A 56,635-nucleotide genomic window follows, 5' to 3' on the forward strand; every position below is an offset into this window, starting at 1 on the left:
GAGCCGGCGGACGTGGGAGCCTTTCCCGCGGGCGACAACCCCATAGGCTGCCGGCAGATGCTGGGCAATGTGTGGGAGTGGACCGCCGATTGGTTCCTGCCTTATCCCGGTTTCGTGCGTGACCCCTACAAGGAGTATTCCGAACCCTGGTTCGGCGATCACAAAGTGCTGCGGGGCGGCTGCTTCGCCACCCGCGCCCGGCTGGTCCACAACCTGTGGCGCAACTTCTACACGCCGGATCGCCGGGACGTGTTCGCGGGCTTTCGTACCTGCGCGATGGACTGAATGCCGCCAAGCCGGGTCGTCCGCTCCAGGGATAATCCCGCCTTCAAGCGCCTGGCGAAGCTCATCGACTCCGGCCGCCAGCGCCGGGAAACGGAGCGCATCGTGCTGGAGGGCGTGCGCCTGGTGCAGGAGCTGCTCGCCCGGGGAGCGCTTCCCGACCTGGTGGCGATCGCCGAATCGAAGGCGCAGGCGCCCGAAATGGCCGCGTGTTTGCGGGCGGTGCCGGCCGATCGCATCCTCTTCCTCTCCGACGCCCTGTGCACCCAGCTCTCCGATCTGGCGGCGCCCCCCGGCGTGCTCGCCGTCGCAGCGCCTCCCCGACCGCGCCTGCGGCGGGATCCCCCCGGCTTCCTGCTCCTGCTGGAAGACCTTCAGGACCCGGGCAACGTGGGCTCCATCTTCCGCACCGCCGCGGCGGCGGGCGTGGACTTGGCGGCGCTGTCGCCCGGTTGCGCCGATCCTTGGTCCCTCAAGGTGTTGCGGGCCGCCATGGGCGCCCATTTCCTGCTGCCCATACGGGAGCGGGCGGATTTGCTGGAGGCGGCACGCTCGTTTCCCGGCCAGGTGATCGCCACCAGCGCCGACGCCCGCTTAAGCCTTTTCGATCTGGACCTCACCGGTCCCACCGCCTTCGTCATCGGCAACGAAGGGACGGGGGTCTCGCGGCGCTTACGCGAGACGGCCCACGCGGTGGTCCGGCTCCCCATGCCCGGAGGCATGGAATCCCTCAACGCCGCGGCCGCGGCGGCCGTGTGCCTATACGAGCGGTTGCGGCAGCTGCAGGCGGTTGAGCGCCTTAGTAGATATGGCGGGTGAGATTGGCCTGGTGCAGGATGGTGGTGGCCATCTCCTCCACCGACATGGACGTGGCGTCGATGTAGGGTACCCCTTCCTGGCGCATGAGGGCCTCCGCTTCCCGCACCTCGAATTCGCAGTTGGCGAGATCGGCGTACTTGCTGCCCGGGCGCCGCTCGCTGCGAATCAGGTGCAGCCGCTCCGGATTGATGGTGAGACCGAAGAGCTTGCTGCGGTAAGAGGCGAGGGGCGCCGGCAGGCGCATGGAACCGAAGTCCTCGGGGGTCAACGGGTAGTTGGCCGCCCAGACGCCGAACTGCAGCGCCAGGTAGAGGGTGGTGGGCGTCTTGCCGCTGCGCGAGACCCCGATCAACACCACGTCCGCCTGGTGCAGGTCCCGGGTGGACACCCCGTCGTCGTGGGCCAGGGCGAAATTCACCGCTTCGATCCGGCGATGGTAGTCCACCACGTCCCGGGCGCTATGGGAGCGGCCCACCGTGTGGCTCGACTTCACCCCCAGCTCTTGCTCCATGGGGGTGATGAACACGTCCATGCAGTCCAGCACCAAGGCGTTGGCCTGGGCCACGATGCGGTTGATCTCGGGGTTTACCAGGGTGCTGAAGACCAAGGGGCGGGCACCGTCCTGCTCGGCGGCCCGGTTGATCTGCTCCACCGCCGACCGGGCCTTTTCGACCGTGTCCACGTAGGGCAGAGTGCGCTCGTTGAACTTGACCGTCTCGAACTGGGTGAGCAGGCTGTGGCCCAGCATCTCGGCGGTGATGCCGGTGCGGTCGGAGACGAAGAACGCCGTGCGCCTCATGGAACGACCTATAAAAAGGAACGGTCCGGCTGCGGGAACCGTGGTGACCGGTTAAAATAATCGCTTTTTGTTGCGATTACAATTCAGTGCGCGACGAGGCCGGGAAATGAGCGAACGGTACGTGCTGTGGTTCGACGAGGTGGGCTTGAAGGACGTGGAACGCGTGGGGGGCAAAAACGCTTCCCTCGGCGAGATGATCGGCCATCTCGCCCACGCCGGCGTGCGGGTGCCAGGCGGCTTCGCCACCACCGCCCAGGCGTACCGGGACTTCCTCGCCCAGGGCGGGCTCGACCGGCGCATCCGGGACGCCCTTGCCCGCCTCGACGTGGACGACATCGCCGCCCTCACCCGTACCGGCGCCCAGATCCGGGGCTGGGTCACGGAGGCACCGTTCCCGCCGGCCCTCGAAGCGCAGATCGCCGAGGCCTACCAGCGCCTGGCCGAGGAGGGCGGGCCGGAGCTTTCGGTGGCGGTCCGCTCCTCCGCCACCGCCGAGGATCTGCCGGATGCTTCCTTTGCCGGCCAGCAGGAGACCTTCCTCAATATCCACGGCCTGGATCGGGTCCTGGAAGCGGTCAAGCACGTGTTCGCCTCCCTGTTCAACGACCGGGCCATCGCCTATCGGGTCCACCAGGGCTTCGATCACGCCCGGGTGGCCCTGTCCGCGGGGGTACAGCGCATGGTGCGCAGCGACCTGGCCTCGAGCGGGGTGATGTTCACCCTGGACACCGAGTCGGGTTTCGACCAGGTGGTGTTCATCACCTCCGCCTACGGCCTGGGCGAGACGGTGGTCCAGGGCCAGGTGAACCCGGACGAATTCTACGTCTACAAGCGGGGCCTCAAAGAAGGACGCCCGGCCATCCTGCGCCGGACGCGGGGCTCCAAGGCCATCAAGATGGTGTTCGCGGACACCCGGGAGGCGGGCCGCTCGGTGCGCACCGTGGACGTGCCCGAGGAGGAGCGGCTGCGTTTTTCCCTCGATGATGACAATGTGATGGAGCTGGCCCGCTATGCCCTGGCGATCGAGGCCCACTACGGCCGCCCCATGGACATCGAGTGGGGCAAGGACGGGATCGACGGCAAGCTCTACATCCTTCAGGCGCGGCCCGAGACGGTGAAGGCGCGGGCCTCCCTGGATCGGATGCAGCGCTACCGGCTCAAGCGGCGCTCCCAGGTGCTGGTGTCCGGGCGGGCCATCGGACAGAAGGTGGGCTCCGGACCGGTGCGGCTGGTCAAGGACGCCTCGGAGATGCAGCGGGTCCAGCCGGGGGACGTGCTGGTCACCGACATGACCGATCCGGACTGGGAGCCGGTGATGAAGCGGGCGGCCGCCATCGTCACCAACCGGGGCGGGCGCACCTGCCACGCGGCCATCGTCGCCCGGGAGCTGGGCATTCCGGCGGTGGTGGGCACGGGGGACGCGACCCGGGTGCTGCGGGACGGCCAGGCGGTGACCGTCTCCTGCGCGGAAGGGGATACCGGCCACGTCTACGAAGGGGTGTTGGAGGTGGAAGTGGTGGATCTGGCGCCCCAGTCCATGCCGCCTTGCCCGGTGAAGATCGCCATGAACGTGGGCAACCCGGATCTCGCCTTCGAGTTCCAGCGGCTGCCCAACGACGGCGTGGGGCTCGCCCGGCTGGAGTTCATCATCGCCCGCATGATCGGCGTGCACCCGAAAGCCGCCCTGGAATATCCCCGCCTGCCGGCCGAGGTGAAGCAGGCCGTGGAGCGCCAGAGCGCGGGCTACGGGAGCCCGGCGGCGTTCTACGTGGAAAAGCTGACCGAAGGCATCGCCACCCTGGGGGCCGCCTTCTGGCCCAAGCCGGTCATCGTGCGCTTGTCGGACTTCAAGTCGAACGAGTACTCGAGCCTGATCGGGGGCGACCGCTACGAGCCGAAAGAGGAAAACCCGATGCTGGGTTTCCGCGGCGCTTCCCGTTACGTGGCGCCCTCGTTCCGGGACTGCTTCGAGATGGAATGCCGGGCGTTGAAGCGGGTGCGCGACGAGATGGGGCTCACCAACGTGGAGATCATGGTGCCCTTCGTGCGTACCCTGGAGGAGGCGCGTCGGGTGCTGGCGCTGCTCGCCGAGCACGGGCTCAAGCGGGGCGAGAACGGGCTGCGCATCATCATGATGTGCGAGATTCCCTCCAACGCCCTGCTGGCGGAACAGTTCCTGGAATACTTCGACGGGTTCTCCATCGGCTCCAACGACATGACCCAACTGACCCTCGCCCTGGATCGGGACTCCGGTTTGGTCGCCGAACTGTTCGACGAGCGCGATCCCGCGGTGAAGACCATGCTGCGCATGGCGATCCAGGCATGCCGGCGGGCGGGGAAATACGTGGGCATCTGCGGCCAGGGACCCTCGGACCACCCCGATCTCGCCCGCTGGCTCATGGAAGAGGGAATCGAAAGCCTGTCCCTCAATCCGGACACGGTGGTCGAGACCTGGCTCTACCTCGCGAACCAGGCGAAAAGCCCGAGCCCCGCCGCCGCTTGAAAGGCCGCCGTTCCCGGGATCTCGGCGGCCGAAAGTCCCTGCAAGGATGCGCCAGTCCGCAGGAGACGCGCGCTCGCAAGCTGTTGTCCCCAGGCGTTTTGAGCTATCATAGACTTCCATGACAAAGTTTGTCTTCGTCACCGGTGGCGTCGTCTCCTCCCTGGGTAAAGGCACCGCCTCCGCGTCCCTGGCAGCGCTTCTCGAATCTCGCGGCATCCGAGTCACCCTGATCAAGCTGGACCCGTACATCAACGTGGATCCGGGCACCATGAGCCCGTTCCAGCACGGCGAGGTGTTCGTGACCGAGGACGGGGCGGAAACCGATCTGGACCTGGGTCACTACGAGCGCTTCAGCCAGGCCAGGATGACCCGCCGCAACAACTTCACCACCGGCCAGATCTACGAAAGCGTCATCAAGAAAGAGCGGCGCGGCGACTACCTGGGCGGCACGGTGCAGGTGATCCCCCACATCACCGACGAGATCAAGAGCTTCATCCGTGCGGGGGCGGGCGATGCGGAAGTGGCCATCGTGGAGATCGGGGGCACGGTGGGCGACATCGAATCCCTGCCTTTCCTCGAAGCGGTGCGCCAGATGGCGATCCAGATGGACCGGCAAGACACCTGCTTCATCCATCTGACCCTGGTGCCCTACATCCCGTCGGCGGGGGAGATCAAGACCAAGCCGACCCAGCATTCGGTCAAGGAGCTGCGCGAGATCGGGATCCAGCCCGACGTCATCCTGTGCCGGGCGGACCGGCCGCTGCCGCCGGAAGAGCGCCGCAAGATCGCCCTGTTCACCAACGTGCCCGAGGAGGCGGTGATCTCGGCGGTGGACGTGGACAGCATCTACAAGATTCCCGCCATGCTCCATCGGCAGAAGCTGGACGACATCGTCTGCCGCCGCCTGGGATTGTCGGTACCGCCTGCCGACCTGAGCGATTGGGACAGATTGGTGGAGGCTCTCGAGCATCCCCTGGGGGAGGTGGACGTCGCGCTGGTGGGGAAGTACGTCAACCTCACCGAGTCGTACAAGTCGCTTTCCGAAGCGTTGATCCATGCCGGGATCCACACCCGCTCCCGGGTGCGCATCCACTACATCGATTCGGAGGCGATCGAGCGGGAAGGTACCGGGTGCCTGCGGGGCATGGACGCTATCCTGGTGCCCGGCGGCTTCGGCAAGCGGGGCGTCGAAGGGAAAATCCAGGCCATTCGCTACGCCCGGGAGAACAAGATTCCTTACCTGGGCATCTGCCTGGGGCTGCAGCTCGCAGTCATCGAGTTCGCCCGCCACGTGGCGGGCTTCGCCGGCGCCCATAGCACCGAGTTCGACCCGAATACGCCCCATCCCGTGATCGCCCTGATCAGCGAGTGGGTAAACCGCGATGGATCCCTGGAGCGGCGCAGCGCCCAGTCCGACCTGGGCGGTACCATGCGCCTGGGCGGCCAGGAGTGCGAGCTGCGGGAAGGCACGCTGGCGCGCAGGATTTACAATGCGCCCCGGATCGTGGAGCGCCACCGGCACCGCTACGAGGTCAACGATAACTACGTGCCCCAGCTCGAAGCCGCGGGGCTGCGGGTGAGCGGCCTGTCCGCCGCCGAGAGGCTGGTGGAAATGATCGAGCTTCCGGACCATCCCTGGTTCGTGGCAAGCCAGTTCCACCCGGAGTTCACTTCCACGCCGCGCGGCGGTCATCCTTTGTTCAATGCCTTCGTCCAGGCTGCTCTGGCATACAGGCGCCGCATGCGGGGCATCCCGGAGGAGCGGGCATCCGAGGCGCCGGTCGGGGTGGGCAGCGCGGTCTGAGATGGCATCCTCCATCGTGAAGCTCTGCGGTTTCGAAGTCGGCCTCGGCCAGCCTTGCTTCCTGATCGTGGGGGCGCCCGGACGCGGCGGCGCGGAGCGCCCGGGGCGGGGAGGGCGCCGGAGGGGCCCGCGTTGGGAGCGGAGGCGCTTGTGAAGCTCTGCGGTTTCGAAGTCGGCCTCGGCCAGCCTTGCTTCCTGATCGCGGGCCCCTGCGTCGTCGAGTCGCTGGCGCTCGCCATCGACACCGCCGGGCGTTTGAAGGAAATCTGCGGCAAGCTGGGCATTCCTTTCATCTACAAATCCTCTTACGACAAAGCGAACCGCAGCTCAGGCAAATCGTTCCGCGGATTGGGGATCGAGCAGGGCTTGAAGGTGCTTTCGGAGGTCAGGAGGCAGGTGGGCGTGCCGGTGCTCACCGACGTGCACACCGAGGGCGAGGTCCCCCTCGCGGCGGCGGCGGTGGACGTGCTGCAGACGCCTGCCTTCCTGTGCCGCCAGACGGACTTCATCCGCGTCGTGGCCTCCGCCGGCCGGCCGGTGAACATCAAGAAGGGACAGTTCCTGAGTCCCTGGGAGATGAAGAACGTGGTGGAGAAGGCGCGGGAAGCGAGCGGCCAGGACAACATCCTGGTGTGCGAGCGGGGCGTCTCCTTCGGTTACAACAACCTAGTCTCGGACATGCGCTCCCTCATGGTGATGCGGCAGACCGGCTGCCCCGTGGTATTCGACGCCACCCATTCGGTGCAGCTTCCGGGCGGCCAGGGGGATCGCAGCGGCGGCCAGCGGGAATTCGTCCCGGTCCTGGCCCGGGCGGCCATCGCCGTGGGGGTTTCGGGCCTGTTCATGGAGACCCATCCCGACCCGGACAGGGCCCTTTCGGACGGCCCGAACGCCTGGCCCCTGGATCGCATGCCGGAGCTGCTGGAGACGCTCAAAGAAATCGATGCCCTGGTGAAGGCGCGAGGATTTTCCGAGGAGCGCTATCTCGAGGAATCGGCGCTTCGGCCCCGTTGAAGAAAACCAAGATCCCAAGAACTGCCATGAGTGCCATCGTCGACGTTGTTGCACGCGAGATCCTGGATTCCCGCGGAAACCCCACGGTGGAGGCGGACGTGTTGCTGGAGTCCGGGTCCATGGGGCGCGCCGCGGTGCCCTCCGGAGCGTCCACCGGCCAGAAGGAAGCGGTGGAGCTGCGCGACGGCGACGCCCAGCGCTATCTGGGCAAGGGCGTGCTAAAGGCGGTGGAGAACGTGAATACCGAGATCTCTGAGGCGATCATGGGACTGGATGCCGCCGAGCAGAGCTTCATCGACAAGACCTTGATCGAGCTCGATGGCACGGAGAACAAGTCCCGGTTGGGGGCCAACGCGATCCTCGCGGTCTCCCTAGCGGTGGCCAAGGCCGCCGCCGACGAGGCGGGCCTTCCCCTTTATCGCTACCTGGGCGGCGTCGGTCCCAGGGCCATGCCGGTGCCGATGATGAACATCATCAACGGCGGCGCCCACGCCAACAACCGGCTGGATCTGCAGGAGTTCATGATCGTACCGGTGGGGGCCCAGAGCTTCCGGGATGCCCTGCGCTGCGGAGCCGAAGTGTTCTACGCCCTGAAAAAGCTTCTCCACGACAAGGGCATGCCCACCACCGTCGGGGACGAGGGCGGCTTCGCCCCCGATCTCCCCGGGAACGAAGCCGCGCTGGAGCTCATCATGCGGGCGATCGAGGCGGCCGGTTACCTTCCCGGGGCGGACGTGTCCATCGCCATCGACTGCGCCGCCTCCGAGTTCTACGAAGAGGGTAAATACATGCTCCAGGCTGAGAAGCGTAGCCTGAGCGCGGAGGAATTGGCCGCATACCTTTCCTCCTGGACGCAGAAGTACCCGATCCTCAGCATCGAAGACGGGATGAGCGAAACCGACTGGGACGGCTGGAAGCTGCTCACTCAGCGTCTTGGGAAAAGCGTGCAGCTCGTGGGCGATGACATTTTCGTCACCAATCCCCGCATCCTGGAGGAGGGGATCAAGCAGGGCATCGCCAATTCGATTCTCATCAAGGTCAATCAAATCGGGACCCTCACCGAGACCTTGGAGGCGATCGAGCTCGCCAAACGCTCCGGCTACACCGCTGTGGTATCCCATCGCTCGGGAGAGACAGAAGATACCACCATCGCCGACATCGCCGTGGCCACGGGCGCGATGCAGATCAAGACCGGGTCCCTCTCCCGCTCGGATCGCCTGGCGAAATACAACCAGTTGCTGCGCATCGAGGAGGATCTGGGCGAATCCGCCTACTATCCCGGCCGGGGGGCATTCTACCAGCTCAAGTGATGCGACTCCTCGCTCTCGTGCTGGCGGCCCTGATCGTGTTGATTCAATACCCCTTATGGTTCGGAAAGGGCAGCTGGTCGAGGGTGTGGGAGCTCAACAAGCAACTCGAAGAGGCTCGGGCGTCGAACGAGCGGTTGCGGCAGCGCAACGCTGTCCTGGATGCGGAAGTCCGCGACCTCAAGCAGGGCCTGGAGGCGGTGGAGGAACGGGCCCGGGCCGAGCTGGGAATGATCCGCCAGGACGAAATCTTCTTCCAAGTGGTGGATCCATCCCGGAGCGCAGTCTCGATTCCTGCCCCTTCGCCGGCAGGCGAGCCCCGGTAGCGGGATCGTTACCGTTCAACGCCGCCCAGGGGTGCCACGGGCCCTTGCGGAAGCTGACGGAATTCAAATCGACGGCATTCGCCGCCTGAGGCAAGACTTCAGTTGGGACCCGGTTTAGGGCAGTGCAGGAGCCCCGAACGAACCAGCCGTTCGCCGCCCACCGCCGTCACATTGCGGGAAAAGAGCCCCAGTACGATCAATACGAGGGCCACGGGCATGACGAGCACCGGCGCGAGCCGCCCTGCCGGCCCAGGTCCCATAGGGGCGTTTGCGGCGCCTTTTCATGGGCCCAGTCGCCCCCGCCAGAAAGACCAGGGCCAGGATCGAATACAGAACGAGGAACGCCGATTCGCCGGTGTGGGTGATGAGGCGGTTGCGGACGGGCGGGAAGGAGAGCAGGAAATGCCCGCCAACGAATCCGAGCATCGAGACCAATGAGAATGGGTTGGCCTCGCCATTCTACGGTGGATTTGCGCTCTGACGGGAGATCCGAGCCCTGGCCTGCCCAGATGGAGCGCCGGCAGCCAAGCCAGGGAGAGGGGCTTGCCCCGTAAGGGGACGATCCCCGCGGCAGTGGTGGCGTTCTTTGAATCGACCGACTTCGAGGACGCCGTGGGCAACGCCGTGGAGTTGATCATGGCTCCCCGAGCAGGACTCGAACCTGCGACCCGCGGATTAACAGTCCGTTGCTCTACCGGCTGAGCTATCGGGGAAGCGAGAAGGCCGAAATTTTACGGTCTCTATCAGGCCCGGGCAACCCCGGCCTGCAGCGGGCAGCCGGGGATCTACCGGATGACCTTGGCGATTGCGTCCGCCACGTAGTCGATGTTGCGAGAGTTGAGCGCCGCGACGCAGATGCGGCCGGTATCCACGGCGTAGATGGAGAATTCGTCCCGCAGCCGGTGAACCGCCTCCCTGGAAAGGCCGGAATAGGAGAACATGCCCCGCTGGCGCGCGACGAAGCTGAAGTCCGCCCCCGGGACCCGGGCGTGGATCTTCTCCACCAACTGGTTTCGCATCGTGCGGATGCGCTCCCGCATCTGGCCGAGCTCCTGCTCCCACAGCGCCCGCAGATCGGGGGAGGTGAGCACCCCGGCGACGATCTTTCCGCCGTGGGTGGGGGGATTCGAGTAGTTGGTGCGCACGACGCGCTTCAACTGGCTTAAGACCCGGGCGGCTTCGTCGGCCCCGCTGGTCGCCACGCTCAAGGCGCCCACCCGCTCGCCGTACAGGGAAAACGACTTGGAGAAGGAGCTGGAAACGAACAAAGGACCCTCGGTCTCGGCGAAACGCCGCACCGCCTGGGCGTCCGCGTCCAGCCCGTCGCCGAATCCCTGGTAAGCGATGTCCAGGAAGGGCACCAGGTCCCGGCGCCGCACGGTGGCGATCACTTCCTCCCACTGGCCGGGGGTCAAGTCCACACCGGTCGGATTGTGGCAGCAGGCATGGAGCACCACGATGGACTGGGCCGGCATATCGTGAAGGGCCTTCATCATTCCGGGGAAATCCACTCCATGGGTCGCCGGATCGTAGTAGGGGTAGGCATTCACCGTGAATCCTGCCCCCTCGAACAGGGCCCGGTGGTTTTCCCAACTGGGATCGCTGATCCACACCTGGGCGCCGGGGAGCAGCCGGCGCAGGAAGTCGGCCCCGATCTTAAGGGCGCCCGTGCCCCCCAGGGCCTGGAGGGTCACCACCCGGCCGTCCGCGACGGTGCTCGAGTCGGCGCCGAAGAGCAGGGTCTGGGCCGCGCGGTCGTAGGCGGGCAGGCCGTCGATGGGAAGGTAGTTGCGCGGAGCCGCCTGTTCCACCACCTGGCGTTCCGCGAGGCGCACGCACTCTAGCAGGGGCACCTGGCCGGTGTCGTCGCAATAAACCCCGACCCCCAGGTTGACCTTGGCCGGGTTCTTATCGCAGTTGAAGAGCTCGTTCAAGCCGAGGATGGGGTCGCGGGGCGCCATGGGAACGCCGGCAAACAAAGAAGGGCGCATGGATCGGCTCGGACAAAAGGGCAAAAATTGTTATTTTACCTCGATAAGGCTGCACGGTGAATAAAGCGGGGCAAGCATGGCGGGAATCCGACGCAGTGTGGGAAAATCTAAACCTTCGCCTTGACCGATACCGACCGAAGCTTCGTCCATCGAATGGCACGTCTCGCGCCTCCCCCGGCCGCCCGTCCGGCCCCCCGGGTGGAAACTTTTCCCGGGAGCCCTTTCCGGCTCCACCAGCCGTTTCCGCCGGCGGGCGACCAGCCCCAGGCCATCGCCCAACTGGTGGAGGGCGTGCGCGACGGGCTGATGTACCAGACGCTGCTGGGCGTCACGGGCTCGGGCAAGACCTACACCATGGCCAACGTCATCGCCCGCCTGGGCCGACCGGCCTTCATCCTGGCCCCCAACAAGACCTTGGCCGCCCAGCTGTACGCCGAGATGCGGGAGTTCTTCCCGGAGAACGCGGTGGAGTATTTCGTCTCCTACTATGACTACTACCAGCCGGAAGCCTACGTCCCTTCCCGGGATCTCTACATCGAGAAGGATTCCAGCATCAACGAGCACATCGAGCAGATGCGGCTGTCGGCCACCAAGTCCCTGCTGGAGCGGGACGACTGCGTGATCGTGGCCACCGTGTCCGCCATCTACGGGATCGGCGACCCCGTGGACTACCACGGCATGATTCTGCACCTGCGGGAGCGGGAACGGATCTCCCAGCGGGACATCATCAAGCGCCTGACGGACATGCAGTACCAGCGCAACGACCTGGACTTCCGCCGGGGTACCTTCCGCGTGCGCGGGGACGTAATCGACATCTTCCCCGCGGAGCACTCGGAGACAGCGCTCCGGGTAAGCTTGTTCGACGACGAGGTGGAAGAGCTCCACCTCTTCGATCCCCTCACCGGGCGGACCCTGCAGAGGGTGGGGCGGTTTACGGTCTATCCTTCGAGCCATTACGTCACTCCCCGCGGCACCACCTTGAGGGCGATCGAGGCGATCAAGCAGGAGCTGGCCGAGCGGATCGAATTCTTCCAGAAGGCCGGCCGCCTGGTGGAGGCCCAGCGCATCGAGCAACGCACCCGTTTCGACCTGGAGATGCTGAACGAGCTGGGCTTCTGCAAGGGCATCGAGAACTATTCGCGCCATCTCTCCGGCCGCGCGCCCGGAGAGCCGCCCCCCACCCTGATCGATTACCTGCCGACCAACGCGGTCATGTTCATCGATGAGAGCCACGTGACCATTCCCCAGCTCGGAGGCATGTACCGGGGCGACCGCTCGCGCAAGGAAAACCTGGTGGAGTACGGCTTTCGGCTGCCCAGCGCCTTGGACAACCGGCCGCTGCGGTTCGACGAGTTCGAACGGATGATGCGCCAGACCATCTTCGTCTCCGCCACCCCTGCGGAGTACGAGCGGGAGCGCTCGGCCCAGATCGTGGAGCAGGTGGTGCGGCCCACGGGGCTGGTGGACCCGGCCGTGGAAGTGCGGCCCGCTTCGACCCAGGTGGACGATCTCATGTCGGAGATCCATCTGCGGGTCGGCCGCGGAGAGCGGGTGCTGGTGACCACCCTCACCAAGCGCATGGCCGAGGACCTGACGGAATACTTCTCCGAGCACGGCATCAGGGTGCGTTATCTCCACTCCGACATCGACACAGTGGAGCGGGTGGAGATCATCCGGGATCTGCGCCTCGGGAAATTCGACGTGCTGGTGGGGATCAACCTACTGCGGGAAGGGCTCGACATTCCGGAGGTGTCCCTGGTGGCCATCCTGGACGCGGACAAGGAGGGCTTCCTGCGCTCCGAGCGCTCCCTGATCCAGACCATCGGCCGGGCGGCGCGCCATGTGAACGGCACCGCCATCATGTACGCGGACACGGTCACCGATTCCATGCGGCGGGCGATCGAGGAGACCGAGCGCCGGCGGCGCAAGCAGCTAGCTTTCAACGCCCAGCACGGGATCGTCCCGAGGAGCGTCTCGAAACGTATCAAGGACCTGATCGACGGCATCTACGAGCCGGAAAGCGCGAAGCCGTTGCTCAAGGCAGCCGAGGTCCGGGCCGGCTACCGCATCTTGTCCGAAGAGCAGTACGCGAAAGAGATCAAGCGGGTGGAAAAGGAGATGCTGGAGGCGGCGAAGAACCTGGAGTTCGAGCGGGCCGCCCAGCTCCGAGACCTGCTGCACAGCCTCAAGAACCGGCTATTCGTCGGTTTCGACCAGGGGTAGCTTTCCCTTTCCCTGGCCCCTTCGCTCAGAAGGCGATGCCGGCCCGCTCCAGAGCCCCGGCCATGGGGGAGTGGGCGAGGATCGGGCGGCAGGCTGGGTACCAGGCTTCCCGATCCCCTACGGCGCACAGCAGGTCAAGGCCGCCGAAAGCGAGGACGGTGGCCTCCACGACCTGCTCCCGATCCTCGGCAGCCGCACCTCCGAGGGGCGCTTCCAGGAGCGCCGGGTCCCCGCCCCCGCGGCAATCGGAAGCCGAAGCGACGACGCGCACCACGGCCGCGCCCAGCGCCAGCAGCCGAGGAACGAGGCCGGGGTCGTGGCGGTCGGCGCCCGGGGTCACCAGGGCGACCTGGCCCAGGAGCGGGCGCTCGCCCGCCGCCTCCCGTCGCAGCCGCTGCTCAAACCCTCCGTAGGCGAGCTCCGCCCACGCTATGAACTGGGGCGGCGCCGCCCGGTACGCGTCGTGGGCAGAAGCGCGGGTGATGATGGCGATGTCATGGAGATACACTTCCGCCGCGACGGCGGCGTAGCGGGCATCGACGCCCAGGGCGGCCAGTCCCAGCTCGGGATCCAGGACCACCCGGGGCGAAGGATCCAGGGTTCGGGCCTGCTCGGCGCCCAGGTAGCGGGTCAGGTACTCGGCGTAGGCTCGGGTATAGGAGGCCCCGTCCCGCCCGAGGAGGGGCAGGCGCCGGGTGAAAATGGCGTGCTGGGGCGTGGGCGGGCCCTGCTGGGACACGGTTTCCAGGTCCGCGCGCCGGGCGAAGGCCATGGCCACCGGCTCCCGGACCAGCTTGAGGATGAGGGGAAAACCCGCCGCGCGGGAGATGTCCCGGCGCAGCCGGGCGACCGCTTCCCGGTCCAAGGGGGGCGCTGCCGCTTCGGGCAGGTCCCAGGCGCCGTGGGCGGCGAGATAGTCTTCCGCCCGGGCCGCCAGGGCAATCATATTCTCATAGGATTCCCGGGCGGAGGGGCCGAAGGCCACCGCGCCGTGGAACTGGAGGATCAGGCCGATGGTGCGGGGCGTCGCCTGTCGGCGGAACACCTCGGCGCAGGCCTTGGCCAGCTCGAAGCCGGAGTGGCGGTAGGGCACCACCGGCGCCAGATCCCCGTACACCTCTTTCAACACCCGGTCGGCCGCGGCCACGTTGGCCACCGCCAGGATGCTGTCGGCATGGGTATGCTCCACGTAGGGAAAGGGAAGCGCCCCATGGAGCAGGGTCTCGATGGAGGGGGCCGGGGCGCCGGGGGAAAGCACCGCATCCTTGAGCCGCGCCAGCATCTCCTCGTTGTCGAGGGCCTCGCGCTCGAGGAGCGGGAGGACCCGGTCCAGATCCACCGGCACGAAGGCTCCCTCGTCTACCCGGGAGAGGTCCGCACCGCTGCCCTTCACGTAGAGCACCCGGCGACCCTGTTCTTCCACCTTGACCGAGGTGTTGCCGCCCCCGTGCAGGACCAGGGTGGGATCCTGGCCCAGTAACCGGGACGTGTAGATGCGGCTTCCCAGCGCTCCGGAAAACCGGGCGGCCTCTTGATCGTCCCAGCGGCTGCGGATCGGCATGGGGAAGGGGGGCGGGGCAGGCGGTTACAGGGTGAACTCGTAGGCTACCTGGCTTCCCGTCGCTCCGCGGGGCCCGAAGCTGCGCTCCACGAACTGAACCGTTCCGTCCCGGCCCACCAGCACGACGCTCGAGGAGCGGGTGCCATAGGTGTCGGAAGCGATGAAGGCGGCCGAGAGCAGCCGCTCCCATTCGAGCCCGATGCCGGTCTCGGGCAGCTCCCCGTCGCCGGGGCGGGAATGATCCGCCAGCATCCGGAAGAGCCCTTCCAAGAGGGCCGGGCCTTCCTGTTCCAGCAGACCGAACAGGGTCTCCTTGCTGCGCCGGACCTTGGGCCAGGGTGTATCCAGCAGATGGTTGCTGAGGCCGTACACCCCCTCCGTCAGGCGCCGTATTCCCTCGGCGCGGTTGGACTGGTACACCACCGCGGCCCCGTCTCCCACGATTAGGTTGTAGCCGTTGTACTCGCCGGCGCGGGACGCGACCTGCCTGGCGTAGGCCTCGGGGGCCTCGGCCCCGGTCAGGAAGTCGCTCACCAGGCGGCCCCGGGAGGGAGCTCCCTCACGCCGGGCACCTCCCTCCCGGTAGTTGGTTACCAGGGCGAACCGGCCGGTGCGGGTGATGCCGAGCCAGGTGCCGCCCTCCGCCAAGTCGCGCCCGGCCAAGACCTGGGGATGATCGGGCCAGAAGGCGGCGGGGGCCGTGGAACGATCGTAGAACTCGTCCCGGTTCGCCGCCACGATCAACCGGTAGCGAGGATGCGTATGGAGGGCGAGGAGGGCAAGGCACATGCCAGAGGCCGGGCTTAACCCATGACAAAGCACTCGACCCGCCGTTCGGCGCCGGGAGCGAGCAGGCTCCGCAGCCCCTTTTCCCCCACGAGCTGGGCGAGGGTTTCCTCGAAGCGAGCGGGGTCCTCCACTTCCTCGTAGACCTCCATCCACAGGTGGGGCTCATCCCGCTTCTTGAGCAGCCGCCCGGCCACCCCCGTGCGGCAGTCCAGAGCCGTCTGTAGCTCCCGGACCCGGGCTTCCGCCACGGCCGCCTGGGCCGGATCGACCCGGTAGTAGATGTAATAAGCCAGCATCACTGGGGCACCGGATAAGGCAGGGGCAGAAGCTCGAGTCGGGGCCCGTCGGGGGTTTTCCAGCGCACCTCCCCCGCCTGGACGCTCCCCTGCTGGACCACCGCCAGGAGGTCGTAGCCTCCCCCGGGGGCCGGGGCGGCGTTGACCACCATCCCGCTCGCCTGGCCCTCCGTCTCCGGGCCGTAGAGGGGATCTCCCGGCGCGGGGGTGGCTTCCCCGTCCAGATGGGCCAGGTAAAGGCGCCGCTTGAGCTTCCCCAGGTAATGGGTGCGGGCGACGATCTCCTGGCCGGGGTAGCAGCCCTTGCGGAAGCTCAACCCTCCCAGGGCGTCCAGGTTGGCCATCTGGGGCACCAGCTGGTCCTGGGTGGCCGCGGTCACCCGGGGGATGCCGGCCCGGATCTCGAGCCACTCCCAGCAGGAAAAGCCGATGGGGCGGGCGGCAGTCCTCAAGCGCTCCCACAGGCCTGGGGCCTGGTCCGGGAGACTCACCAGCTCGAAGCGTTGCGGCCCGAGCCGGAGGAGGGTTGCCTCTTCGGCCTGGGCCACACCGAGATCCACCTCCGGCAGGCTCCCGAAGCGGGCGGCGAGGAGCTGCCCGGCGTCGGGGCCCGCGACCCCCAGGCGCACCAGGGCGTCGCTCATGTCCTCGATCTGCACCTGGGCCCGGAGGATGAACAAGGCGAGGCGCCGGCGTATGGGCTCGGCGAGTTCCGTGGCGAGCTGCAAGGCGTAGTCTTCGCCCATGCGCCAGAGGAGGAAAGTAGCCAGCATCCTCCCTTTGGGGGTGTTGTAACTGCTGTGCTGGGCCCGGTGGGCGGGCAGCCCCCGCACGTCGCTGGAGAGCTGCCCATGGAGAAAGGCCTGGGCATCTGGGCCCGAGACCCGGAGCAGGCCGTATCCGGACAGATCGGCAATCACCGTACTCCGCCCGGTGGCTTCCCGTTCTCCGGACGGATCGCCGAAGTCGGCGACCCGATCCCCGCTCATGCGGGCGCCTTGGGATTCCAGGTAGGCTTTCCAGTCAGGATGCATGGCGACCCCCCCGGATTAGCCGCAGGCCCCCACCGCTCCGCAGGAGGTGCAGAACTCGCAGCCGTCCTTCTTGATCACCGTGCGGGCGCCGCATTCGTCGCACGGCTTTCCGGCCAGGGCCGGCTGAGCCACCAAGCCCGCCTCGCCCGCGAAGGCCTCCGGCACTGCCAACACCCCCATGTCCACTACCGGGTGTCCCTGTTCGGTGAGGATGCCCAGCATGGCGTACCGGTGGATCAGCAGCCGCGCCAGGTAAGCGATGGTGCTGGGGAAGTTCTCTTGGCGATCGGCATCGGGCACCCGGGCCATGAAATCGCCCCGGGGCTCGGAGTAGTTGAGAAGCTTGCGGAGCTTCATGCCGATCCAAGCCGGATCCACGACCCGCATGTCATAGGAGAGGAGTCGGCACAGGCCGTCCAGCACCCTGGGATAGAAGCCGGCAAGCCACATGCTGTAGGGCCGCCGCTCGCCCCCCGGCAGCACCAGCTCCTTGACGCCCAGGACGAAATCGTCCCCGGTGGCCGGATTGGCGATGTCCACGGTCCAGCTCAGGGTGCCGTCGGTGCCGGTTTTGGGCTCCCGGCGGGCGAAGAGGGCGTCCATCACCGGCGTGGGCTCGTCCTCCCCAGATAGCGCGCCGAGTTGCTCGCAGCGGTAGCGAACGATGCGGCCGAAGGCGGCCACCAAGCTGGGCGCCCACACCCGCTCGCCCCGGGGCGGCATGGCCACCATGAATCCGTCATCGCCCACGGTCTTGGCCAGCACGTCCAGCTTAGTGCGCAGCCAGACCTTGTCCTCCGCCCGCATGTCCATGGACAAAGTCTTCGCCAGCGCCCCGAGGCCCCGGGGTTGCTCGTTGCCGTTTACCCAGACCTCGAAGGGCTTCACTCGCCCGTCGGACTGGGTGATCTCCCCCACGAAGATGGCGAACTTGCCCAGGGGATGCTCCACCTCGTAGGTCCAGGCCATGTTGCCGGCGGGAAGCTGAGGCCGCCCGGGCCAGCGCAGGCTGGCGAGGGCCGGGGTCGGGGCCTTTTCCAGCACCAAGCGCTTGTCCACCTCGGAGAGCTGGATGTCCTGGGGCTCCGCCTTGTTCCGGGACTGGACCTCCAGGACCGCGCCCAGGGTCTCATTGGGACGGTAGGTGGTGATGCCCTTCAGGCCCGCCTTCCAGGCTTCCATGTACAGATCCTTGAATGCCTCGAAGGGATAGTCCTCCGGCACGTTCACCGTCTTGGAGATGGCGGCGTCGATGTAGGGTTGCACGGCCGCCGACATGCGCATGTGGTCCAAGGCGTGCATCTGCAGTGCGGTGACGAAGGCCTCGGGCAGCAAGGCGTAGCGCTTGCCTCCTTCCGTCCACACCTGGCCTGCAGGGATGCCCCGGGACGGGTCCCAGGGAAGCAGCGTCACATCCTCTCCGATGCCAGTGAGCCGCTTGTACAGCCGGTAGGCATGGTCTTCCACCGTGTACGGGCGGCGGCTTCCGTCGGGCATGCGCTTGTTGCGGATATAGGTCCAGGAGAAGGGCGGCTCGATGCCGTTGCTCGCGTTATCCGCAAAGGCAAGGGAGATGGTGCCTGTGGGGGCAATCGAGAGCAGATGGGAGTTGCGGATCCCGTGCTTGCGAATCTGGGCCTTGAGCTCCCTGGGCAGGCGCGAGGCGAAGCTCTCTCCATCCAGATACTTGTCTGGGTCGAAGGCCGGGAAGGCCCCTTTTTCCCTGGCCAGCTCTACCGAGGCAGTATAGGCGGCGTCTCGCATCTCCCGGGCGATGGAGGCGGCCATCTCCCGGGCCGCGTCGGTGTCGTAGCGCAAGCCGAGCATGATGAGGGCGTCGCCCAGTCCGGTGAAGCCTAGCCCGATGCGCCGTTTGCTGCGGGCCTCCTCCTGCTGCTGGGGCAGGGGCCAGTGGGTTAAGTCGAGAACGTTGTCCAGCATGCGTACCGCCATCGCGCAGGTGTCCCGGAACGCCTCCGTCAGGAACTGGGCTCGCTCGGTGAAGGGGTGGGCGATGAAGCGAGTGAGGTTGATAGAGCCCAGGTCGCAGCAGCCGTAGGGAGGTAGCGGCTGCTCGCCGCAAGGATTGGTCGCCTCGATCCTCTCGCAATACCAGAGGTTGTTGTCCCGGTTGACCCGGTCGATGAAGACCACGCCCGGTTCGGCGTGGTCATAGGTGGAGGCCATGATCTTGTCCCACAGGACCCGAGCCCGCATCCGCCGGTAAACCCACAAGCCGTCGGCTCGCTGATAGGCACCCCGCGCTTTGGCCTCGGCGCCCGGCTCAGCGGGATGGGTAAGCTCCACCTCGGCATCCGCTTCCACCGCTCGCATGAACGCGTCGGTCACCGCCACGCTCATGTTGAAGTTGTTGAGCCGGCCTTTCTGGTACTTGGCGACGATGAAGTCCTCGATGTCGGGATGGGTGCAATTGAGCACCGCCATCTGGGCACCGCGCCGGGCACCCGCGGATTCCACCGTGGCGCACATGGCGTCGAACACTTCCATGTAGCTCACCGGCCCGGAAGCGGAGCTGCAGGTGCCCCGCACCAGCGCCCCGCTTGGGCGGATCGCCGAGAAGTTGTAGCCCACGCCGCCCCCGCGGCGCATGGTCTCCGCTGCTTCGTTGAGAGCAATGAAGATGCCGGGCACGCCGTCGATATGGCCCGAGATGGAGTCGGCGATCGGCTGGACGAAGCAGTTGATGAGGGTCGCCTGCAGCGCGGTGCCCGCCGCGGAGTTGATACGGCCGCCCGGGATGAAGCCGTTGGCCAGGGCCTGGTAGAAGGGGCCCACCCAGCGCTGGGCTTCCGCTTCCGCCTGGGCGAGCCCCCGGGCTACTCGCAGCCGCACCTCCTCCACGGTGCGCTCGTTCCCCTTGGCGTATTTTTCCATCAGCACGTCGAGGGAACATTCCTGGGGAGCAATCAGCTCCTCCAGGACGGGATATGCCGCTCCGCGGCTCTTGCCGGGAGCATCCAGCGGTATGTTCATACGGGCTCTCTCAGGTAGACGGTTGAGATATCCTTCCCGTTCGGTGGGGGCGAAAACTCACCCTTTGTTATTTTCGCACGTTTCCCCGGGCGCCTGACTGGCGGCCGGGTTTATGGGCTGTCTGTGCAGTCGACCGGCCGTCCCGGGGAAGCCCCCTCTCCCTGAGTGAAGCTACCGCCCGGGATGGACCCTTCCGCGGTGGCGCCATCTGGGCTAACCTGTGCGGGCCGCGGCACCCGAAGAAAGGGCCGATAGCCCACGAGAGAGGAGGGTGGGGCAATGTTCAAGCATATCCTGCTGCCCACGGACGGCTCGGAGCTGTCCCAGATCGCCATCACCAAAGGAATCGCCTTCGCCAAGAGCATCGGCGCCCGGGTCACGGGCCTGCACGTGGCGCCGGAGTTCGAGCCCATCGCCTACGACGGGCTGATGCCGGTGGACCCCATCACCGATGAGCAGTTCGCCGAGGAGGCCCGGGCCCGGGGCAAGACCTATCTCGCCGCCATCGAACGGGCAGCCCAGGAGGCGGGGATCCCGTGCGAGACCGTCTTCACCACCGGCCACCACCCGTTCGAGGTCATCATCCGCACGGCCGAGGAGCGGGGCTGCGACCTGATCGTGATGGCCTCCCATGGGCGCCGGGGCATCGCCAGCCTGCTCCTGGGAGGGGAGACCATGCGGGTTTTAAGCCACACCAAGATTCCGGTGCTGGTGTTCCGCTGACCGGGACGACCGTGGAAAGGCCCGCCGCAGAGGTTTCCCTGCGCCCGTCCGCCGCGCTGGCCCTGGTGCTTTCGGCGGGACACGGGACGGCGGCGGCAACCCTCTTTCCCCTGGATTTGCCGGCGGCGGCGAAGGTCCTGCTGGGGCTCGCCCTCCTCGTGAGCGCCGTGGCCTCCGTGGCCCGGCACGCCTGGCTATGGGGTTCCAGGGCTTGGGTGAGGCTGCGGGTGGGCTCGGACCTGGGCGCGGAGCTGGAAACCCGGGCGGGGAAGAGAATCGCCGGGAGGGTACTGCCTTCGACCTTGGTCCATCCCTGGCTCCTGGTGGTCCGGGTGGCGCCGGAAGGGGGCGGGCGGGAGCGGGCGGTGGTGCTGCTCCCCGACTCGGCGGACGCGGACGGCCTACGGGCGCTGCGGGTGGTGCTGCGGTGGGGGACCGCCCCGCCGCCGGTTGCGAAGAAGGGCGCGGCGATCGATCAATAAAGCGGGGCCCGCTGCCGCAACGGGCGCCGGGGCGCGTCGGGCACCAGCACCGTATTGGAGGCGGTGGGGAGCGGCTGGGGGTAATCCCGGCTATAGTGCAGCCCCCGGCTCTCCCGGCGTAAGGAGGCGCTTTTCACGATCAAGTCCGCCGACAGCACCAGGTTCCTCAGCTCCAGCAGGTCGCTGCTCACCCGGAAGTTGGCGTAGTATTCCTCGATCTCCTCGCTGAGCAGCCGGATCCGGTGCCGGGCCCGCTCCAGCCGCTTGTCCGTACGCACGATGCCCACGTAGTCCCACATGAAGCGGCGCAGCTCGTCCCAGTTGTGGGAGATCACGATCTCCTCGTCGGCGTCCGTCACCCGGCTCTCGTCCCAGGCCGGCAGGGGCACGGCGGGCTGGGGTCCCTGGCGCAGGATGTCCTCCGCCGCCGCCCGGCCCATCACCAGGCACTCCAACAGCGAGTTGCTGGCCAGCCGGTTGGCGCCGTGCAGGCCAGTGTGGGCGGTCTCCCCGATGGCGTACAGGCCCGGCAGATCGGTACGCCCGGCCACGTCCGCCATTACGCCGCCGCAGGTGTAGTGGGCGGCCGGGACCACGGGAATCGGGTCCCGGGTGATGTCGATGCCGAGCTCCTTGCACCGGGTATAAATGGTGGGGAAATGGCTTTTCAGGAATTCGGCCGGCTTGTGGGAGATATCTAGATAGACACAGTCTAAACCCCGTTTCTTCATCTCGAAGTCGATCGCCCGGGCCACGATGTCCCGGGGAGCGAGCTCCGCCCGCTCGTCGTGCCAGGGCATGAAGCGGGTCCCGTCGGGCAGCCGCAGCACCCCCCCTTCCCCCCGCACCGCCTCGGAAATGAGGAAGGATTTGACATGGGGATGGTAAAGGCAGGTGGGATGGAACTGGATGAACTCCATGTTGGCCACCCGGCATCCCGCCCGCCAGGCCATAGCGATGCCGTCCCCGGTGGCGGTATCCGGGTTGGTGGTATAGAGGTAGACCTTGCCGGCGCCGCCCGTGGCCAGGATGACGAAATCGGCCGCAAGGGTCCGCACCTCCCCCTGCTCCCCGTCCAGCACGTAGAGGCCATGGCACCGGTTGCCCGGCAAGCCCAGCTTGGCGGCGGTAACGAGATCCACCGCCATGTGCCGCTCCAGCAGGGTAATGTTAAGATGCTCCCGCACCTTGGCCTCCAGCGTGGTCTGCACCGCCCGGCCGGTGGCGTCGGCGGCGTGGATCACCCGGCGCACGCTGTGCCCCCCTTCCCGGGTGAGGTGGTAAGCCCCTTCGTTTTCCTTGTCCCGGGTGAAGGGAACCCCCTGGTCAATGAGCCATTGGATGGCCTCCCGCCCGTGCTCCACCATGTAGCGGACCACCGTCTCGTCGCACAGGCCCGCCCCGGCCACCAGGGTGTCCCGAAGGTGGGATTCCAGGGAGTCCTCCTGGGACAGGACTGCCGCGATGCCTCCCTGAGCCCAGCTGCTGGCCCCGTCCAGGAGGGTTTTCTTGGTGATGAGACCGACCCGCTTGTGCTCCGCCAGATGCAAGGCGGCCGTCAGGCCGGCCAGGCCGGTGCCGATGATGGCGACGTCGAAGCGCAACAAGACCGATTCCTTCGCAGTTGAACCCGTGCTGGCCCCATTTTAGGGGCGTCCGCGTAAAATGTCCGCGCGAGAAAAATAACCCTGTAGCCGGCTGAACTAATGGCTCGCCTCCTTGTCTTTTGAAACAACGGAGTAGGGCGGCGTTCGTGAGGCCCGGGTGGGTTATACTAAGCGAGCCGCGCGAAAGGCGCGGTTTTTTTTGATAGCCCATCCTAGCTCAAGCCTCAGGAACTCCAGCCCATGGGTGACCGGGAGATCGACCAGACGTTGGTCGAGCGGGCGCAGCGTGGTGATAAGCACGCCTTCGACTTGCTGGTCAGCAAGTACCAGCGGAAGCTGGCCCGGCTCTTGTCCCGCTTCATCCGGGACCCCGCCGAAATCGAGGACGTGACCCAGGAAGCCTTTATCAAGGCCTACCGGGCCCTACCTTCGTTTCGGGGTGACAGCGCTTTCTATACGTGGCTGTACCGGATCGGGATCAACACCGCCAAGAACTACCTGGTGGCGATGGGGCGGCGGGCCCCCACCACCACGGAATTCGAGGCCGAAGAGGCGGAGACGTTCGAAGACGCGGAGCAGTTGAGGGACGTCAACACGCCGGAAGCGGAACTCATGAGCAAGCAGATCGCTCAGACGGTGAACGACTCCATGGCGGCGCTGCCCGAGGAACTGCGCACCGCCATCACGCTTCGGGAAATCGAAGGTTTGAGCTACGAAGAGATCGCGACCATCATGGGTTGCCCCATCGGGACGGTGCGCTCGCGGATCTTCCGGGCACGCGAGGCGATCGCAGCCAACCTGCGACCGCTACTGGGTACCAGCAAGGACAAGAGGTGGTGAAGTGAAGCAGGAGATCTCCGCGTTGATGGACGGGGAGCTCGAGGCCGACCAGGCCCGGATAGTGATCGGGCGGCTGGGCAGCGATTCGAGCCTTCGGAGCGAATGGGCGCTATATCACCTCATCGGAGACGCGCTGCGGGAACAGGCGTTCGCGGCCTTCGACGTTGAGGAGCAGGTGCACCGGCGGCTGACCGAGGAACCCACCGTACTCGCGCCGCGGCGCTCCCTGGCGAGAAGCGTGCGGCTCTACGCCCTGTCGGCGGCGGCTTCGCTCGCTGCGGTGGCGCTGGTGGGATGGGTCGTGCTCCAGGGGCAGTCCGAGAGCGAGCGACCCGCCTTTACCCGGCCCGCCTCGGTGATCGCCGGCGGCCCGTGGACCAGTCCCGCCCTGCAGGTCCCCCCGCCACCCCTGGGCAGGCTGAACGACTACCTGCTGGTCCATCAGGGCCATTCCCCGAGCACCCAGATCCAGGGCATGGCCACCTACGTCCGGGCGGTGTCCCATCCCGAGGCGGAAGCCCGTCCATGATCCGCTGGGCGCTGTTGGTTGCGCTGGCGCTGGGAGCCCTCCCTGCGGCGGCGGCCGACGGCGGCGACGGCCTCGCCTGGCTGCAGCGCGTCGCCAGCGCCGCGCGCACGGTCAACTATGTCGGCACCTTCGTCTATCAGCACGGCAACCGGGTCGAATCCTCCCGCATCATCCATCTGGTGGATGAGACCGGCGAACACGAGAAGCTGGAAACCCTGGACGGTCCGCCGCGGGAGATCATCCGCCACAACGACGAGATCTATTGCTACTTCCCGGAGGCGAAGCGGCTACGGATCGAAAAGGGGCTGCCCCGGAAGACCTTCCCAGCCTTGCTGCCGGATCAGCTCTCCGCGCTCGCCGAGAATTACCACGTGCGCCTGGGCGGGCGCGAGCGCATCGCGGGCTACGAGTGCCAGGTAATCCTCCTGGAGCCCAAGGACGGGCTGCGCTACGGGCACAAGCTTTGGGCCGACGTGGGATCGGGCCTGCTGATCAAGGCGATCATGTTCGACGACAAGGGCCGGGTGGTGGAGCAGTTCGCCTTCACCCAGGTGGAGATCGGCCGTCCCATCGATCGGGCCCTGCTTCAGCCCAAGTACGAGGCCCGCGCCCTGGTACAACAGGAGAACGTGATGACCGATGGGCAAGGCGCCGCCAAGCCATCGGGCTGGGTCATCCGGGATCCTCCGCCAGGCTTCAAAAAGGTTCTGGAAGCCAGGCGCATGCTGGGCGCGAAGCCACGCCCGGTAACCCACATCATGCTGTCCGACGGGCTAGTGGCGGTGTCCGTGTTTGTCGAAGCGGTGGAGACCAATCCGCCGGCGATCCACCGCCTGTCCAATCAAGGGGCCATCAACGTCGTCTCCCGGGTGGTGAACAACCACTTGATCACGGTGGTGGGCGAAGCGCCCGCCGTCACGGTGATGAAGATCGCCAATTCCATCGCCCATCAAGACCAGTAGACCGATGTTGGAATCCCGGGCACGGGTCATCGAACGCCGTGGAGAAGCCGCGCTGATCGAGGTCCTGGAGCAGGCGGGCTGCGGCGTCTGCGTAACGGGCAAAGCCTGCGGCACGACGCAGCTTGCCCGGTGGCTGTCTTGGCGTCCCCGGCAGCTCGAGGTGGCTAATCCGATCCAGGCCGGGCCGGGAGACGAGGTGATCGTGGCGGTGGAAGACGGAAAGCTCGCGCGCAGCGCGGCTGCGGTGTTCGCCCGGGCGTTGGGGCTGGTCCTCGTCGGGGCGGTGGTAGGTTTCCTGGCCGGCGGGGGAGGAGACGCCTTGGCCGCCGCCGGGGCCGCGGCCGGCCTGGCGGGAGCTTACGTTCTGATTCGCCGTTCGGGACGGACCCAGGTCCACGCCCACCAAGCGCCGCGCATCGTGCGCGCGGTGCGCGCAACAAATCTGTGATAATCGCCGTTTCCTGGAGGTCATCCGATCCATGTTGAGCCGCCTGACGTTTCTTTTTTCCGCATTGCTCCTCGCTTTTGCTGTAGCCGCGAAGGAGCTTCCCGACTTCACCGGCATCGTCGAGCAAAACGCCGCGGCGGTGGTCAACGTGAGCACCACCCAGACGGTCAAAAGCGGTGCACCTCAGTTGCCCAATATTCCAGAGGACGATCCTTTCTACGAGTTCTTCCGCCGCTTCGTACCCAACTTTCCCTATCTGCCCCGGGAATTCCAATCCCGCTCCCTGGGCTCCGGCTTCATCATCAGCCAGGACGGCTACATCCTCACCAACGCCCATGTGGTGGACAGCGCCGACGAGATCATCGTGAAGCTGGTGGACAAACGGGAGTTCAAGGCCAAGGTGATCGGCGCCGACAGGCGCACCGACGTGGCGCTGATCAAGATCGACGCCCAGGGGCTGCCCACGGTGCGCTTCGGCGATCCGAACAAGCTCAAGGTGGGAGAGTGGGTGGTGGCCATCGGCTCCCCCTTCGGGTTCGAGCATTCCGTGACCGCGGGCATCGTGAGCGCCAAAGGACGGTCGCTACCCCAGGAGAACTTCGTGCCCTTCATTCAGACCGACGTGGCCATCAACCCGGGCAATTCGGGGGGGCCGTTGTTCAACATGCAGGGCGAGGTGGTGGGCATCAACTCCCAGATCTACAGCCGCACCGGCGGCTTCATGGGATTGTCCTTCGCCATCCCGATCGACGTGGCCATGGACGTCGCCGACCAGCTCCGGGCCCATGGCAAAGTGCGGCGGGGAAAGCTCGGGGTGGTGATCCAGGAGGTCACCCGGGACCTGGCCGAATCCTTCGGATTGTCCAAGCCCATGGGAGCGCTGATCGCCTCGGTGGAGAAGGGCAGCCCGGCGGAAAAAGCCGGCCTGGAGGTGGGCGACATCATCCTCAAATACGACGGCAAGCCGGTTGCCTCCTCCAGCGACCTGCCGCGCATGGTGGGGTCCACCAAGCCGGGGACCAAGGTCACTGTGCAAGTCTGGCGCAAGGGGGCGACGAAAGACGTCCAGGTCACCGTAGGCGAGCTGCCCGAGGAGCAGGTGGCGAAGGCCTCGGGTCGGCAAGGGGAGCGGGGAAGCGCCGCTGCCGATCGCTTGGGCCTGGTCCTCTCCGATCTGCCGGCGGACAAGAAGAAGGAGCTGGGGGTCGACGGCGGCGTGCTGGTGGAGGACGTGAAGCCCGGCCCCGCCGCCCGGGCCGGCATCCGCCCGGGGGACGTGATCCTCGGCATCAATAACGAGGACGTGAAAAGCGTGGAGCAATTCCGCAAGATCGTCGGCGGGATCGAGAAGGGCCGCCACGTGGCGCTGCTCGTGCGCCGGGGGGAGAGCACCACCTTCCTGACGGCCAGGATCGATGGCTGAGACGATATCCCTCACCCTCTACAGCCGGGCCTACTGCCACCTGTGCGAGGAGATGGAACGGGCGCTGGCAGCCCTCGCCCCCGTCCTCGGGTTCCGGGTGGAGGTGGTGGACGTGGACGCCGATCCCCGGCTCGAGCGTCGCTACGGCGAGCGGGTGCCGGTGCTGGCGGCCGGCGAGCGGGAGTTGTGCTGCTACCGCCTCGACCTCCAGGCGCTTGATGCATACCTCGCGGAAATTCGCTAAAATTCACACCTTCCAATGACTTGGGCACTCGCGCGGTGCCCTTTTTTTAAGCCCGCGACCCGCGCCGGGGGCGGGATTCCGGTCGGGGCAGGCCCGGCTTTTTCCGGAACCGGATGCAGCACATTCGCAACTTCTCGATCATCGCCCACATCGACCACGGCAAGTCCACCCTCGCCGACCGCCTGATCCAGCTCTGTGGCGGGCTTTCGGATCGGGAAATGGAGGACCAGGTGCTCGACTCCATGGAGCTCGAGCGAGAGCGCGGGATTACCATCAAGGCCCAGACGGCGGCGCTGGAGTACACGGCCCGGGACGGCCGGCGCTACCTCCTGAACCTGATCGACACGCCGGGCCACGTGGACTTCTCCTACGAGGTGTCCCGGTCGCTTGCGGCGTGCGAAGGGGCGCTCCTGGTAGTGGACGCCTCCCAGGGCGTGGAGGCCCAGACCGTCGCCAACTGCTACACCGCCATCGAGCAGGGCATCGAGGTGGTGCCCGTACTCAACAAGATCGACCTGCCTTCGGCGGAGCCGGACCGGGTGATCGGGGAAATCGAGGACATCATCGGCATTCCGGCCCGGGACGCCCTGCGCTGCTCGGCCAAGAGCGGGGAGGGGGTGCCCGAAGTGCTGGAGGCGATCATCCGGCGCATCCCGCCGCCCGTCGGGGACCCGGAGGCGCCCCTGAAGGCCCTGATCATCGATTCCTGGTTCGACAACTACGTGGGCGTGGTCATGCTGGTGCGGGTGGTGGACGGGGTCCTGCGCCCGAAAGACCGGATCCGCTTCATGTCCACCGGCGCCGAGTACCTGTGCGAGCAGGTGGGGGTGTTCACCCCCAAATCCATGGCCAAGGACTGCTTGGGCGCGGGGGAGGTGGGGTTCGTCACCGCGGGGATCAAGGAGCTCACCGCGGCGCGGGTCGGCGACACCGTGACCCACGCCGCCCGGCCAGCCGCAGGCCCGCTTCCCGGCTTCAAAGAGGTGAAGCCCCAGGTGTTCGCCGGGCTCTATCCGGTGGACGCGGGCGACTACGGCGCCCTGCGCGACGCCCTGGAAAAGCTGAAGCTCAACGACGCGTCGCTCCACTTCGAGCCCGAGACCTCCCAGGCCCTGGGCTTCGGCTTCCGCTGCGGCTTCCTGGGCCTGCTGCACTTGGACATCGTGCAGGAGAGGCTGGAGCGGGAATACGGGATGAACTTGATCACCACCGCGCCCACGGTGGTCTACCAGGTGCTGCTGCGCGACGGCACCGAGCTGCACATCGAAAACCCGTCGCGCCTTCCGGAGTCCTCCAAGATCGAGGAGATCCGCGAGCCCGTCATCACCGCCCACATCCTCCTGCCCCAGGACTACGTGGGCCCGGTCATCACCCTGTGCGAGGCGCGGCGCGGGGTGCAGCGGAACATGCAGTACCTGGGGCGGCAAGTAATGCTCACCTACGAGCTGCCGCTCAACGAAGTGGTCATGGATTTCTTCGACCGGCTTAAGTCGGTCTCCCGCGGCTACGCCTCCCTGGACTACGAATTCAAGGAGTTCCGCGCCTCCGACCTGGTAAAGCTGGACATCCTGATCAACGGGGAGCGGGTGGACGCCCTATCGGCCATCGTGCACCGCTCCGGAGCCCAGGCCCGGGGGCGGGAGCTGGCGGCCAAGATGCGGGAGCTCATTCCCCGGCAGATGTTCGACGTGGCGGTCCAGGCGGCCATCGGCTCCCAGATCATCGCCCGGGAGACGGTCAAGGCGCTGCGCAAAAACGTGCTCGCCAAGTGCTACGGCGGCGACGTGACGCGCAAGAAGAAGCTGCTGGAGAAGCAGAAGGCGGGGAAGAAACGCATGAAGCAGGTGGGCAGCGTGGAGATTCCCCAGGAAGCCTTCCTTGCGGTGCTGCGGGTCGAAGGCAAATAAACCAACCCAGGAGACCGGATGAACTTCGCGCTGGTGATGCTGATCCTGCTCGTCGTGACCGGCGGGATCTGGCTGCTCGACCGGCTCGTGCTGGCCAAACGCCGGGGCCCGCACCGCAAGGAACCCTGGTGGGTGGAGTACCCGAAGAGCTTCTTCCCGGTGATCCTGCTGGTCTTCGTGTTGCGCTCCTTCCTGGTGGAGCCGTTCAAGATCCCCTCGGGATCGATGATCCCGACCCTGCTGGTGGGGGACTTCATCCTGGTGAACAAGTACACCTACGGCATCCGGCTGCCCGTAGTCAATTGGAAGATCATCGAGGTCAATTCCCCCCGGCGGGGAGAGGTCATGGTGTTCCGCTATCCGGAGAACCCCTCCCTCGACTACATCAAGCGCGTGGTGGGCCTGCCGGGCGATCGGGTCGTCTACCGCGACAAGCGGCTCATCATCAATGGCCAGCCGGTCAAGATGGTGAAAAACGGCGAGTACAGTTACGTGGAAGGCGGGCTCAACCTGGTGAGGGCCCTGCTTTTCACCGAGTATCTGGGCGGACATCCCCACGCGGTGCTCATCAACCCGTCCGCCCCGGACTTGCAGCTCGCCGGGGTGCGCCAGTTTCCGTTCCGCGACAATTGCACCTACAATGAGGATGCCATAAGCTGCACGGTGCCGCCGGGGCACTATTTCGTTATGGGCGACAATCGGGACAGCAGCAGCGACAGCCGCTATTGGGGGTTCGTGCCCGACAGCCACGTGGTCGGGAAGGCGTTTCTGATCTGGTGGAACTTCGGCGACTTCAAGCGGATCGGCACCGTGATCCGCTGAGCCGCGGGGGAGCCCGCGCGAGGAAAGCGTATGCACAGGCAGCAAGGCATCACTCTCGGTGGTTTTCTGGTGGTGGCGGTGATCCTGGCCTTCGGGGCGCTGCTCGCTTTCAAGGTAATCCCCCACTACATGGAATTCTGGGCCATCAAGAAGACCATGACGGCCACGGTACGCGACCCCACCCTGCAGGAGGCTTCGGTGGCGGAGATCCGCAGCGCCTTCGACAAGCGCGCCGACATCGACAACATCACGGCGGTGAAGGGCCGGGATATCGCGGTGAGCAAAGAGGGCGGCGCCCTGGTGCTCAGCGCCAGCTACCAGGTGAAGGTGCCGCTCTTCGCCAACGTGAGCCTGCTGATCGACTTCAGCTACTCGACCCGATGACCGCTGGTCCGCCCGCCGGCGCGCCCGCGGGCCGCAGGATGGATGTGGACGCGCTTTGCACCCTGCTTGGCTACGCCTTCACCGATCCGTCCCTGCTGCGCCAGGCGCTCACCCACCGCAGCCACAGCTCGCCCCACAACGAGCGGCTGGAATTCCTGGGCGACAGCGTCCTCAACCTGGCGGTGGCGCGGCTGCTGTATGCCCGCTTCCCCCAGGCCCCCGAAGGGGCCCTTTCCCGGCTGCGGGCCAACCTGGTCAACCAGCAGACCCTGAGCGCCCTGGCGGTCCACTTGGGACTGGGGGAGTTGATGCGGCTCGGGGAAGGGGAGGTGAAGAGCGGCGGCGCCAGGCGCCCCTCCATCCTGGCGGACGCCCTGGAGGCGATCTTCGGCGCCATCTACCTGGACGGGGGCTTTGAGCCGGCGGAGCAGGTAATCCGGCGCCTCTTCGAGCCCTTCCTGGAGCGGTTGGACCTCAAGACCCTGGGCAAGGACCCCAAGACCCAGTTGCAGGAATTCCTCCAGGGCCGGCGGCTCGCGCTGCCCCAGTACACCGTGGTGGCGACCCACGGCCGGGCCCACGAACAGCACTTCGTCGTGGAGTGCCTGATCGAGGAACTGGGCATCCGCTGTCTGGGCGAAGGGCCGAGCCGCCGCAAGGCGGAACAGGAGGCGGCCCGCCAGGCGCTGGCCCAGGTGGAAGGTGGTGAGCCCCAAGGACGCGAAGCCCGATGAGCGCGACCGCCCCTGGCTTCAGGAGCGGCTATGTGGCCATCGTCGGCCGGCCCAACGTGGGCAAGTCCACCTTGCTCAACTGCCTGGTGGGCGCCAAGATCAGCATCGTCTCTCCCCGGCCCCAGACCACCCGCCACCGGGTGCGGGGCATCCTGACCACCGGGGACGCCCAGCTCGTCTTCGTGGACACCCCCGGGTTCCAGACCCTGCACGGGGGCGCGCTCAACCGGGCCCTCAACCGCAGCGTGGTGCGGACGCTGGAGGACGTGGATGTGACCTTGGTGGTGGTGGAGGCGTTGCGCTTCAACGCGGGCGATCGCCAGGTGGTGGGACTGCTCAAGCGGGACCGGCCCGCCATTCTGGCGATCAACAAGGTGGATCTGGTCAAGGACAAAGGGCTGCTGCTGCCCTTCATCCAGCAGGCCGCCGAGACCTACCCTTTCGCCGAGATCGTGCCCGTCAGCGCCGAAAAAGGCGCGGGTGTCGAGGACCTGGTGGCGACGATACGGAAGTACCTCCCGGAAGGACCGCCCCTCTACGATCCGGGGGAGATGACCGACGCCAGCGAACGGTTTCTCGCCGCCGAGCTCCTGCGGGAGAAGCTGTTCCGGCTGCTGGGCGAGGAGCTGCCCTACGCCACCACGGTGGTGGTGGAGGAGTTCAAGGACGAAGGGGATCTGAAACGCATCCACGCGGTGGTCTACGTGGAAAAGGATTCCCAGAAGGCCATCGTAATCGGGCGCAAGGGCGAAAAACTCAAGGAGATCGCGAGCCTCGCGCGTCTCGACATGGAGCGGCTCTTCGGGACCAAGGTCTTCTTGGACGTGTGGGTAAAAGTGCGCCGGGGATGGTCCGACGACGAGAGGATGCTGAAGAGCCTCGGCTTCGAGTCCTAGGATGAGCGACACGGCGGGCGGGCGTCACCCGGGGGAGCAGGAGGCGGGGTTCGTGCTGCACACCTACCCCTACCGGGAGACGAGCCTCATCGTGGAGGCGCTCACCCGGGGCCACGGGCGCCTGCCCATGGTGGCGCGGGGGGCTCGCCGGCCCAAGTCCCAACTGCGGGGCCAGTTGCTGCCGTTTCAGCCCCTCCTGCTTTCCTGGACGGGGCGGGGAGAGCTCAAAACCCTGGTACGGGCAGAATGGGTGAGCGGCCAGCCGCCCCTGGAAGGCCAGGCCCTCATCTGCGGCTTCTACCTGAACGAGTTGCTGATACGGCTTTTGCCTCGGGAGGATCCCCACGAAGCGCTGTTCGACCACTACCGGGACGCCTTGGTGGCGCTAGCCCGGGGGAGCAGCATCGAAGGCATCCTGCGCCGGTTCGAGACCCGCCTGCTCAAGGAGCTGGGCTATGCCATGGTGCTGGACCGCGACGTCCAGACAGGCGAGGCGATCGACCCCGGCGGACGGTATACTTATCTGCCAGAGCGGGGCCCGGTGCCCCTTTCCGAAGGCGCGGGGGAAGAGCCGGTGCTTTCTGGCAAGACGCTCCTCGACATGGCCCAGGACCGCTACGACGACCCCCAGACCCAGCAGCAGAGCAAGGCCCTGATGCGCACCCTCATCAACCACCTACTCGGCGGCCAGCCGCTGCACACGCGGCAGTTGCTCAAGGAGCTGCAGCAGCTATGATCGAGCTCGGCGTCAACATCGACCACGTGGCTACTTTGAGACAGGCCCGCGGCACCCGCTATCCGAGCCCGATCGAAGCGGCACTGGTGGCCGAGACGGCCGGAGCGGACGCCATCACCCTGCACCTGCGGGAAGATCGGCGCCACATCCAGGACCGGGACGTGGAACTCCTGCGCCAGGTGCTGCACACCCGCATGAACCTGGAGAGTGCCGTCACGGCCGATATGCTAGCCTTCGCCGCCCGGGTAAGGCCCCACGACGTGTGCTTCGTGCCCGAGCGGCGCCATGAGCTCACCACCGAGGGCGGTCTGGACGTGGCCGGCCGCTTGGACGAGGTGCGGGAAGCCTGCGCCCGCCTTGCGGGGGAGGGGATTCGAGTGTCCCTGTTTGTCGATCCCGACCCGCGCCAGATCGACGCGGCGGCCCGGGCGGGGGCCCCGGTGATCGAGATCCATACCGGGCGCTACGCGGAGGCCCGGACGCCCGCGGAACGGAACCAAGAATTGGAGCGGGTCGCCCGGGCGGTGGTCCACGGGCTCGGGCTGGGCCTCAAGGTCAACGCGGGCCACGGGCTCAATTATCACAACGTCCAGCCCATCGCCGCCATTCCCGGCATTGCCGAGCTCAACATCGGCCACGCCATCGTGGCCCGGGCGATCTTCGTCGGGCTGGCCGAGGCCGTGCGCAGCATGAAGGCCCTCATGCGCGAGGCGGCGGGCCGAGGGACCGGGCCCCGGTGATTTACGGCATCGGCACCGACATCGTCGATACCCGGCGAATCGAGCGGCTGTTGGAGCGCTACGGGGAGCGCTTCGCCCGGCGCCTTCTCACCTCCCTCGAGTGGGAACGCTTCCAGGGCAGCCGCCGGCCCGCGGCGTACCTGGCGCTGCGCTTCGCCGCCAAGGAGGCCTTTTCCAAAGCCATGGGAACGGGGTTCCGCACGCCGGTGCTTCTGTCCCATATTTCCGTGGTCCAGGACCGCCTGGGCAAACCCAGGCTGGTCTTCCATGGAGCCCTGGAGGCCTACATGCGGGAACGCGGCATCGCCAGCCATCACCTGACCTTGAGCGACGAGGCGCCTTTCGCCTGCGCCGTGGTCGTCCTGGAGCGCTAAGCCCGGAGGTTCTCCATGTCCCTCGGTCCCCTCATGCTGGACGTGCAAGGCTCGATCCTCACTCCCGAGGACGAGGGACGGCTCGCCCATCCGGGCACCGGCGGAGTGATCCTCTTCAGCCGCAACTATCAGGACCCGGGCCAGCTTTCCCGGCTCACCGCCGCCATCCATGCACTGCGTGCTCCTCCGCTCTTGATCGCCGTGGACCACGAAGGGGGGCGCGTTCAGCGCTTCCGCGAAGGCTTTACCCGGCTTCCCCCGATGCGCAGCCTCGGCCGGCTGTGGGACCGCAATCCCCACCGGGCCCGGCTTCTCGCCGAGCAGACGGGCTACGTGCTAGCGGCGGAGCTGCGGGCGTGCGGGGTGGATTTCAGCTTTACCCCGGTGCTGGACCTGGACTACGGGGCGAGCACCGTCATCGGCGACCGGGCCTTCCACACCAATCCGGATGCGGTGGCCGAGCTGGCCCAGGAACTCGTGCGGGGCTTAAGGCGCGCCGGCATGGCCGCCGTGGGCAAGCATTTCCCGGGGCATGGATTCGTGGCTGCCGACTCCCATACGGAGCTGCCTACCGATGAGCGGCCGTTCGCCGATCTGGCCCTGGCGGACCTAGTCCCCTTCCGCCGCCTGGCGGAGCAGGGGCTTGCAGCCATCATGCCGGCCCACGTGGTCTATCCGGCGGTGGACGCCAGGCCTGCGGGGTACAGCAAGGTCTGGCTGCAGCGCATCCTGCGCCGGGAGCTGGGCTTCGAGGGCGCGGTCTTCAGCGACGATCTGTCCATGGCGGGGGCGGGGTGCGAAGGCGATCCGGTGGCCCGAGCGCGGGCGGCCCTCTCCGCCGGCTGCGACATGGTGCTCGTGTGCAACGACGCTCCGGCGGCCGAGGCCGTGCTGAAAGGGCTGAAGGACGAGCTCCCGGCGGTGAGCCTGGCCCGGCTGGCGCGCATGCACGGCCGTCCGGGGCCCGTCTCTTGGAAGCGTCTGCGGGAAAACGCGGACTACCTGGAAGCAGTCCGGGCGGTCTCCGCCCTGGCCGCGGAGGCGGCGGAGCTTCCCCTGCTGCCCGACCCAACGAGCCCTCCCGGCTGCAACGATTCGCCATGAGCCACGCCCATGGACATGGAAACCCACTTTCCCGCCTGGGCTGGGCCCTGGGGGTCACCCTGGCGTTCTCCGGCGTAGAGGCCGTGGGCGGCTGGTGGTCCGGGTCCCTGGCTCTACTCTCCGACGCAGGGCACATGCTCTCCGACGCCCTGGCTCTCGGCCTGGCGCTCCTGGCGGCCTGGGTGGCCCGGCGTCCCCCTTCCCGCCGCCATACCTACGGGCTCATGCGGGCCGAGGTGGTCGCCGCCCTGGCCAATGCGCTGCTCATGCTGGCGGTGGTGCTGGGCATCGCGGTGGAGGCGGTGGAGCGGACCCAGGACCCGCGCCCCGTGGCCGGGTTTCCCGTCATGGTGATCGCGGCAGTGGGGCTCCTGGTGAACCTGGGGGTGCTGTTCATCCTCGGGCAGTCCCACGGCGGGCTCAACGTGCGCGCGGCGGCGCTCCACGTGACAGGGGATCTGCTGGGCTCGGCGGCGGCGCTCACCGCGGGGGCGGTAGTGTACTTCACCGGCTGGACGCCCATCGACCCCCTGCTCGCCGTCGTGGTTGCCTGCCTTATCCTCGCCTCCACGGTTCAGGTGGTGCGGGGGGCGTTGACCATCATCATGGAAGGCGTGCCATCGGGCCTGGACCTGGAGGGGGTGGGACGGGCGATGACGGAGGTGAAAGGGGTGACCTCGGTTCACGACCTGCACGTCTGGACCGTGGGATCGGAGCAGGTGATCCTTTCGGCCCACGTCGTCCTCGACGACCTCAAGGAATGGCCCCGGGTGCTTGCCGAGCTGCAGCGGATGCTGCGCACCCGCTTCCGCATAGGACACGTGACTTTGCAGCCGGAGGTGCCGGTCCGGCCCGAGGCCGCCAGCGCGATGCGCATCCCGATCGTCCCCGCCGGCGGACGGCATTCCTGAAGCCGCGGCGCGGGGCGGATCAGCCCCGCTCCATGTACTCGCCCGAGTCGGTGCTGACCTTGATGCGCTCGCCTTCGGACACGAACTGGGGCACCATCACGGTAAGGCCGGTCTCGGTTTTCGCCGGCTTGAACGTGGCCGTGGCCGTGGCGGTCTTGATTCCCGGCTCGGTCTGCGTGACGGTGAGCACCACGGTGGGGGGGAGCTGGACGCCGATCGGCCGATCGTTGTGGAAATTGATTTGCACGTCGGTGTTGGGCAGCAGGAACTCCTTCTGACCTTCGAGCAGGTCTTCCGGAAGGGAGATCTGCTCGAAAGTCTCCTTGTCCATGAACACGTAGCTCGTCCCGTCGTTGTACAGGTACTCGAAGTCCCGGCTCTCGACGAAGGCGCGCTCCACTTTCTCGTCGGTGCGGAAGCGCTGGTTGGTCTTGGTGCCGCTTTCGATGTCCTTCATCTCCACCTGCATGAAAGCGCCGCCTCGCCCGCCCACGTGGACGTGGTAGGATTTGAGCACCCGCCACACGCGCTTATCCCACTCGATCAGGTTGCCGGCCCGGATTTCGGTCGCTAAAACTTTCGCCATGGGTCGTCCGTCCAAAATCAAATCTTTAATTTTACACCAGACGAAGACGCCCACAGGATGCCCGAGTGCACGGGACCCGTTCGTTTGACCTTTCCTGCCGCCGCTGCGCGCGGCTCGCCCGCTACTTGGACCGGGTGCGCCGGGAGCACCCGGCCTATCACGCCAAGCCCGTGCCTTCTTTCGGCGACGCCCGGCCCCGGTTGCTGGTGGTGGGCCTCGCGCCGGGCCTCCATGGCGCCAACCGCACCGGACGCCCGTTCACCGGCGATCACGCGGGCCGGTTGCTCTACGAAGCGCTCCACCGCCACGGCTATGCCAGCGCCCCGGTGTCGCGCAGCGGAGACGACGAGCTCACCCTCATGGGCGCCCGCATCACCAACGCCGTGCGCTGCGTACCCCCGGAGAACAAGCCGACGACCGGGGAAGTGGGCAACTGCAACTCCTTTCTCGCGGAGGAGCTAGCCCAGATGCCGCCGCGGCGGGCCGTGCTGGCCCTGGGCGTCATCGCCCACGGAGCGGTGCTCAAGGCACTCGGGCTGCGCCCAGGTGCATACCGCTTCGCCCATGGCGCCGTGCATGCCCTCCCCGGGGACACGACCCTCTTCGATAGTTACCATTGCAGCCGCTACAATACCCAGACAGGCCGCCTGACGCCCGCCATGTTCGACGCCGTCTTCCGCTCGATCGGAGAGTACCTGGCCGGGCTTTCGAAAGCTTCCGGCTGAAGCAGACCGTCCTCCGCCGCCAGTCTTGACTTCCGCGACGATCCCTTCCTTCGACCCGCAAGCGTTCGTGTCCGGGCTGCCCCATCTGCCCGGGGTGTATCGCATGCTCAACGCGGCGGGAGAGGTGATCTACGTTGGCAAAGCCCGGGATCTCAAGAAGCGGGTCACCTCGTACTTCACCAAGACAGCTCACGGGCCCCGCATCGCCCACATGCTGGAGCAGACGGCCGGCATCGAGATCACCGTGACCCGCTCCGAGGCGGAGGCGCTGCTTCTGGAAAACAACCTCATTAAAAGCCTCAATCCCCGCTACAACATCCTGTTCCGGGACGACAAGTCCTATCCCTACATCGTGGTCACCGGCCATGAGTTTCCCCGGCTCGCCTTCCACCGAGGACCGCTGGAGCGGGAGCACCGCTACTTCGGACCCTTCCCCAACGCCGGCGCGGTGCGGTCCAGTATCCAGCTACTTCAGAAAGTGTTCAGGATCCGCACCTGCGAGGACAGCGTGTTCGCCAACCGCAGTCGTCCTTGCTTGCTGCACCAGATCAAGCGCTGCACCGCCCCTTGCGTCGGGCTGATCGGCAAGGAGGCCTATCAGGAAGACGTGCGCAACGCCATGCTGTTCCTGGAGGGCAAGCAGGAGGAGGTGCTGCAGGCCCTCGCGCGACGCATGGAGGAGGCCTCGGAGCGGTGGGCTTTCGAGGAGGCGGCTGTCTACCGTGACCAGATCCAGGCACTCAGCCGGGTCCAGGAACGCCAGTTCATCGCCAGCGGCAAGGCAGTGGACGCCGACGTGATCGGGGTCACTTTCGCCGGCCTGGAGACGTGCGTCAACCTGGTCATGATCCGCAGCGGCATGCACCTGGGCGACAAGAGCTTCTTCCCCCAGAACGCCCAAGGCTACGATGCCGCCGCCACGCTGGAAGCGTTTCTCGCCCAGCACTACCTCACGCGACCGGCGCCGCCGCTCATCGTATTGGACGCGCCGGTGGACGTGGATGCGCTTTCGGCCGCGCTCAGCGAGCGCAGCGGCTATCCGGTGCAGATACAGACGCGAGCGACGGGCGAGCGCAAGGCGTGGCTGGAAATGGCGGTGCGCAATGCCGAGCTGGCCCTGGCCCAGCGCTTGGGGGCCCATGCTGCCCAGGAAGCCCGGGTTCAGGCCCTGCAGCAGGCCCTCGACCTGCCGTCGCCGCCGCGCCGCATCGAATGTTTCGACGTGAGCCACACCATGGGGGAGGCCACCATTGCCGCCTGCGTCGTGTTCGAGGACCACGCCATGAAGAGCGGCGAATACCGGCGGTTCAACCTCCACCCCGCGACGCCGGGCGACGACTACGCGGCCATGCGCGAGGTTCTCACGCGCCGTTACCAGAAGCTGGTGGCGGGGGAGGGCAAGATTCCCGACCTCATCCTCGTCGACGGGGGGCTTGGCCAGGTGAACGCCGCCCGGGAAGTACTCGCCGACCTGGGCTTGGGCGATCTCCCGGTGATCGGTGTGGCCAAAGGAGAAGGGCGCAAACCCGGCACTGAGGAGCTGGTTTTTCCGAAAGGGGGGAAGCGGATAAAATTGGCGCCGGACAGCGCTGCGCTCCACCTGGTGCAACAAATCCGGGACGAAGCGCACCGGTTCGCGATTCAGGGACACCGGGCCCGGCGCGGCAAGGCCCGGGCTTCCTCGCCCCTGGAAAAGATCCCTGGGGTCGGACCTAAACGCAGGCGGCGATTGCTCGCCCGTTTCGGAGGCTTGCGCGGGTTGCTCGCCGCCAGCGTGGAAGAGCTGGCCAAGGTGGAGGGCGTAAGCCGCGAGCTGGCCGAGCGGATTTACCGTCACCTGCACTGAGGTTGAGGCGCTTCTCCCTTCGCCCGATGACGCTCAATATCCCCAACCTCCTCACCTGGCTGCGGATCTTGCTGATTCCGGTGTTCGTGGGCGTTTTCTATTTTTCCAACTATACCCTGAGCCCCTACGCCAAGAACGTCGCCGCGACCCTGATCTTCGCCCTGGCGGCCGTTACCGACTGGCTGGACGGCTATCTCGCCCGGGCCTTGGGGCAGACTTCCGCTTTCGGCGCATTTCTGGACCCCGTCGCCGACAAGCTCATGGTGGCCGCGGCCCTCATCGTCCTGGTGGAGCTCGCCAGGGTCGACGCGCTCATCGCCCTCATCATCATCGGGCGCGAGATCGCCATCTCGGCGTTGCGGGAGTGGATGGCACGCATCGGGGAGGCGAGGAGCGTCGCCGTGTCCCTGCTCGGCAAGGTGAAGACCGCGGCTCAGATGGCAGCCATCCTGTTGCTACTCTATCAAGATCACCTGGTCCTCGGGGTCACCGGGCAGGGGCTGGGGACGGTACTCATCTACCTAGCGGCGGGTCTTACCCTATTGTCAATGGCCTACTACCTCAAGGTGGCCCTTTCCCGGGTGGTCGACCGGGTGTGAATAGGCGGTCTTCCGCTTGACATGCAAGGCACGCTCTTTATAATTTATTCTTGATTTTTCGCGGGAATAGCTCAGTGGTAGAGCACAACCTTGCCAAGGTTGGGGTCGCGAGTTCGAGCCTCGTTTCCCGCTCCAAGTTTTCCAGGGAAAGCGCGGGCTTTCCCTTTTTCATTGCCTAGCGTTATTCCACGGGCAATCCGGCGGGGTGGCAGAGTGGTTATGCAGCGGCCTGCAAAGCCGTGGACGCCGGTTCGATTCCGACCCCCGCCTCCAAGGAATTCAGTCACTTATAAGTGCCATCGTCCGTTCCGGTGGCCGGGAGTTGAGAAAGTACTTTCTCAACTCCCTCCGGCTTTGACGGGCTCACCGGGTCCACGAGCTCGCCCACGCGCTCGCGCACGTAGTCGGCCGTCTGCTTTTCGGTGGTGTGCCCCAGGAAGCGGCGGGTCTCGGCCATGCCGGCCTTGCGCTCTTTGTCGGTGGCGGCCTTGGGCCTCAAGTCGCGAAACTGGAAGGGAAACCACTCTAGCGCGAGCTCCTGCACGGCCGCCGTGCCGAGCTGCGCCGTCAGCCGCTCAATCGTCTCCTTGGCCTTCGCCCGGGCCTGGTGGAACCGGTAGCGGAATTTCCCCTGGAGCAGGATGCGCTGGCCCGCCTCGTCGCACAGGATGGTCTGGCCGACGATGCCGCGGGCCCGGATGCGCTCCAGCAGCAGCTTGAGGGGACCGGTGACCCGGATGCGCTTGATCCTGACCCCGCTTTTGGACGTCTTGGGCATCTTCACCCACAGCTCTTCGCCGCCTTCCGGCGACTTGTGCAGGTCGGCCCACTTGAGCGTCAACGCCTCGGTCGGCCGCAATCCGCAGAGCAGCGCGAGATCCATGCAGTCGCGCACCAACGGATCCGCGTGGCTGTAGACCAGCCAGTAGAGGGCATCGGAGACGTACACCTCCCGCCCTTCCTCGATCGGCAACTGCCGCAGAATCCCTTCGATCGGGTTCGGGGCGCGCATCCAGCCGCGCGCCCGGGCCCAGTTGCACAGGACAGAGACGAATTTCACCTCCTTCTTCGCCGACACCTTGGAGGAGCGGGCGTCGAAGTAGCGCAGGAAATGCTCGGGCAGCAGGGCGTCGATGGGGGTCTTGCCGAAGACCGGCCCCAGCGCCCGCCAGTAGGCCTGCCGGTCGCGCAGGGTGCGCGGCGAGAGCTTGCTCGCTTGCGTGTTTTCCGCCCAGGCCATGTAGCGCCGGTAGATGGCTTCGAGCGAGAAGTCCTCGGCGCTTAAGCCCGCCTTGTGCCGCGGGGTGTGTTCGAGCCTGGCCCACTCGACCTTGGCCCGCACCAGATCGGTGCCCAGGGGGATGAGGGGCCGCCTGCCGTCCGGCGCGGGCGGGCATTGATAGTAATAGGCCACGTGTACGCGCCCGCGGCGGTCGCGCCATTGCCGCGGGACCATCCTGGGGGGAAGGTCCGGGTATTTCTTCCTTGGGCGGGGCATGAGCATGAAGCTTACCTCACCTTGGAAAAATCGGGTGCGCCGACCGCCGGGACAAGGCGGGCGAGGTCGATGCCCGCGAGCTTGAACCGGGCGTAGAAGCGCCCCACGATCGGCTCGCCAGCCGCGTTGGTCTCGAAGCGCCAGCCCTTCTCTTCCAGCCACTCGATCTGGTCTCGGCTACGGGCGCGCCCGGTGATGCGCCTCAGCTCTTCGGGCGTGAGGGCTTCGCTTTCGATGGGAAGCTCGACCTGGATCGACCCCGTCATTTGCCCTCCAGCGCCCGCATCCGCCGCTCCAGCTCGTCGATCCGGCGCCGCAGAGCGGCGAGGCTCCCGCCTTGGCGGTGAAACCGGTTCCGGCACCCGACCGAGCAGAACCGCGCCCAGGGGCGCTTCGGCTGAAACTGGCCCTGGCATACGGGGCAGGTCCGGGGAGCGGCTACGGATGCATTAGAATGCATTTCGCTCGCCACTTGAGTCGGGGAAGGTGATTGGGGAAGCCCGCAGCGCCATCGCGCGCACGACCGCCCAGGCCACGGCGCGTCCCATGGCGAGCGGCACGCCGTTGCCGATCGCCTTGATCTTCCCGGCCACGGTCATGCCTGGCAGGTCGAAGTCGGGCGGCAGCCCCTGGGCGACGATCGCCTCGCGAAGATAGGCGGAGGTCTTGGCGCCGTAGATGTAGCCCGTTTCCGTCCGGCCGCCGACGCGGCGGATTTTCTTGCGCTTGGGCTCGCCGCCCCGGGTGACGCTCACCCAGCGCCCGCCGCTCGCGAGCACCGCAGGCAGCGGATCCGGGCGATGCAGCGCCTCCAGCTCCACGCGCAGCGGCCGACCGTCCGGGGTGCCGAAGGAAAAGCGCCGCAGGCGCATGGTCAGCCCGCCGCACCAGACGTCGCGGATCAACTGGTCGTGGACCGCATAGCCCGCGACCTTCGGCACGGGGCCTTCTGGCACCATCTCCATCAGGAACCACTGCGGCCGCGCTGCGGCGACGCAGCGCTCGAACTCTGGCACGAGGTCGGGCGCCACCTTCTCCGGGCCGTAGACGTGGCGCACCAGGTTCGCCAGGCGTGAGTGGGCCTGGCACGGCGGGCCGCCTATCACGCCATCGAAACGACCCGCCGGCGGGTGGAAGCGGCGGATGTCGCCGCCCCACAGCAGGTCCGGGCCTCTAACTACGCAAAAGCCCGCCTCCTCGAAAGCACGGTCGAGGAGCCCGATGCCGGGAAAGAGGGACAGGACCAGAGGGCCAGCCGAGTAGCGCCTCATTGCTCCGTCTCCTTTTTGCCCGCCCACCAGTCGCACCCGGGCGGATGGTCGGCTTCGAAGCCCGCTGCAATCGCAGCCTTGATGCCGCGTCCTTTTGCCGCTTGGTCAAGGAACGGCGCGAGCGCCTGTCGCGCGGCATATGCACGCTCGCTGCGCTCCGGGTCGATCATCCACAGGCAGCCGAAGGCGAACTCAACCGCCGTCTGCATCTCTGCCATCCGGCGCAGCGCAATCGTCTGCTCGTCCAAGCGTTCCGCCGCTTCGGTCAGGGCGGCATTGGCCACGCCGTCGCCGCTTTCTACGGTCCGCGCCAGTTCGTACAGCGCGGCGCTCAGGGTTTTCGTTTCACTTCGCATCTGTTTTCCTCTGCGGCATGCACGTCTCCCTAAATGCGCGCAGCATTTCCGCAGCCGCGCCATGCTCGACCCAATGGCCAATCGGGCAAAACGGATTGCTGTCGGCCTCGGCAATGAGCGCGGCGAGAGTGGCGCGCATCCACTCAATTTCCTCAGCAGCCTCAACGCCAACGGTCTGGTCGCAGTGGTGCGTCCCAATCGTGCGCAGGTTGTGCAGTAGCAAGTCCATGTCAATCCTCCTCTTGTGCTCCAGCCGCCCAACTATCGCCCGCAGCGGACCGGCCGCCTGCGGCGTCCGATCCGCTGAGACTGGCGTTGGGCGTCATTTCCGTATTGAGCCAGTCGCACAGCCGTGTCTTCCCGTGGCATCGCATGCACGATTTCGGATCGACGCCGCCGCATGTAGGGCATCCGCGTTTCTTGCTTGCGCTAAGCCTTTCCATTTGTCCTGTCCTTGTTTGGCGGCAGGCAGCTGGCTGACCGGAGTCGAACCGGCTTTTCCTCATGGAGACGGCTATCCCGGGGTCCATTCTCCACTTGGTGAGCTTCCTTTCTCCTCAGCCCGCGCCTGCCATTGATCTATACGCCTGGCTCTCGCTGCACCCTGTTGCGGTTCTTGAGCAGCTCCTCAAGGAGCACCGGCTTGCCGTTCACGACGTAACTCACCCGCTTGTATTTGTTGCGGGTGACCTTTTCTACGGTGCCGACCCAGGAGAGATCTGGGCTCATCAGCGGGCGCACCGTCACCTTGTCTCCCACGGCGAAGTACTGCCGGCTCCAATACAGCGGTCCCCGCTTTGGGAGCTTTTCTTTTTCCATCTCCGGCCCCCTCAAAAAAGGGCTAGGCGGCGCAGCTCCCGAAGGGTGTCAATGAAGGGTCGGATGCTCATTTCGGGTTCTCCTGTGTGGGTTGATTGGGTCACTTCTTTTCCCGCATGACGGTGAGGAGCACCGGCCAGTACTCGCCCTCCTCGAAGGCGAACATGAGGCCCAGGTGGTGGTAGCGGCCCTTTTTCACCCGGGCGCGGTCCCGCGCTTCCTGGGCGACGCGCACCAGCCAGGCGTGCAGACCCTCGTTCGGCAGCCGCGTGCGGATCCACGCTTCCATGGCGCAGTAGGAAGCCCGGTCGATGGCGTGGCCGGAGATGTCGATCCGCGGGAACGTGGTGCCGCGGCGCTTGAGCTCGGCCTCGGCGATCGCCGCCTTGGGGTGGAGCTTCAAGAACGCCGCGGCCTGTTGGAGGTCCAGGGTGATCATGGCCGTCCGTGGGGTGCTCGCTGGATCATGATCGCTTGTCCCTCCGTGCGGATTGCCGCTCACTCGGGCGAACCGTAGAGAATCTTGATCCCGGTGGCCTGCTCGATCCGCTGCCAAATGTCCTTGAAGGCCACCTCCAGCACTTTTTGCGGGCGGATGAGCTCGTACCAGATGGAGAGCTGCCCCTCCTGGAGCCGGTAGCGCAGCCGCGCTTGGATGGGGTATGTCGTGGCCTCCAGCCCGGAAAAGACCGGGATGCGGAGGGTGAACTGCTCCGGGATCTTGATCTTGCCGGCATCGCCCCGGCCGGCGCTGCCTTCCATCAGCCGGTAATAGGTGAACTCGGTATGACCGTCGGTCAGGCGCACCGCCTTGTCGAAGCTCACCCGCTCGGCGACCCGGAAATTGACCGCCATTTCCAGCATCGCCGCGCCCGCCGGGGACTCGAAGTCGGGTAGGTTGTCCTCCACGAACAGGGCGAAGTCGATCTGCGTCATCTTCTGCTTGTGCTTGCTGTGCCAGGCGGACCACTCGTCGGAGTAGGCGCAAACGAAAACGGCCCGGTGGTCCCGGAAGCCCGGCTCCTTCGCGGTGTGGTCGTTGAACACCGCAACGAACTGGGCGGGCCGCAGGCTCCCGTAGATCACGCTGTCCGCCTGGTGGCGCTGGAAGTAGGCGACGAAGCTCGCCTCGTCGTGGAGCTTTACCGTCCCGCTCTTGCGGTGGGGGCGGGTGAGTTGCTTGTCGAGCAGGTGAAAGTCGTAACCCTGCGGAACCAGAGCATAGGGCAACCCGTCGGCCAGCGGGTTCTTCTTCGCTTCGCCGAGCGCGGCGCCCGCGGCAAGGAGGGCGGCCGCATCTTGATGTTCCTTGAGATCAGTCATCAGGCGGCTCCTTTCTGGTTGTCCACGGCGACCGTCACGCCCGGCAGGTCGGGCTGACGCTGCTGGTGGCGGGACAGGTTGCCTTCTGGGGTGGCGAAAAAGACGGTGGACTCGCGCTCCCCCTTGGGGAGCTTGAGGGCGATCTCGTCCTCCACCAGGATGGGCGCCTCCGCGAGCCCCCGGGTGGAGAAGGGTTTAATCGTGAGGATGAGCTTGAGCTCTGCGGCCTTGCCATGTTCCTGGACGGCGGCCACGGCCTCGTGGAGCTTGACCGCGAGCTCGTCCAGGGTCTGGCCGCCGCGCAGCTCCCGAAGGGTGTCAATGAAGGGTCGGATGCTCATTTCGGGTTCTCCTGTGTGGGTTGATTGGGTCACTTCTTTTCCCGCATGACGGTGAGGAGCACTGGCCAGTACTCGCCCTCCTCGAAGGCGAACATGAGGCCCAGGTGGTGGTAGCGGCCCTTTTTTACCCGGGCGCGGTCCCGCGCTTCCTGGGCGACGCGCACCAGCCAGGCGTGCAGGCCCTCGTTCGGCAGCCGTGTGCGGATCCACGCTTCCATGGCGCAGTAGGAAGCCCGGTCGATGGCGTGGCCGGAGATGTCGATCCGCGGGAACGTGGTGCCGCGGCGCTTGAGCTCGGCTTCGGCAATCGTCGCCTTGGGGTGGCCAGAGTTCACCATCCACCGCAGGTAGGAGACCGGGAGCCGGGTATAGGGCACCCCCGCATGGCGCCCGAAGTCGCAGATGAGGTTATGGGTGTTGATGTCGTTCATCGTGCCCATGGCCCGTCTCAGAAGGGGATGTCGTCCTCGAAGTCGTCGAAGGCCGATCCGGTGGCCTTGGGCTTGTCTGCGCTTTCCGCTTGCTTCGCTTCTCTGCGCTCGGCCGGTTCGGCCTCGCCGCGCTTGGCTCCGAGCATCTGTAACCGCTCGACCACGATCTCGGTGGTGTAGCGGTCCTGGCCCTCCTTGTCCTGCCACTTGCGGGTGCGGATCTTGCCCTCCGCGTACACTTGGCTGCCTTTCTTCAAGTACTCGCCGGCGATCTCGGCAAGCCTCCCCCAGGCCTGGCAGCGATGCCACTCGGTGCGCTCCTGCTTCTCGCCGCTCTTGTCCTTCCAGGTCTCGTGGGTGGCGAGGGAGAAGGAGGCGACCGGCGAGCCGTCGGGCAGGTAGCGAAGCTCAGGGTCGCCGCCCAAGTGACCCAGCAGAATGACCTTGTTGACCGATGCCATGCTCTCTCCTTTGTCGTGCCCAGCGCCGCCGCTGGCCGGCGGAGCGGGCGGTGAAATGAACTCTGCGGGCAATCGCCTGGCGGTCAACCCCATCCTTCAGTTCACCGGCACCCGGCTCGGCCCGGCCCCGCGCCTGGAGCGCGGCCCGCTGGAGGGCGTGACCGACATGATGCCCGCCCCGAAGGTGGCGCAGAAGCGCTGGGACGACCTCAAGGAGGGGGAGCGGGCGCTGTGGCTCGGCTATCACCTCGCCGAGCAGGCCCCTCAGATCGCCGGGTTCTTGACCGCCGCCTTCGTGCCCCGGCTCGCCACGGCCTATCTCATGACCCTGGGGGCGGGCTCCGCCGGTCAAGCCTACGACGAGAGCCTGCGCGAGAAGCTCGATCCGGATCGGGCCATGGCGACCGCCTGGACGGAAGGGGCGCTGGAGGTGCTCTCCGAGCGCTTGCCGCTGGAGGCCTTCGCCAAGATCCACAAGTGGGTGAAGGCCCTGCCGCCAGAGAAGGCGGCCGGGTTCCTCGGCAAGGCCCTGCGCGCGGCGGGCCTCACAGTGAAGGGGGCCACCGCCATCGGAGCGCAGGCGGGGGTGGAATCGGCCGAGGAGGTGTTCGCCCAGATCACCCAGAACCTCTCGCGGCGCTACATCGGTGGCGACGAGCGGGTGAAGTGGGACGATGGCGTGAAGGAAGCGGCCATCATCGGGGCGGCCGCCGGCGGCGTGATGGGAACCCCCCACGGGGTGGCTGTTGCGCTGGCGCCCGCCGAGCGCACTGAGACCAAGCCCGCCGATCAAGCCAAGAAGGGCGTCAAGCCCCGGGTCGAGCCGGTTTCTGCCGAGGACGTGCTCAAAAAAGGTGCGACCGTACCCAAACCCGATACGGGAGCAGCGGCAGCCGCCCCGCACGAGCAACCCGGCGCCACGGTGAGCGGCGCCCCCATCCCGGTCCAGGCGGGCCCAGGCTTCGGTCCCCTCGACGTGATGGCCCATCGGGCGGCGACCAGCCCCCGGAACGAGCTGCCCGAGCCCACCGACGCCCAGAAGGAGGCGGGCAATTACCCGAAAGGCCGCCTCAGAGTCGCAGGGCTCGACATCTCCGTGGAAAACCCGGAAGGGTCCCAGCGCTCCGGCACCGATCCAGAAGGAAACCCCTGGTCGGTGACGATGCGGGCCCACTACGGCTACATCCGCCGCACCGAGGGCAAGGACGGGGATCAGGTGGACGTCTACGTGAAGCCCGGCACCCCTGAGGACTTCGCCGGGCCGGTGTTCGTGGTCAATCAGGTCGATCCCGAGACCGGCCGCTTCGACGAGCACAAGGTGGTGCTGGGCGCCGAGAACCAGGCAGAGGCGCAAGCGCTCTACGACGCCCACTTCTCCGACGGCTCCGGGCCGAAGCGGCGCGGGAGCGTGGTGGCCATGCCGCTGGAAGCGTTCAAGCGCTGGCTCAAGGAAGGCGACACGCGCAGGCCGGTCGAAGCGCTCAGGGCCCAGTGGGATTTCCAGACCACTTTCCCGGTGCCCGCGGAGGACTCTGCCTATTACGGCGATCTCACAGGCGAGGATGGGGAGGCGGACCCGGCGCGCCTCAAAGCCTTCCACGACGAGGTCCGGCGCGATCTCGTGAACACCACCGCCGCGGCCCAGGCCATCGAGCGGTCCCTGAAAGACGAAACGCTCACCGACAAGCGGCGCAAGCAGCTCCGGGAAGAGCTCAAGAGGGTCCGAGCGCTGGCCGACGGCATCGCCAGCGAATACGCCATGGCCTTTGGCCGGGAGGCCGCCGAGGCCTTCATCAAGCCGGCCCTCCGGGAGGGGAAAGCGCTCGGTCGCGCCCCCAAGATCGAGACGGGGCGGGCGGAGGAGCGGAAACCGGGGCAGCGCAAGTCCAGAAAGGAAGGAGGCCGCGATGCCGGCACGGTACGAAGCGATCAGGGACAGCCTGATCAAGCGCGGGGTGAGCGTGAAGAAGGCCAAGGCGATCGCGGCCCGGACCTACAACAAGACCCGAAAACCCGGGGAGCCCAAGCTCAGCAGCAAGCACCGGACGAGCGCGGCCGAGCTCGCCCGGCGGGGGATCAAGCCGAGGTAGCCGAAACGCAAGAACAGACCGCCAGACCGAAACCTCCGAAGCGACCCGCCGAAGTGCCGCAGTGGGCGAAGAGCCTCGGCCTGGAAGACGGCGGGCGGGTTCGCCTACTCAAGGACTTCGACTACCTGAGCGGCGGTACCGAATACACGGTCACGTTCACCAAAGACTCCGCCCATTTCAAGAGGGACAGCGGTAGCGGCACCTTCCTCAGAGCGTTTGAGGTCACGCGGCTGGTCAAATCCGGCAACCTGATCAAGGTGCAAGCAGAAGTGCCCGCTTTCGGCGCCGCAAACAAGGTCTTCACCCGGGAGCGGGCCGAGCGGGCGCGGGAGATCCTCAAGAGAAAGCTCGGCCAGCTCAACACGGGCCTCGACCCCGAGATGATGCAGGCGGGCATCGAGCTGGCGGGCTACTACATCGAAGGAGGGGCCCGGAAGTTCGCCGACTACGCGGCCAGGATGGTGGAGGATCTGGGCGAGGCGGTGCGCCCGTACTTGAAAGCGTGGTATCTGGCCGTGCGCAACTGGCCCGGGTTCGACGCGAGCGGCATGGAGACCGAGGCCGAGCTGGAGGCCCAGGCGGCGCCAGCGAAAGCCAAAGGCCCGTCCGAGAAGCAGCTTGCCGTCCGGGAGCGCCTGAAGAGGAAGGCGGCGGCGAGGAAGCGGATCGATCCGCAGACCGATTCCATCATCCCGGCCGCCATCAAGCTGGGCGGGATCACGATGGACGCGCGCCTGGACATCACGGGCGACGCCCGGGGAAACCGTCAAGTGCCCTTCGTGGGGGCCCTGTTCCGCAGAGACGGGCTCTCGCTCGACGACATGGCGAGCCAGTTGGGTCAGTACGGCTACCTCACCCGGGAGGAGCTGGAGGACGTGGACGGGGGCGTCCAGGCGCTGCGTGACAAGATCCGGGACGAATGGGATGATATCCGCAGGCACTGGTCGATCCACCGTCGCGAGGAGGCCCTGGCCCGGGACGCCGGGCTGTTGCCAGAGGAGCCCTTCGTCCCCGAGATCCTGGAGGCGGAGGGGCTAGAGGCCACCGAGGAGAACCTGATCGACGCGGAGCTGGTGGCGCGGGCCGCGGCGATCGACGAGGCCGCGGTGGAGCGGCTGGCCGTGCAGCATGAAGGGGACGACGCGGCCTTCATGCGCGCCATCGAGGAGCTGATCAATGAACGAGAGCAGGGTCAAGAAGCTGGCGCGGGCCGGGATCGCGATCGCGCGGAGGCGTCGCCAATCCTCGAATCCTACACCCTGGACGAGCTCAAGCGACGCCAGGACGAGCGGGACGCCGCAGAGCGGCAGCGAGCGGAGGACGAACGCCAGGAAGACCTGAGGGCCCAAGCAGACCGTGAACGGGAGAATTTCCGGCTCACCGGCTCCGACCGGGAGGCCGACCAGCAGGCGGCGGCAGGCCAGAGTGCCCTGTTCGGGTCTGCTACAATAGAATCAGGAGAAGACCGCGATGCTCAACGCCCACCACGTGCTCAAGCCCGAGACGATCAAGGGGATCGAGCGGCTCGGCCCGACCGCGGAGAAGATCGCGGACCGCTGGACGCTGGGCTGGCCGAAGGAGACCCAGACGCTCGAAGCGAAGGGTCTGCTCCTCGCTCGCCTGGAGGAGCAAGCCGAGCGGGAGGCGAGCCTGCTCGGCGAGGCGCGGAGGGGGGGCGAGAACAGCCATCTCGCGGACCACGAGATCATGGCGCTGTACGGGATCGACCCGGCTCCTCCCGCGTAAACCCGCCCACCGACTACGCCATCACCGATGCCGACCGCATCGGCGAGGGCGGCCCCAAAGCCAAGTACCGCGATAACATCGCCGCGATCCGGCTGCTGAAGGCGCTGGAGGCGGAAGGTCGGCGCGCGTCCCCGAAGGAGCAGCGGGTCCTGGTCCGCTACGTGGGCTGGGGCGGGCTCAAGGGGGTGTTCGACCCGGAGAACCGGGAGTGGGCCAGGGAGCACACCGAGCTCAAGGAGCTCCTGACGGAAGAGGAGTACGAGCGGGCGCGGCGCTCCATCCTGGACGCCCACTACACCTCCGTCCCCGTGGTGCGCGCCCTCTGGCGAGCGATGGAGCGCATGGGCTTCGATGGTGGGCGGGTGCTGGAGCCCGCCATGGGAGTCGGTCACTTCTTCGGCCTGATGCCCGGCGAGATCCGTGCGAGGAGCACACTCTTCGGGGTGGAACTCGATCCCATTACAGGCAAAATCGCGCGCCAGCTCTACCAGAAGGCGGACATCGCCACGCCCGTGGGCTTCCAGGATGTGGCGATCCCGGACGGCTATTTCGACGTGGCCGTGGGCAATCCCCCCTTCGGCAACCAGCAGCTCTACGACCGCAATCACCCCGACCTCTCCAAGTTCTCGATCCACAACTTCTTTTTCGCCAAGACCCTGGAGAAGCTGCGCCCGGGCGCCCTCATGGGCATGGTGGTGTCGCGCTACTTCCTGGACGCCCAGGACGCGGCTGCGCGCACATGGATCGCCCAGCGGGCCGAGCTGATCGGCGCCGTGCGCCTGCCCAACACGGCGTTCAAGGGCAACGCCGGCACCGAGGTGGTCACCGACGTGCTCTTCTTCCAGAAGCGCGAAAAGCCCCTCTCCCCGGAGGAGGCCGCCCGGGAGCCCTGGGTCCAGGTAGCGGAGGTGGACCTGGAGACAGGAGACGGCGGGCGCCAGACGGTCACCCGCAGCCGCTACTACAGCGAGAACCCCCAGCACGTGCTGGGCCGGGAAAGCCTCGCGGGCAGCCTGTACCGCGCGGGCGAGTACACCGTGCTGCCGGAAGGCGAAGGCTTCGAGCCGCGCCTGGCGCGGTTCGTCGAGCGCCTGCCGGAGAAGCGCTACGCCCCGCCGGCGAAGCGGGTGGAGGTGCTGGTCGATACCGATGGACTCGTCCCCGAGGACGTGAAGGTGGGGGGCTATTTCCTCCTGCCCGACGGGGCCATCGCGCGCCGCCTGGAGGACGCGCTGGGCAAGCGCCGATTCGAGCGGATCGAGCTGGCCTCGGAGATGGGGGCGGAGCGGGTGAAGGGGCTGGTGCAGGTGCGCGACGCGCTGCGCCGGCTCATGCGCGCGGAACTCGCCGAGGACTCCACGGAGGCGGAGCTCGGGAAGCTGCGGCGGCAGCTCAACGAGACCTACGATCGTTTCGTCCGCAAGTACGGCTTCATCAACGCGCTGGCGAACCGGCGCGCCTTCCAGGAGGACCCGGACCTGCCGCTGCTGGAATCCCTGGAGCCCGGCTACGATCCGGGCCTCTCCCGCGAGCTCGCCAGGAAGCGCGGGCTGGAACCCAAGCCGCCGAGCGCGGATAAGGCCGACATCTTCCGCAAGCGGGTGCTCCAGCCCTATAGCCGCGTCGCCCATGCGGAGAGCCCCCAGGACGCCTTGGTCGCCTCCTTGAACGAGCGCGGGGGCGTGGATCTCGCCTACATGAGCCAGATCACCGGCACCGATCCGCAGACCCTGACTCGCGAGCTCAAGGGCCTGATCTACGAGAACCCGGAGGGCGGGTGGGAGAGCGCCGACCAGTATCTCACCGGCAACGTGAAGGCGAAGCTCGCCCAGGCGAAGGCCGCGGCGGAGCGGGATCCCCGGTTCAAGGAAAACGTCGAGGCCCTGGAGAAGGTGCAGCCGCCCGACGTGGACGCGCTGGACATCAGCGTGCGGCTGGGAAGCCCCTGGGTGCCGGCGGACGTGGTGGAGGCGTTTGCCGAACACCTGCTGGGCGGCCGGGCGGTGGTCTCCTTCGTCCCGGCGGTGGGCCGCTGGTCGTTCCGGGCGCCGGGCGGCAGCGACACGGCGCGCACGTCCACCTGGGGCACCCAGCGGATGCCGGCGGACCAGTTGATCGAGGCGCTGCTCAACCTGCGCAAGATCGAGGTCAAGGACAATATCGGCACGAGGGACGAGCCGAACTACGTGGTCAACGAGGAGGAGACCCGGGCCGCCCAGGGCAAGGCCGAGGACATCCTGCGGGCCTTCAAGGACTGGGTGTGGCAGGACCCCGCCCGGCGCGAGCGGCTGGTGCGCATCTACAACGACACCTACAACACGCACCGCCCGCGCACCTTCGACGGCTCGCACCTGAGGCTGCCGGGCATGAACCCGGCGATCGAGCTGCGCCCCCACCAGAAGGACGCCATCTGGCGCGTCATCCAGGACCGCACGACGCTGCTCGACCACGTGGTGGGGGCGGGCAAGACCTATACGATCATCGGCGCCCTCATGGAGCTGCGCCGGCTGGGGGTCATCCGCAAGCCCATCCTCACCGTGCCCAATTACCTGGTGCGGCAGTGGCGGGACGAGTTCTACAGGCTCTACCCCAACGCCAACGTGCTCGCCGCGGTGGAGAAGGATTTCGAGCAGGCAAACCGCCAGCGGCTGTTCGCCCGCATCGCCACGGGCGACTGGGACGCGGTAATCGTGCCCCACTCCTCGTTCAAGAAGATCGGCATGCCGCCCGAGACCGAGCAGCGGATCCTGGGCGAGATGCTGGGGGACTTGACCGGCGCCATCGAGCAGATGAAGCGGGAGCGGGGCGATCGCAACGTGATCCGGGACATGGAGCGGATCAAGGAGCGGCTTGAGCGGAAGGTGAAAAAGCTCAAGGACAAGTCCGGGAAGAAGGACCGGGTGGTCACCTTCGACGAGCTGGGGGCGGACGCCCTGGCGGTGGACGAGGCGCACCTCTTCAAGAACCTCTTCTACTTCTCCTCCATGCAGAACGTGGCGGGGCTCGGCAACCCGACCGGCTCTGGCCGCGCCTTCGACATGTTCGTGAAGGTGCGCTACCTGCAGGAGCGCTTCGCCGAGCGCGGCGTGGTGGTCTTCGCCACCGGCACCCCGGTGTCCAATTCCCTGGTGGAGATGTTCACCATGCAGCGCTACCTCCAGTACGGGGAGCTGAAGCGCCGCAACATCCACCTGCTCGACTCCTGGGCCCGGGTCTATGGCGACGTGCAGCAGGTGTACGAAGTCCACCCCTCCGGCAACGGCTACCGCCTGGCCACCCGCTTCGCCAGGTTCGTGAACCTGCCGGAGCTCATGGGCCTGTACAAGTCCTTCGCCGACGTGATCACGATGAAGGACCTGCAGGCCCAGGCGAGGAAGCAGGGCAAGCGCTGGCCGGTGCCCAAGCCCAAAAGCGGCAAGCCCATCCTGCATGTGGCCGAGCGCAGCCCGGAGCAGGTGCGCTTCTTCGGGGAACCCGAGTTCGAGCGCAGGGACGGCAAGATCGTCTTCAAGCACGACGCGCTCCAAGTGCTGCCGGCGGAGGAGCTGCCGAAGCCGCCCCAAGGGGAGCGCAAGCCCGGCCTCTATGTGGCGACGCCGGGCAAAGGGGTGATGGCCGGACCTTTTGAAAGCCCCCAGGAGGCGGAGGCCGAGCGAGTGCGGCTGCTGTCCGAGCCGGTGGTGGCCTACAACACGGGCTCGATCCTCTGGAAGTTCGAAAACCTCAAGCGGCTCACCAAGGAGACGGACGGCAAGGTCAACGCGCTTTCCATCACCAACGAGGCGCGCAAGGCGGGCCTGGACTACCGGTTGATCGACCCCAACGCCCCGGACTTCCCCGGCTCCAAGATCAACCTGGCCGTGGACGAGGTGGTGCGCATCCACCGGGAGTGGAGCGCCGACCGGGGCACCCAGCTCATTTTCTGCGACCTCTCCATCCCCAACTCCGCGCGCTCGAAGCTCGCTCGCGAGCTCGCCCAGCAGCAGGCCAAGGAAGACACCGACTCCCTGGAGTCTGCGCACGAGGAGCGCGAGCAGGAAGAGGCGCCCCAGGAGGAGGAGCAGAAGGTCAGCGTGGATCAGCTCCTGGCGCTGCAGTCGCGCCACTCGGTCTACGACGACGTGAAGGCGAAGCTGATCGCCAAGGGCATCCCCGAAAAGGAGATCGCCTTCATTCACGACTACGACACGGCGGAGAAGAAGGCGAAGCTCTTCAAGGCCATGAACGCGGGGGAGATCCGCGTCCTGATGGGCTCCACCGAGAAGATGGGCGCGGGCATGAACGTGCAGGAGCGGCTGGTGGCGATCCACCATTTGGACGCCCCGTGGCGGCCTTCGGACCTGGAGCAGCGCAACGGCCGCGGCTTCCGCCAGGGCAACAAGCTCTACGAGCGGGACCCCGAGGGCTTCGCCCTGGAGGAGCACCGCTACGCCACCCGCCAGACCTACGACACGCGGATGTGGCAGATCATCGAGCACAAGGCGAACGGGGTGGAGCAGCTGCGCCACGCCGACGAGGCCGCCCGCACCATCGACGACATCGCCGGGGAGGCGGCGAGCGCCGCCGACATGAAGGCGGCGGCCTCGGGCAATCCCCTCATCCTGGAGGAGATCAAGCTGCGCAACGAGGTGCAGAAGCTGGAGGCCGAAGAGGCCCATTACCAGCGCGTCCACTTCGAGCTGCAGCGCAAGGAGCGCTGGCTGTCCGAGGCCCCCAAGCGCAGGCAGGCGGCCCTGGAGGAGCTGGAACCCTGGCTCGTCACCGCCGAGCGGCATCCGCCCATGGACAAGGAGGCGCTCACCATCGAGGTGGGCGGGCAGAGGATCACCGACCGGCAGAAGCTCCTGGAGCCCCTGCTCTCGGAGGTGAAGAAGGCCCTCGCCCGGGGCAAGGGGGCGAGCGCGGAGGCGGCCGGCCGCTATCGCGGCTTCTACTTCGGGTTCTCCACGCCGATGACCGGCAAGGAGCTCTACGGCGAGTGGAGCCTGGACGGAAAGAGCTGGAAGGTCTTCGCCGTCTATGCCGAGGGCGACGACTTCAAGCCCGCGGGGCTCATCCAGCGGCTGGACAACGCCATCGGGCACCTGCCGCGGGAGCGGGACGCCATCGAGGAGCGGGAGCGCCAGGAACTGGCCGAGCTGGAGAGGGTGCGGGCCGAGCTCGCCAAGCCCTTCGCCAAGAAAGCGGAGCTGGAGCGGGCGCGGCGCGAGCATAGCGAGGTGGTACGCAAGCTCCAGGCCCAGGGCGGGGCCATCGAGCTCACCCCGGCCATGCGCCGGGAGCTCGCCGAAGCGCTGCGGGCGCGGGGGATCGAGCCAAGGTTTTCCCGCGGCCGGGCCAGCGTCTTCGGGATGGCCGCGGAGGACGTGCGGGCGCTGGTCGAGGCGCGCACCCGCTCCTGGAAGAACCGGCCCAACATCCATGTCCTCGCCCGGATCGAGGACGCGCCCGCCGAGCTGCGCGACGAGATCCGGCGCCAGGGCGCGGATGAGGACACGGCGGGCGCGTTCCACGACGGCGACGTGTATCTCTTCGCCGAGAACCTGCAGGACGAGGCCCACGCCGAGTTCGTGCTGCTGCACGAGGCGACCCACCGCGGGCTCCGCGCCCTGCTGGGCGAGGCCCTGGATGCCGTGCTGATGGAGATCTACCTGGCGAACGCCCGCGTGCGCCGGCGGGCGGAGCAGCTGCGCGCCGCCGATCGCCATCTCAGCAAGGTCCGGGCGGTGGAGGAGGCGCTCGCCGACCTGGGCGGTGAGAACCTTTCCGACAGCGTGTGGGTGCGGCTGGTGGCCGCCTTCCGCCGCTTCCTGCGGCGGCTGGGGTTCAGGCTCAGGATCTCCGACACCGAGGTGCGGGCGCTCGTCGCGCGCGCCTTGCGCTACTCGCGGGAGCCGGCGCCGACGGCCCACCTGTTCAGCGCATCGGCGACGATGGTCCTTTCCCGGACCGGGGAGGACGACGCGGCCGAGTTCGCCGCCACGGAGCGGGCCTACGGGGGGCGCGAGGCCTACGAGCGCGAGCGGGCGGCCGGCAGGACCAAGCTCGCCTACGCGCAATGGGTCCGGGTCCGCACGCCCCAGTTCAAGGCACGGTTCGGGGATTGGGAGCTTGCCGCCCTGGAAAAAACCCTGCGCCGTGTGCGCGGCTCCGATCAGGTCAAGGCGTTACGGGGCGAGCTGGTCGGCAAGCCCATGACCAATCTGGAGACCGGCATCGTCGCCACCGTCTCAGGCGAATCGTTTGCCAAGATGCTGAGCAAGTCGGTGGTCGAGCGTTCGGTGTCGCCCCAGGCCCACTATCAGGCGCTGGGCAACCTGGACACGCTTTTCCGTCTGGCGACCAAGCGGTTGACCCGGCCAGGAAAGCAAGCGGCAGATGCCAGGAGCGTTGGTGCCATTCATCACTTCGACGTGCCGATGCCGTTCGATGGTGAGGTGCTGCGCGTGAAGATCATGGCGAAAGAATTCGCGGCTCCCGCACAAGGCACGCGCCTCTATCTCGTGCAGGCGGTGGAAATAGAAAACGCCGGGGTAGTAGGCCAGGACCCTGGTGTGTCCGGTCAATTCCGGCGCGACGAACCCGTCGCGTCCCAGCCGCCGCCCGACGTCAATGAAAGATTCGCACGCATGGTGGCCGCTGTCAAGGGGGAGGGCGTCTCTCAGGCCGTCGATCCGGACACGGGCGAGCCGCAGGTCGCGAGCATCCGGCTGTCCCGGAACCGGTCCGATGCCGCGTTGCGCGAGCGCCGCATGGTGGAGCGGCCCAACCGGGCCGGGCTGCCCCAGTACCACAACCGGGAGATTGCCCTGTGGCGCCCGGTGGTGCGCGAGGAGGACGCCGAGACCCGCAGAATCGCCTTCGACATCCTGGACATGGCAGCGACCGCCCGAACCGGGAAGCCGGTGACGGTCGGCCAGGCGCTCCTCTCCCAG

The 56,635-nt window shown here is 67.0% G+C and carries 51 protein-coding genes, 3 tRNA genes and 1 pseudogene (2 of these 55 only partly in view); 32 read left to right on the forward strand and 23 right to left on the reverse strand.

The window, feature by feature from the left end; all coding sequences use genetic code 11:
* Together senA and ACTFO6_RS06710 are read left to right on the forward strand one after the other, a co-directional pair.
* A protein-coding gene (gene senA, locus ACTFO6_RS06705) for a selenoneine synthase SenA (protein WP_439933681.1) crosses the window boundary here: on the forward strand, nt 1–285 show its final stretch. The gene continues 1,005 nt to the left of window position 1, outside the view; 285 of the gene's 1,290 nt are visible here — the last part of the coding sequence; its start codon lies off the left edge, out of view; its stop codon occupies nt 283–285.
* On the forward strand, nt 286–1,101 hold the full coding sequence (locus ACTFO6_RS06710; RefSeq protein ID WP_439933682.1) for a TrmH family RNA methyltransferase: 816 nt from the start codon (nt 286–288) through the stop codon (nt 1,099–1,101). It abuts the gene before it with no gap.
* Here the strand turns inward: ACTFO6_RS06710 and ppsR are convergent.
* Entirely contained in the window at nt 1,082–1,900 is an 819-nt protein-coding gene (gene ppsR / locus ACTFO6_RS06715) for a posphoenolpyruvate synthetase regulatory kinase/phosphorylase PpsR (protein ID WP_439933683.1), read from the reverse strand. The two genes, ACTFO6_RS06710 and ppsR, sit on opposite strands and share 20 nt — an antisense overlap.
* A gap of 106 nt (nt 1,901–2,006) precedes the next feature.
* Here ppsR and ppsA point away from each other — a divergent pair, with 106 nt between their 5' ends.
* The 5 genes from ppsA to ftsB all read left to right on the forward strand — a co-directional run bounded on the left by ppsA (nt 2,007) and on the right by ftsB (nt 8,854).
* Complete coding sequence (gene ppsA, locus ACTFO6_RS06720; protein ID WP_439933684.1) at nt 2,007–4,403, forward strand: phosphoenolpyruvate synthase; 2,397 nt, start codon at nt 2,007–2,009, stop codon at nt 4,401–4,403.
* A 118-nt stretch (nt 4,404–4,521) separates the two neighbouring features.
* Nucleotides 4,522–6,207, forward strand: a complete 1,686-nt coding sequence (locus tag ACTFO6_RS06725) for a CTP synthase (protein WP_439933685.1) — start codon at nt 4,522–4,524, stop codon at nt 6,205–6,207.
* A gap of 150 nt (nt 6,208–6,357) precedes the next feature.
* Complete coding sequence (kdsA, locus tag ACTFO6_RS06730; RefSeq protein ID WP_439933686.1) at nt 6,358–7,221, forward strand: 3-deoxy-8-phosphooctulonate synthase; 864 nt, start codon at nt 6,358–6,360, stop codon at nt 7,219–7,221.
* A 26-nt stretch (nt 7,222–7,247) separates the two neighbouring features.
* Nucleotides 7,248–8,531, forward strand: a complete 1,284-nt coding sequence (eno, locus tag ACTFO6_RS06735) for a phosphopyruvate hydratase (protein WP_439933688.1) — start codon at nt 7,248–7,250, stop codon at nt 8,529–8,531.
* Nucleotides 8,531–8,854, forward strand: coding sequence for a cell division protein FtsB (gene ftsB / locus ACTFO6_RS06740; RefSeq protein ID WP_439933689.1), 324 nt, complete (start codon nt 8,531–8,533; stop codon nt 8,852–8,854). Before eno ends, ftsB begins: the two co-directional genes overlap by 1 nt.
* Nucleotides 8,855–8,952: 98 nt before the next feature.
* On the opposite strand, the gene ACTFO6_RS06745 is transcribed toward ftsB, so the two are convergent.
* From ACTFO6_RS06745 to ACTFO6_RS06760, 4 genes and pseudogenes are all read right to left on the reverse strand, one after another.
* Nucleotides 8,953–9,114 carry a hypothetical protein gene (locus ACTFO6_RS06745; RefSeq protein WP_439933791.1) on the reverse strand — a complete coding sequence of 54 codons (162 nt, stop codon included), beginning with the start codon at nt 9,112–9,114 and terminating at the stop codon, nt 8,953–8,955.
* A gap of 16 nt (nt 9,115–9,130) precedes the next feature.
* A pseudogene (locus ACTFO6_RS06750) lies at nt 9,131–9,280 on the reverse strand (NnrU family protein); the annotation flags it as partial.
* A gap of 211 nt (nt 9,281–9,491) precedes the next feature.
* Nucleotides 9,492–9,567, reverse strand: a tRNA-Asn gene (locus ACTFO6_RS06755).
* A 72-nt stretch (nt 9,568–9,639) separates the two neighbouring features.
* Nucleotides 9,640–10,845 carry an amino acid aminotransferase gene (locus tag ACTFO6_RS06760; RefSeq protein WP_439933690.1) on the reverse strand — a complete coding sequence of 402 codons (1,206 nt, stop codon included), beginning with the start codon at nt 10,843–10,845 and terminating at the stop codon, nt 9,640–9,642.
* A gap of 153 nt (nt 10,846–10,998) precedes the next feature.
* Between ACTFO6_RS06760 and uvrB the strand changes: the two genes are divergently transcribed.
* Nucleotides 10,999–13,068 carry an excinuclease ABC subunit UvrB gene (gene uvrB / locus ACTFO6_RS06765; protein ID WP_439933691.1) on the forward strand — a complete coding sequence of 690 codons (2,070 nt, stop codon included), beginning with the start codon at nt 10,999–11,001 and terminating at the stop codon, nt 13,066–13,068.
* A gap of 25 nt (nt 13,069–13,093) precedes the next feature.
* Here the strand turns inward: uvrB and ACTFO6_RS06770 are convergent, their stop codons facing one another.
* The 5 genes from ACTFO6_RS06770 to ACTFO6_RS06790 are packed head-to-tail and all read right to left on the reverse strand — an operon-like array spanning nt 13,094 to nt 19,742.
* Nucleotides 13,094–14,629 (reverse strand): class II aldolase/adducin family protein, encoded by a 1,536-nt coding sequence (locus ACTFO6_RS06770; RefSeq protein ID WP_439933692.1) that lies wholly within the window; start codon nt 14,627–14,629, stop codon nt 13,094–13,096.
* A gap of 24 nt (nt 14,630–14,653) precedes the next feature.
* Complete coding sequence (locus ACTFO6_RS06775; RefSeq protein WP_439933693.1) at nt 14,654–15,418, reverse strand: NRDE family protein; 765 nt, start codon at nt 15,416–15,418, stop codon at nt 14,654–14,656.
* A gap of 14 nt (nt 15,419–15,432) precedes the next feature.
* Entirely contained in the window at nt 15,433–15,714 is a 282-nt protein-coding gene (locus ACTFO6_RS06780; RefSeq protein ID WP_439933694.1) for a DUF4936 family protein, read from the reverse strand.
* Entirely contained in the window at nt 15,714–16,748 is a 1,035-nt protein-coding gene (gene ygfZ, locus ACTFO6_RS06785; protein ID WP_439933695.1) for a CAF17-like 4Fe-4S cluster assembly/insertion protein YgfZ, read from the reverse strand. Before ygfZ ends, ACTFO6_RS06780 begins: the two co-directional genes overlap by 1 nt.
* A gap of 15 nt (nt 16,749–16,763) precedes the next feature.
* Nucleotides 16,764–19,742, reverse strand: a complete 2,979-nt coding sequence (locus ACTFO6_RS06790) for an adenosylcobalamin-dependent ribonucleoside-diphosphate reductase (protein ID WP_439933696.1) — start codon at nt 19,740–19,742, stop codon at nt 16,764–16,766.
* A gap of 279 nt (nt 19,743–20,021) precedes the next feature.
* Here ACTFO6_RS06790 and ACTFO6_RS06795 point away from each other — a divergent pair, with 279 nt between their 5' ends.
* Complete coding sequence (locus ACTFO6_RS06795) at nt 20,022–20,465, forward strand: universal stress protein (RefSeq protein ID WP_439933697.1); 444 nt, start codon at nt 20,022–20,024, stop codon at nt 20,463–20,465.
* 11 nt (nt 20,466–20,476) lie between these two features.
* Entirely contained in the window at nt 20,477–20,947 is a 471-nt protein-coding gene (locus tag ACTFO6_RS06800; RefSeq protein ID WP_439933698.1) for a protein YgfX, read from the forward strand.
* On the opposite strand, the gene nadB is transcribed toward ACTFO6_RS06800, so the two are convergent.
* Nucleotides 20,941–22,551: an L-aspartate oxidase gene (nadB, locus tag ACTFO6_RS06805; RefSeq protein WP_439933789.1), complete on the reverse strand. Its 1,611-nt coding sequence runs from the start codon at nt 22,549–22,551 to the stop codon at nt 20,941–20,943. The two genes, ACTFO6_RS06800 and nadB, sit on opposite strands and share 7 nt — an antisense overlap.
* Before the next feature lie 243 nt (nt 22,552–22,794).
* Here nadB and rpoE point away from each other — a divergent pair, with 243 nt between their 5' ends.
* The 16 genes from rpoE to ACTFO6_RS06885 all read left to right on the forward strand — a co-directional run bounded on the left by rpoE (nt 22,795) and on the right by ACTFO6_RS06885 (nt 35,608).
* Nucleotides 22,795–23,394, forward strand: a complete 600-nt coding sequence (gene rpoE / locus ACTFO6_RS06810) for an RNA polymerase sigma factor RpoE (protein WP_439933699.1) — start codon at nt 22,795–22,797, stop codon at nt 23,392–23,394.
* Between the two features lies 1 nt (nt 23,395).
* Nucleotides 23,396–23,923 (forward strand): sigma-E factor negative regulatory protein, encoded by a 528-nt coding sequence (locus ACTFO6_RS06815; protein WP_439933700.1) that lies wholly within the window; start codon nt 23,396–23,398, stop codon nt 23,921–23,923.
* Entirely contained in the window at nt 23,920–24,885 is a 966-nt protein-coding gene (locus ACTFO6_RS06820) for a MucB/RseB C-terminal domain-containing protein (protein ID WP_439933701.1), read from the forward strand. The genes ACTFO6_RS06815 and ACTFO6_RS06820 overlap by 4 nt, the downstream gene beginning before the upstream one ends.
* 4 nt (nt 24,886–24,889) lie before the next feature.
* A complete protein-coding gene (locus ACTFO6_RS06825; RefSeq protein ID WP_439933702.1) occupies nt 24,890–25,333 on the forward strand; it encodes a SoxR reducing system RseC family protein in 444 nt (147 codons plus the stop codon).
* 31 nt (nt 25,334–25,364) lie between these two features.
* On the forward strand, nt 25,365–26,756 hold the full coding sequence (locus ACTFO6_RS06830; protein WP_439933703.1) for a DegQ family serine endoprotease: 1,392 nt from the start codon (nt 25,365–25,367) through the stop codon (nt 26,754–26,756).
* The gene (locus ACTFO6_RS06835; protein WP_439933704.1) at nt 26,749–27,000 is read left to right on the forward strand and encodes a glutaredoxin family protein; all 252 of its coding nucleotides are present in this window, start codon (nt 26,749–26,751) and stop codon (nt 26,998–27,000) included. Before ACTFO6_RS06830 ends, ACTFO6_RS06835 begins: the two co-directional genes overlap by 8 nt.
* A gap of 113 nt (nt 27,001–27,113) precedes the next feature.
* On the forward strand, nt 27,114–28,907 hold the full coding sequence (gene lepA / locus ACTFO6_RS06840) for a translation elongation factor 4 (RefSeq protein ID WP_439933705.1): 1,794 nt from the start codon (nt 27,114–27,116) through the stop codon (nt 28,905–28,907).
* A gap of 18 nt (nt 28,908–28,925) precedes the next feature.
* On the forward strand, nt 28,926–29,729 hold the full coding sequence (gene lepB, locus ACTFO6_RS06845; RefSeq protein WP_439933706.1) for a signal peptidase I: 804 nt from the start codon (nt 28,926–28,928) through the stop codon (nt 29,727–29,729).
* 30 nt (nt 29,730–29,759) lie between these two features.
* Nucleotides 29,760–30,113, forward strand: coding sequence for a DUF4845 domain-containing protein (locus ACTFO6_RS06850; RefSeq protein ID WP_439933707.1), 354 nt, complete (start codon nt 29,760–29,762; stop codon nt 30,111–30,113).
* Between the two features lie 38 nt (nt 30,114–30,151).
* Nucleotides 30,152–30,847 (forward strand): ribonuclease III, encoded by a 696-nt coding sequence (gene rnc / locus ACTFO6_RS06855; protein ID WP_439933790.1) that lies wholly within the window; start codon nt 30,152–30,154, stop codon nt 30,845–30,847.
* A complete protein-coding gene (era, locus tag ACTFO6_RS06860; protein ID WP_439933708.1) occupies nt 30,844–31,743 on the forward strand; it encodes a GTPase Era in 900 nt (299 codons plus the stop codon). Before rnc ends, era begins: the two co-directional genes overlap by 4 nt.
* A 1-nt stretch (nt 31,744) precedes the next feature.
* Nucleotides 31,745–32,479 carry a DNA repair protein RecO gene (recO, locus tag ACTFO6_RS06865; RefSeq protein WP_439933709.1) on the forward strand — a complete coding sequence of 245 codons (735 nt, stop codon included), beginning with the start codon at nt 31,745–31,747 and terminating at the stop codon, nt 32,477–32,479.
* A complete protein-coding gene (gene pdxJ, locus ACTFO6_RS06870; protein WP_439933710.1) occupies nt 32,476–33,219 on the forward strand; it encodes a pyridoxine 5'-phosphate synthase in 744 nt (247 codons plus the stop codon). Before recO ends, pdxJ begins: the two co-directional genes overlap by 4 nt.
* On the forward strand, nt 33,216–33,593 hold the full coding sequence (gene acpS, locus ACTFO6_RS06875; RefSeq protein WP_439933711.1) for a holo-ACP synthase: 378 nt from the start codon (nt 33,216–33,218) through the stop codon (nt 33,591–33,593). Before pdxJ ends, acpS begins: the two co-directional genes overlap by 4 nt.
* A gap of 15 nt (nt 33,594–33,608) precedes the next feature.
* Complete coding sequence (nagZ, locus tag ACTFO6_RS06880; protein ID WP_439933712.1) at nt 33,609–34,697, forward strand: beta-N-acetylhexosaminidase; 1,089 nt, start codon at nt 33,609–33,611, stop codon at nt 34,695–34,697.
* Nucleotides 34,694–35,608, forward strand: coding sequence for a cation diffusion facilitator family transporter (locus ACTFO6_RS06885; RefSeq protein ID WP_439933713.1), 915 nt, complete (start codon nt 34,694–34,696; stop codon nt 35,606–35,608). The genes nagZ and ACTFO6_RS06885 overlap by 4 nt, the downstream gene beginning before the upstream one ends.
* Nucleotides 35,609–35,627: 19 nt before the next feature.
* Here ACTFO6_RS06885 and efp read toward each other — a convergent pair whose 3' ends face one another.
* Complete coding sequence (gene efp, locus ACTFO6_RS06890; protein WP_439933714.1) at nt 35,628–36,194, reverse strand: elongation factor P; 567 nt, start codon at nt 36,192–36,194, stop codon at nt 35,628–35,630.
* Between the two features lie 65 nt (nt 36,195–36,259).
* Here efp and ACTFO6_RS06895 point away from each other — a divergent pair, with 65 nt between their 5' ends.
* The 5 genes from ACTFO6_RS06895 to ACTFO6_RS06915 all read left to right on the forward strand — a co-directional run bounded on the left by ACTFO6_RS06895 (nt 36,260) and on the right by ACTFO6_RS06915 (nt 39,637).
* On the forward strand, nt 36,260–36,919 hold the full coding sequence (locus tag ACTFO6_RS06895) for a uracil-DNA glycosylase (protein WP_439933715.1): 660 nt from the start codon (nt 36,260–36,262) through the stop codon (nt 36,917–36,919).
* 25 nt (nt 36,920–36,944) lie between these two features.
* A complete protein-coding gene (gene uvrC, locus ACTFO6_RS06900) occupies nt 36,945–38,765 on the forward strand; it encodes an excinuclease ABC subunit UvrC (protein ID WP_439933716.1) in 1,821 nt (606 codons plus the stop codon).
* Nucleotides 38,766–38,791: 26 nt separating this feature from the next.
* A complete protein-coding gene (gene pgsA / locus ACTFO6_RS06905) occupies nt 38,792–39,364 on the forward strand; it encodes a CDP-diacylglycerol--glycerol-3-phosphate 3-phosphatidyltransferase (RefSeq protein WP_439933717.1) in 573 nt (190 codons plus the stop codon).
* A 60-nt stretch (nt 39,365–39,424) separates the two neighbouring features.
* Nucleotides 39,425–39,499: transfer RNA gene (locus ACTFO6_RS06910), tRNA-Gly, on the forward strand.
* 64 nt (nt 39,500–39,563) lie between these two features.
* A tRNA-Cys gene (locus tag ACTFO6_RS06915) sits at nt 39,564–39,637 on the forward strand.
* Between the two features lie 10 nt (nt 39,638–39,647).
* Here ACTFO6_RS06915 and ACTFO6_RS06920 read toward each other — a convergent pair.
* From ACTFO6_RS06920 to ACTFO6_RS06970, 11 genes are all read right to left on the reverse strand, one after another.
* Entirely contained in the window at nt 39,648–40,778 is a 1,131-nt protein-coding gene (locus ACTFO6_RS06920) for a hypothetical protein (protein ID WP_439933718.1), read from the reverse strand.
* Between the two features lie 95 nt (nt 40,779–40,873).
* Complete coding sequence (locus ACTFO6_RS06925) at nt 40,874–41,128, reverse strand: DUF4224 domain-containing protein (RefSeq protein ID WP_439933719.1); 255 nt, start codon at nt 41,126–41,128, stop codon at nt 40,874–40,876.
* A 183-nt stretch (nt 41,129–41,311) separates the two neighbouring features.
* The gene (locus ACTFO6_RS06930) at nt 41,312–42,133 is read right to left on the reverse strand and encodes a DNA cytosine methyltransferase (RefSeq protein WP_439933720.1); all 822 of its coding nucleotides are present in this window, start codon (nt 42,131–42,133) and stop codon (nt 41,312–41,314) included.
* Entirely contained in the window at nt 42,130–42,489 is a 360-nt protein-coding gene (locus tag ACTFO6_RS06935) for a hypothetical protein (protein ID WP_439933721.1), read from the reverse strand. Before ACTFO6_RS06935 ends, ACTFO6_RS06930 begins: the two co-directional genes overlap by 4 nt.
* Nucleotides 42,479–42,718 carry a hypothetical protein gene (locus ACTFO6_RS06940; RefSeq protein ID WP_439933722.1) on the reverse strand — a complete coding sequence of 80 codons (240 nt, stop codon included), beginning with the start codon at nt 42,716–42,718 and terminating at the stop codon, nt 42,479–42,481. The genes ACTFO6_RS06935 and ACTFO6_RS06940 overlap by 11 nt, the downstream gene beginning before the upstream one ends.
* A gap of 350 nt (nt 42,719–43,068) precedes the next feature.
* The gene (locus tag ACTFO6_RS06945) at nt 43,069–43,308 is read right to left on the reverse strand and encodes a hypothetical protein (protein WP_439933723.1); all 240 of its coding nucleotides are present in this window, start codon (nt 43,306–43,308) and stop codon (nt 43,069–43,071) included.
* A 100-nt stretch (nt 43,309–43,408) separates the two neighbouring features.
* Nucleotides 43,409–43,747, reverse strand: a complete 339-nt coding sequence (locus ACTFO6_RS06950) for a hypothetical protein (protein WP_439933724.1) — start codon at nt 43,745–43,747, stop codon at nt 43,409–43,411.
* A 59-nt stretch (nt 43,748–43,806) separates the two neighbouring features.
* Nucleotides 43,807–44,631 (reverse strand): DUF2303 family protein, encoded by an 825-nt coding sequence (locus ACTFO6_RS06955; protein ID WP_439933725.1) that lies wholly within the window; start codon nt 44,629–44,631, stop codon nt 43,807–43,809.
* Nucleotides 44,631–44,972, reverse strand: coding sequence for a hypothetical protein (locus ACTFO6_RS06960; RefSeq protein WP_439933726.1), 342 nt, complete (start codon nt 44,970–44,972; stop codon nt 44,631–44,633). Before ACTFO6_RS06960 ends, ACTFO6_RS06955 begins: the two co-directional genes overlap by 1 nt.
* A 29-nt stretch (nt 44,973–45,001) precedes the next feature.
* Nucleotides 45,002–45,412, reverse strand: a complete 411-nt coding sequence (locus tag ACTFO6_RS06965; RefSeq protein WP_439933727.1) for a putative quorum-sensing-regulated virulence factor — start codon at nt 45,410–45,412, stop codon at nt 45,002–45,004.
* Nucleotides 45,413–45,420: 8 nt separating this feature from the next.
* Nucleotides 45,421–45,864 carry a single-stranded DNA-binding protein gene (locus ACTFO6_RS06970; RefSeq protein ID WP_439933728.1) on the reverse strand — a complete coding sequence of 148 codons (444 nt, stop codon included), beginning with the start codon at nt 45,862–45,864 and terminating at the stop codon, nt 45,421–45,423.
* A gap of 55 nt (nt 45,865–45,919) precedes the next feature.
* Here ACTFO6_RS06970 and ACTFO6_RS06975 point away from each other — a divergent pair, with 55 nt between their 5' ends.
* Nucleotides 45,920–56,635, forward strand: partial view of a DEAD/DEAH box helicase family protein gene (locus tag ACTFO6_RS06975; protein ID WP_439933729.1) — the 5' portion only. 2,919 nt of this gene lie beyond the right edge of the window; 10,716 of the gene's 13,635 nt are visible here — the first part of the coding sequence; its start codon is at nt 45,920–45,922; its stop codon lies off the right edge, out of view.

The organism is Pelomicrobium sp. G1, from assembly GCF_051905455.1.
In the GTDB taxonomy this organism is placed as follows: Bacteria; Pseudomonadota; Gammaproteobacteria; order Burkholderiales; family UBA6910; genus Pelomicrobium.

Coding starts and splice junctions, on each gene's coding strand:
- ACTFO6_RS06710 (WP_439933682.1), top strand. CDS start 286: ATGCCGCCAAGCCGGGTCGTCCGCTCCAGGGATAATCCCGCCTTCAAG.
- ppsR (WP_439933683.1), bottom strand. CDS start 1,900: ATGAGGCGCACGGCGTTCTTCGTCTCCGACCGCACCGGCATCACCGCC.
- ppsA (WP_439933684.1), top strand. CDS start 2,007: ATGAGCGAACGGTACGTGCTGTGGTTCGACGAGGTGGGCTTGAAGGAC.
- ACTFO6_RS06725 (WP_439933685.1), top strand. CDS start 4,522: ATGACAAAGTTTGTCTTCGTCACCGGTGGCGTCGTCTCCTCCCTGGGT.
- eno (WP_439933688.1), top strand. CDS start 7,248: ATGAGTGCCATCGTCGACGTTGTTGCACGCGAGATCCTGGATTCCCGC.
- ftsB (WP_439933689.1), top strand. CDS start 8,531: ATGCGACTCCTCGCTCTCGTGCTGGCGGCCCTGATCGTGTTGATTCAA.
- ACTFO6_RS06745 (WP_439933791.1), bottom strand. CDS start 9,114: ATGGGACCTGGGCCGGCAGGGCGGCTCGCGCCGGTGCTCGTCATGCCC.
- ACTFO6_RS06760 (WP_439933690.1), bottom strand. CDS start 10,845: ATGCGCCCTTCTTTGTTTGCCGGCGTTCCCATGGCGCCCCGCGACCCC.
- uvrB (WP_439933691.1), top strand. CDS start 10,999: ATGGCACGTCTCGCGCCTCCCCCGGCCGCCCGTCCGGCCCCCCGGGTG.
- ACTFO6_RS06770 (WP_439933692.1), bottom strand. CDS start 14,629: ATGCCGATCCGCAGCCGCTGGGACGATCAAGAGGCCGCCCGGTTTTCC.
- ACTFO6_RS06775 (WP_439933693.1), bottom strand. CDS start 15,418: ATGTGCCTTGCCCTCCTCGCCCTCCATACGCATCCTCGCTACCGGTTG.
- ACTFO6_RS06780 (WP_439933694.1), bottom strand. CDS start 15,714: ATGCTGGCTTATTACATCTACTACCGGGTCGATCCGGCCCAGGCGGCC.
- ygfZ (WP_439933695.1), bottom strand. CDS start 16,748: ATGCATCCTGACTGGAAAGCCTACCTGGAATCCCAAGGCGCCCGCATG.
- ACTFO6_RS06790 (WP_439933696.1), bottom strand. CDS start 19,742: ATGAACATACCGCTGGATGCTCCCGGCAAGAGCCGCGGAGCGGCATAT.
- ACTFO6_RS06795 (WP_439933697.1), top strand. CDS start 20,022: ATGTTCAAGCATATCCTGCTGCCCACGGACGGCTCGGAGCTGTCCCAG.
- rpoE (WP_439933699.1), top strand. CDS start 22,795: ATGGGTGACCGGGAGATCGACCAGACGTTGGTCGAGCGGGCGCAGCGT.
- ACTFO6_RS06820 (WP_439933701.1), top strand. CDS start 23,920: ATGATCCGCTGGGCGCTGTTGGTTGCGCTGGCGCTGGGAGCCCTCCCT.
- ACTFO6_RS06825 (WP_439933702.1), top strand. CDS start 24,890: ATGTTGGAATCCCGGGCACGGGTCATCGAACGCCGTGGAGAAGCCGCG.
- ACTFO6_RS06830 (WP_439933703.1), top strand. CDS start 25,365: ATGTTGAGCCGCCTGACGTTTCTTTTTTCCGCATTGCTCCTCGCTTTT.
- ACTFO6_RS06835 (WP_439933704.1), top strand. CDS start 26,749: ATGGCTGAGACGATATCCCTCACCCTCTACAGCCGGGCCTACTGCCAC.
- lepA (WP_439933705.1), top strand. CDS start 27,114: ATGCAGCACATTCGCAACTTCTCGATCATCGCCCACATCGACCACGGC.
- lepB (WP_439933706.1), top strand. CDS start 28,926: ATGAACTTCGCGCTGGTGATGCTGATCCTGCTCGTCGTGACCGGCGGG.
- ACTFO6_RS06850 (WP_439933707.1), top strand. CDS start 29,760: ATGCACAGGCAGCAAGGCATCACTCTCGGTGGTTTTCTGGTGGTGGCG.
- rnc (WP_439933790.1), top strand. CDS start 30,152: ATGGATGTGGACGCGCTTTGCACCCTGCTTGGCTACGCCTTCACCGAT.
- era (WP_439933708.1), top strand. CDS start 30,844: ATGAGCGCGACCGCCCCTGGCTTCAGGAGCGGCTATGTGGCCATCGTC.
- recO (WP_439933709.1), top strand. CDS start 31,745: ATGAGCGACACGGCGGGCGGGCGTCACCCGGGGGAGCAGGAGGCGGGG.
- pdxJ (WP_439933710.1), top strand. CDS start 32,476: ATGATCGAGCTCGGCGTCAACATCGACCACGTGGCTACTTTGAGACAG.
- nagZ (WP_439933712.1), top strand. CDS start 33,609: ATGTCCCTCGGTCCCCTCATGCTGGACGTGCAAGGCTCGATCCTCACT.
- ACTFO6_RS06885 (WP_439933713.1), top strand. CDS start 34,694: ATGAGCCACGCCCATGGACATGGAAACCCACTTTCCCGCCTGGGCTGG.
- efp (WP_439933714.1), bottom strand. CDS start 36,194: ATGGCGAAAGTTTTAGCGACCGAAATCCGGGCCGGCAACCTGATCGAG.
- pgsA (WP_439933717.1), top strand. CDS start 38,792: ATGACGCTCAATATCCCCAACCTCCTCACCTGGCTGCGGATCTTGCTG.
- ACTFO6_RS06925 (WP_439933719.1), bottom strand. CDS start 41,128: ATGACGGGGTCGATCCAGGTCGAGCTTCCCATCGAAAGCGAAGCCCTC.
- ACTFO6_RS06930 (WP_439933720.1), bottom strand. CDS start 42,133: ATGAGGCGCTACTCGGCTGGCCCTCTGGTCCTGTCCCTCTTTCCCGGC.
- ACTFO6_RS06935 (WP_439933721.1), bottom strand. CDS start 42,489: ATGCGAAGTGAAACGAAAACCCTGAGCGCCGCGCTGTACGAACTGGCG.
- ACTFO6_RS06940 (WP_439933722.1), bottom strand. CDS start 42,718: ATGGACTTGCTACTGCACAACCTGCGCACGATTGGGACGCACCACTGC.
- ACTFO6_RS06945 (WP_439933723.1), bottom strand. CDS start 43,308: ATGGAAAAAGAAAAGCTCCCAAAGCGGGGACCGCTGTATTGGAGCCGG.
- ACTFO6_RS06950 (WP_439933724.1), bottom strand. CDS start 43,747: ATGATCACCCTGGACCTCCAACAGGCCGCGGCGTTCTTGAAGCTCCAC.
- ACTFO6_RS06955 (WP_439933725.1), bottom strand. CDS start 44,631: ATGACTGATCTCAAGGAACATCAAGATGCGGCCGCCCTCCTTGCCGCG.
- ACTFO6_RS06960 (WP_439933726.1), bottom strand. CDS start 44,972: ATGAGCATCCGACCCTTCATTGACACCCTTCGGGAGCTGCGCGGCGGC.
- ACTFO6_RS06965 (WP_439933727.1), bottom strand. CDS start 45,412: ATGGGCACGATGAACGACATCAACACCCATAACCTCATCTGCGACTTC.
- ACTFO6_RS06970 (WP_439933728.1), bottom strand. CDS start 45,864: ATGGCATCGGTCAACAAGGTCATTCTGCTGGGTCACTTGGGCGGCGAC.